At 49.0% G+C, this 57,671-nt stretch carries 53 protein-coding genes and 1 riboswitch (2 of these 54 cut by a window edge); of the genes, 39 read left to right on the top strand and 14 right to left on the bottom strand.

Annotated elements, in window-relative coordinates; translation table 11 throughout:
- The 4 genes from ACKKE8_RS23525 to cimA form a co-directional block, all read left to right on the top strand.
- Window positions 1–1,099: the 3' portion of a M20 family metallopeptidase gene (locus ACKKE8_RS23525; RefSeq protein WP_409175145.1), read on the top strand. It extends 95 nt beyond the left edge of the window; the window shows 1,099 of its 1,194 coding nt (coding positions 96–1,194); its start codon lies off the left edge, out of view; its stop codon occupies window positions 1,097–1,099.
- A gap of 117 nt (window positions 1,100–1,216) precedes the next feature.
- Window positions 1,217–2,308: a YheC/YheD family protein gene (locus ACKKE8_RS23520; protein WP_409175144.1), complete on the top strand. Its 1,092-nt coding sequence runs from the start codon at window positions 1,217–1,219 to the stop codon at window positions 2,306–2,308.
- Window positions 2,309–2,411: 103 nt separating this feature from the next.
- Window positions 2,412–3,251 carry an alpha/beta hydrolase gene (locus tag ACKKE8_RS23515; RefSeq protein WP_409175143.1) on the top strand — a complete coding sequence of 280 codons (840 nt, stop codon included), beginning with the start codon at window positions 2,412–2,414 and terminating at the stop codon, window positions 3,249–3,251.
- Window positions 3,252–3,369: 118 nt separating this feature from the next.
- The gene (gene cimA / locus ACKKE8_RS23510) at window positions 3,370–4,992 is read left to right on the top strand and encodes a citramalate synthase (protein WP_409175142.1); all 1,623 of its coding nucleotides are present in this window, start codon (window positions 3,370–3,372) and stop codon (window positions 4,990–4,992) included.
- A gap of 338 nt (window positions 4,993–5,330) precedes the next feature.
- Here cimA and ACKKE8_RS23505 read toward each other — a convergent pair whose 3' ends face one another.
- On the bottom strand, window positions 5,331–6,194 hold the full coding sequence (locus ACKKE8_RS23505; protein WP_409175141.1) for a helix-turn-helix transcriptional regulator: 864 nt from the start codon (window positions 6,192–6,194) through the stop codon (window positions 5,331–5,333).
- Between the two features lie 136 nt (window positions 6,195–6,330).
- On the opposite strand from ACKKE8_RS23505, the gene fabF reads away from it, so the two are divergent.
- Window positions 6,331–7,569 carry a beta-ketoacyl-ACP synthase II gene (gene fabF / locus ACKKE8_RS23500; protein ID WP_409175140.1) on the top strand — a complete coding sequence of 413 codons (1,239 nt, stop codon included), beginning with the start codon at window positions 6,331–6,333 and terminating at the stop codon, window positions 7,567–7,569.
- A 106-nt stretch (window positions 7,570–7,675) separates the two neighbouring features.
- On the opposite strand, the gene ACKKE8_RS23495 is transcribed toward fabF, so the two are convergent.
- Both ACKKE8_RS23495 and ACKKE8_RS23490 read right to left on the bottom strand, forming a co-directional pair.
- Window positions 7,676–7,906 (bottom strand): DUF1128 domain-containing protein, encoded by a 231-nt coding sequence (locus ACKKE8_RS23495; RefSeq protein WP_007722824.1) that lies wholly within the window; start codon window positions 7,904–7,906, stop codon window positions 7,676–7,678.
- 31 nt (window positions 7,907–7,937) lie between these two features.
- Window positions 7,938–10,430 carry a DUF3656 domain-containing protein gene (locus ACKKE8_RS23490; RefSeq protein WP_409175139.1) on the bottom strand — a complete coding sequence of 831 codons (2,493 nt, stop codon included), beginning with the start codon at window positions 10,428–10,430 and terminating at the stop codon, window positions 7,938–7,940.
- A gap of 180 nt (window positions 10,431–10,610) precedes the next feature.
- On the opposite strand from ACKKE8_RS23490, the gene ACKKE8_RS23485 reads away from it, so the two are divergent.
- Genes ACKKE8_RS23485 through ACKKE8_RS23475 form a run of 3 tightly spaced genes read left to right on the top strand, consistent with a single transcriptional unit; the run spans window position 10,611 to window position 13,752 of the window.
- Window positions 10,611–11,939: an ATP-binding protein gene (locus tag ACKKE8_RS23485; protein WP_409175138.1), complete on the top strand. Its 1,329-nt coding sequence runs from the start codon at window positions 10,611–10,613 to the stop codon at window positions 11,937–11,939.
- A complete protein-coding gene (locus tag ACKKE8_RS23480; protein ID WP_007722836.1) occupies window positions 11,899–12,072 on the top strand; it encodes a hypothetical protein in 174 nt (57 codons plus the stop codon). The genes ACKKE8_RS23485 and ACKKE8_RS23480 overlap by 41 nt, the downstream gene beginning before the upstream one ends.
- A 3-nt stretch (window positions 12,073–12,075) precedes the next feature.
- Window positions 12,076–13,752: a peptide ABC transporter substrate-binding protein gene (locus ACKKE8_RS23475; RefSeq protein WP_409175137.1), complete on the top strand. Its 1,677-nt coding sequence runs from the start codon at window positions 12,076–12,078 to the stop codon at window positions 13,750–13,752.
- 39 nt (window positions 13,753–13,791) lie between these two features.
- Here ACKKE8_RS23475 and ACKKE8_RS23470 read toward each other — a convergent pair whose 3' ends face one another.
- On the bottom strand, window positions 13,792–14,385 hold the full coding sequence (locus ACKKE8_RS23470) for a TetR/AcrR family transcriptional regulator (RefSeq protein WP_106834116.1): 594 nt from the start codon (window positions 14,383–14,385) through the stop codon (window positions 13,792–13,794).
- Window positions 14,386–14,585: 200 nt separating this feature from the next.
- On the opposite strand from ACKKE8_RS23470, the gene ACKKE8_RS23465 reads away from it, so the two are divergent.
- From ACKKE8_RS23465 to ACKKE8_RS23435, 7 genes are all read left to right on the top strand, one after another.
- Window positions 14,586–15,059, top strand: a complete 474-nt coding sequence (locus ACKKE8_RS23465) for an N-acetyltransferase (RefSeq protein ID WP_007722846.1) — start codon at window positions 14,586–14,588, stop codon at window positions 15,057–15,059.
- Between the two features lie 122 nt (window positions 15,060–15,181).
- Window positions 15,182–17,263: a methyl-accepting chemotaxis protein gene (locus tag ACKKE8_RS23460; protein ID WP_409175136.1), complete on the top strand. Its 2,082-nt coding sequence runs from the start codon at window positions 15,182–15,184 to the stop codon at window positions 17,261–17,263.
- A gap of 133 nt (window positions 17,264–17,396) precedes the next feature.
- Window positions 17,397–18,128 carry a GTP pyrophosphokinase family protein gene (locus ACKKE8_RS23455; protein ID WP_409175135.1) on the top strand — a complete coding sequence of 244 codons (732 nt, stop codon included), beginning with the start codon at window positions 17,397–17,399 and terminating at the stop codon, window positions 18,126–18,128.
- Window positions 18,115–19,551: a dipeptidase PepV gene (gene pepV / locus ACKKE8_RS23450; protein WP_409175134.1), complete on the top strand. Its 1,437-nt coding sequence runs from the start codon at window positions 18,115–18,117 to the stop codon at window positions 19,549–19,551. Before ACKKE8_RS23455 ends, pepV begins: the two co-directional genes overlap by 14 nt.
- A 149-nt stretch (window positions 19,552–19,700) precedes the next feature.
- Window positions 19,701–20,303 (top strand): TetR/AcrR family transcriptional regulator, encoded by a 603-nt coding sequence (locus ACKKE8_RS23445; RefSeq protein WP_409175133.1) that lies wholly within the window; start codon window positions 19,701–19,703, stop codon window positions 20,301–20,303.
- A gap of 76 nt (window positions 20,304–20,379) precedes the next feature.
- Entirely contained in the window at window positions 20,380–21,654 is a 1,275-nt protein-coding gene (locus ACKKE8_RS23440; protein ID WP_409175132.1) for an MFS transporter, read from the top strand.
- A 141-nt stretch (window positions 21,655–21,795) separates the two neighbouring features.
- A complete protein-coding gene (locus ACKKE8_RS23435; RefSeq protein ID WP_409175131.1) occupies window positions 21,796–22,872 on the top strand; it encodes a M42 family metallopeptidase in 1,077 nt (358 codons plus the stop codon).
- Between the two features lie 63 nt (window positions 22,873–22,935).
- Here the strand turns inward: ACKKE8_RS23435 and ACKKE8_RS23430 are convergent, their stop codons facing one another.
- Together ACKKE8_RS23430 and ACKKE8_RS23425 are read right to left on the bottom strand one after the other, a co-directional pair.
- The gene (locus ACKKE8_RS23430; protein ID WP_409175130.1) at window positions 22,936–24,045 is read right to left on the bottom strand and encodes a DUF4179 domain-containing protein; all 1,110 of its coding nucleotides are present in this window, start codon (window positions 24,043–24,045) and stop codon (window positions 22,936–22,938) included.
- Window positions 24,032–24,565 (bottom strand): RNA polymerase sigma factor, encoded by a 534-nt coding sequence (locus tag ACKKE8_RS23425; protein ID WP_409175129.1) that lies wholly within the window; start codon window positions 24,563–24,565, stop codon window positions 24,032–24,034. Before ACKKE8_RS23425 ends, ACKKE8_RS23430 begins: the two co-directional genes overlap by 14 nt.
- A gap of 318 nt (window positions 24,566–24,883) precedes the next feature.
- Here ACKKE8_RS23425 and ACKKE8_RS23420 point away from each other — a divergent pair, with 318 nt between their 5' ends.
- The 6 genes from ACKKE8_RS23420 (at window position 24,884) to ACKKE8_RS23395 (ending at window position 30,161) form a co-directional block, all read left to right on the top strand.
- A complete protein-coding gene (locus ACKKE8_RS23420) occupies window positions 24,884–26,365 on the top strand; it encodes a DEAD/DEAH box helicase (RefSeq protein ID WP_409175128.1) in 1,482 nt (493 codons plus the stop codon).
- Between the two features lie 140 nt (window positions 26,366–26,505).
- Window positions 26,506–27,342, top strand: coding sequence for a MerR family transcriptional regulator (locus ACKKE8_RS23415; protein ID WP_409179183.1), 837 nt, complete (start codon window positions 26,506–26,508; stop codon window positions 27,340–27,342).
- Complete coding sequence (locus ACKKE8_RS23410; protein ID WP_409175127.1) at window positions 27,332–28,492, top strand: MFS transporter; 1,161 nt, start codon at window positions 27,332–27,334, stop codon at window positions 28,490–28,492. Before ACKKE8_RS23415 ends, ACKKE8_RS23410 begins: the two co-directional genes overlap by 11 nt.
- Before the next feature lie 191 nt (window positions 28,493–28,683).
- Window positions 28,684–29,118, top strand: coding sequence for an Lrp/AsnC family transcriptional regulator (locus ACKKE8_RS23405; RefSeq protein ID WP_409175126.1), 435 nt, complete (start codon window positions 28,684–28,686; stop codon window positions 29,116–29,118).
- Window positions 29,119–29,123: 5 nt separating this feature from the next.
- Window positions 29,124–29,792, top strand: coding sequence for a LysE family translocator (locus ACKKE8_RS23400; RefSeq protein ID WP_409175125.1), 669 nt, complete (start codon window positions 29,124–29,126; stop codon window positions 29,790–29,792).
- Between the two features lie 123 nt (window positions 29,793–29,915).
- Window positions 29,916–30,161: a hypothetical protein gene (locus tag ACKKE8_RS23395; RefSeq protein WP_409175124.1), complete on the top strand. Its 246-nt coding sequence runs from the start codon at window positions 29,916–29,918 to the stop codon at window positions 30,159–30,161.
- 77 nt (window positions 30,162–30,238) lie between these two features.
- Here ACKKE8_RS23395 and ACKKE8_RS23390 read toward each other — a convergent pair whose 3' ends face one another.
- Window positions 30,239–31,651, bottom strand: a complete 1,413-nt coding sequence (locus tag ACKKE8_RS23390; RefSeq protein WP_409175123.1) for an RsmF rRNA methyltransferase first C-terminal domain-containing protein — start codon at window positions 31,649–31,651, stop codon at window positions 30,239–30,241.
- Between the two features lie 85 nt (window positions 31,652–31,736).
- On the opposite strand from ACKKE8_RS23390, the gene ACKKE8_RS23385 reads away from it, so the two are divergent.
- The 4 genes from ACKKE8_RS23385 to ACKKE8_RS23370 all read left to right on the top strand — a co-directional run bounded on the left by ACKKE8_RS23385 (window position 31,737) and on the right by ACKKE8_RS23370 (window position 36,148).
- Window positions 31,737–32,492 carry a hypothetical protein gene (locus ACKKE8_RS23385; protein ID WP_409175122.1) on the top strand — a complete coding sequence of 252 codons (756 nt, stop codon included), beginning with the start codon at window positions 31,737–31,739 and terminating at the stop codon, window positions 32,490–32,492.
- 24 nt (window positions 32,493–32,516) lie between these two features.
- The gene (locus tag ACKKE8_RS23380) at window positions 32,517–33,461 is read left to right on the top strand and encodes a methyl-accepting chemotaxis protein (RefSeq protein WP_409175121.1); all 945 of its coding nucleotides are present in this window, start codon (window positions 32,517–32,519) and stop codon (window positions 33,459–33,461) included.
- A gap of 145 nt (window positions 33,462–33,606) precedes the next feature.
- Window positions 33,607–33,693, top strand: a riboswitch (cyclic di-GMP riboswitch).
- An 85-nt stretch (window positions 33,694–33,778) separates the two neighbouring features.
- Window positions 33,779–35,236 (top strand): aldehyde dehydrogenase family protein, encoded by a 1,458-nt coding sequence (locus tag ACKKE8_RS23375; protein WP_409175120.1) that lies wholly within the window; start codon window positions 33,779–33,781, stop codon window positions 35,234–35,236.
- A gap of 30 nt (window positions 35,237–35,266) precedes the next feature.
- Window positions 35,267–36,148 carry a methyl-accepting chemotaxis protein gene (locus ACKKE8_RS23370; RefSeq protein ID WP_409175119.1) on the top strand — a complete coding sequence of 294 codons (882 nt, stop codon included), beginning with the start codon at window positions 35,267–35,269 and terminating at the stop codon, window positions 36,146–36,148.
- Window positions 36,149–36,210: 62 nt separating this feature from the next.
- Here ACKKE8_RS23370 and ACKKE8_RS23365 read toward each other — a convergent pair whose 3' ends face one another.
- Window positions 36,211–37,884 carry a M14 family metallocarboxypeptidase gene (locus ACKKE8_RS23365; protein ID WP_409175118.1) on the bottom strand — a complete coding sequence of 558 codons (1,674 nt, stop codon included), beginning with the start codon at window positions 37,882–37,884 and terminating at the stop codon, window positions 36,211–36,213.
- 134 nt (window positions 37,885–38,018) lie between these two features.
- On the opposite strand from ACKKE8_RS23365, the gene ACKKE8_RS23360 reads away from it, so the two are divergent.
- On the top strand, window positions 38,019–39,437 hold the full coding sequence (locus tag ACKKE8_RS23360) for a hypothetical protein (protein ID WP_409175117.1): 1,419 nt from the start codon (window positions 38,019–38,021) through the stop codon (window positions 39,435–39,437).
- Window positions 39,438–40,057: 620 nt separating this feature from the next.
- Here the strand turns inward: ACKKE8_RS23360 and ACKKE8_RS23355 are convergent.
- On the bottom strand, window positions 40,058–40,738 hold the full coding sequence (locus ACKKE8_RS23355) for a class I SAM-dependent methyltransferase (RefSeq protein ID WP_409175116.1): 681 nt from the start codon (window positions 40,736–40,738) through the stop codon (window positions 40,058–40,060).
- A gap of 90 nt (window positions 40,739–40,828) precedes the next feature.
- Window positions 40,829–41,245 carry an Rrf2 family transcriptional regulator gene (locus tag ACKKE8_RS23350; RefSeq protein ID WP_137027691.1) on the bottom strand — a complete coding sequence of 139 codons (417 nt, stop codon included), beginning with the start codon at window positions 41,243–41,245 and terminating at the stop codon, window positions 40,829–40,831.
- A 289-nt stretch (window positions 41,246–41,534) separates the two neighbouring features.
- Between ACKKE8_RS23350 and trxA the strand changes: the two genes are divergently transcribed.
- The 5 genes from trxA to ACKKE8_RS23325 all read left to right on the top strand — a co-directional run bounded on the left by trxA (window position 41,535) and on the right by ACKKE8_RS23325 (window position 46,076).
- Window positions 41,535–41,855 (top strand): thioredoxin, encoded by a 321-nt coding sequence (gene trxA, locus ACKKE8_RS23345; RefSeq protein ID WP_409175115.1) that lies wholly within the window; start codon window positions 41,535–41,537, stop codon window positions 41,853–41,855.
- A 222-nt stretch (window positions 41,856–42,077) separates the two neighbouring features.
- Window positions 42,078–43,169, top strand: a complete 1,092-nt coding sequence (gene hppD / locus ACKKE8_RS23340) for a 4-hydroxyphenylpyruvate dioxygenase (protein ID WP_409175114.1) — start codon at window positions 42,078–42,080, stop codon at window positions 43,167–43,169.
- 170 nt (window positions 43,170–43,339) lie between these two features.
- On the top strand, window positions 43,340–43,486 hold the full coding sequence (locus ACKKE8_RS23335) for a hypothetical protein (protein WP_409175113.1): 147 nt from the start codon (window positions 43,340–43,342) through the stop codon (window positions 43,484–43,486).
- Window positions 43,487–43,591: 105 nt separating this feature from the next.
- Window positions 43,592–45,319, top strand: coding sequence for an ECF transporter S component (locus ACKKE8_RS23330; protein ID WP_409175112.1), 1,728 nt, complete (start codon window positions 43,592–43,594; stop codon window positions 45,317–45,319).
- Window positions 45,294–46,076: a LytTR family DNA-binding domain-containing protein gene (locus ACKKE8_RS23325; protein WP_088908841.1), complete on the top strand. Its 783-nt coding sequence runs from the start codon at window positions 45,294–45,296 to the stop codon at window positions 46,074–46,076. Before ACKKE8_RS23330 ends, ACKKE8_RS23325 begins: the two co-directional genes overlap by 26 nt.
- Before the next feature lie 64 nt (window positions 46,077–46,140).
- Here the strand turns inward: ACKKE8_RS23325 and ACKKE8_RS23320 are convergent, their stop codons facing one another.
- On the bottom strand, window positions 46,141–46,626 hold the full coding sequence (locus tag ACKKE8_RS23320) for a hypothetical protein (protein WP_409175111.1): 486 nt from the start codon (window positions 46,624–46,626) through the stop codon (window positions 46,141–46,143).
- Window positions 46,627–46,882: 256 nt separating this feature from the next.
- On the opposite strand from ACKKE8_RS23320, the gene ACKKE8_RS23315 reads away from it, so the two are divergent.
- From ACKKE8_RS23315 to ACKKE8_RS23300, 4 genes are all read left to right on the top strand, one after another.
- Window positions 46,883–48,973 (top strand): carbon starvation CstA family protein, encoded by a 2,091-nt coding sequence (locus ACKKE8_RS23315; RefSeq protein WP_409175110.1) that lies wholly within the window; start codon window positions 46,883–46,885, stop codon window positions 48,971–48,973.
- Complete coding sequence (locus ACKKE8_RS23310) at window positions 48,970–49,182, top strand: YbdD/YjiX family protein (protein ID WP_017250626.1); 213 nt, start codon at window positions 48,970–48,972, stop codon at window positions 49,180–49,182. Before ACKKE8_RS23315 ends, ACKKE8_RS23310 begins: the two co-directional genes overlap by 4 nt.
- A gap of 267 nt (window positions 49,183–49,449) precedes the next feature.
- Window positions 49,450–50,274 (top strand): inositol monophosphatase family protein, encoded by an 825-nt coding sequence (locus ACKKE8_RS23305; RefSeq protein ID WP_142066130.1) that lies wholly within the window; start codon window positions 49,450–49,452, stop codon window positions 50,272–50,274.
- Between the two features lie 167 nt (window positions 50,275–50,441).
- Window positions 50,442–51,524 (top strand): glycoside hydrolase family 15 protein, encoded by a 1,083-nt coding sequence (locus ACKKE8_RS23300; RefSeq protein ID WP_409175109.1) that lies wholly within the window; start codon window positions 50,442–50,444, stop codon window positions 51,522–51,524.
- Window positions 51,525–51,631: 107 nt separating this feature from the next.
- Here ACKKE8_RS23300 and ACKKE8_RS23295 read toward each other — a convergent pair whose 3' ends face one another.
- The gene (locus ACKKE8_RS23295) at window positions 51,632–52,534 is read right to left on the bottom strand and encodes a DMT family transporter (RefSeq protein ID WP_409175108.1); all 903 of its coding nucleotides are present in this window, start codon (window positions 52,532–52,534) and stop codon (window positions 51,632–51,634) included.
- Between the two features lie 132 nt (window positions 52,535–52,666).
- Here ACKKE8_RS23295 and ACKKE8_RS23290 point away from each other — a divergent pair, with 132 nt between their 5' ends.
- Window positions 52,667–54,094, top strand: coding sequence for a PLP-dependent aminotransferase family protein (locus tag ACKKE8_RS23290; protein WP_409175107.1), 1,428 nt, complete (start codon window positions 52,667–52,669; stop codon window positions 54,092–54,094).
- A 29-nt stretch (window positions 54,095–54,123) separates the two neighbouring features.
- Complete coding sequence (locus tag ACKKE8_RS23285) at window positions 54,124–54,903, top strand: GNAT family N-acetyltransferase (RefSeq protein ID WP_409175106.1); 780 nt, start codon at window positions 54,124–54,126, stop codon at window positions 54,901–54,903.
- A 23-nt stretch (window positions 54,904–54,926) separates the two neighbouring features.
- Here ACKKE8_RS23285 and ACKKE8_RS23280 read toward each other — a convergent pair whose 3' ends face one another.
- Entirely contained in the window at window positions 54,927–55,808 is an 882-nt protein-coding gene (locus ACKKE8_RS23280) for a LysR family transcriptional regulator (RefSeq protein ID WP_409175105.1), read from the bottom strand.
- Window positions 55,809–55,933: 125 nt separating this feature from the next.
- On the opposite strand from ACKKE8_RS23280, the gene ACKKE8_RS23275 reads away from it, so the two are divergent.
- A complete protein-coding gene (locus ACKKE8_RS23275) occupies window positions 55,934–56,716 on the top strand; it encodes a SagB/ThcOx family dehydrogenase (RefSeq protein WP_409175104.1) in 783 nt (260 codons plus the stop codon).
- A gap of 45 nt (window positions 56,717–56,761) precedes the next feature.
- Here ACKKE8_RS23275 and ACKKE8_RS23270 read toward each other — a convergent pair whose 3' ends face one another.
- Window positions 56,762–57,478: a GDSL-type esterase/lipase family protein gene (locus ACKKE8_RS23270; RefSeq protein WP_409175103.1), complete on the bottom strand. Its 717-nt coding sequence runs from the start codon at window positions 57,476–57,478 to the stop codon at window positions 56,762–56,764.
- A 141-nt stretch (window positions 57,479–57,619) separates the two neighbouring features.
- On the opposite strand from ACKKE8_RS23270, the gene ACKKE8_RS23265 reads away from it, so the two are divergent.
- Window positions 57,620–57,671 carry the beginning of a serine hydrolase domain-containing protein gene (locus ACKKE8_RS23265; RefSeq protein WP_409175102.1) on the top strand. 1,160 nt of this gene lie beyond the right edge of the window, so only the first 52 of its 1,212 coding nucleotides appear in the window; its start codon is at window positions 57,620–57,622; the stop codon falls past the right edge of the window.

Here is a 57,671-nt window from a genome sequence, read left to right as displayed (position 1 = left end):
CTTTCAAGAGGAGAAGACCCCAGCCTTTATTGCTGAAATATTAAGAGGACTTCACTTTGATGAGGTTCGCACAGGCGTGGGCGGTAGAGGAGTCATCGGCGTTTTGCGCGGAGGGCGCCCGGGTAAGGTCGTTGCGTTGCGTGCGGATTTTGACGCACTGCCGATTCAAGATCAAAAAGAGGTGCCGTATAAATCTACCGTACCTGGCGTCATGCATGCGTGTGGTCATGATGCGCACACTTCTCAGCTATTAGGACTCGCTTCTGTTTTGGCAGCACATCGTGAGCAGTTTGCCGGTGAAATTCGCTTTGTCTTTCAGCATGCGGAAGAGGAAAATCCGGGCGGAGCTACCCAAATGGTTCAGGATGGTGCTGTAGATGGCGTCGATGCGATTTTTGGCGTTCATCTCTGGTCGATGTTCCCTGTGGGGAAGGTGTACATTAGTGCAGGTCCGCTCATGGCGAATACGGACGACTTTTCCATTGAGATCAAAGGAAAAGGGGGACACGGTGCTGTTCCAGAAGAAACCGTCGACTCCATTGTAATCGGTTCACAAATCGTCGGTCATCTGCAAACGATTGCCAGCCGCAACGTCAGTCCGTTGGAGAGTGTGGTCGTGACCGTGGGGACGTTCCACGGCGGAGACAGTACGAACATCATCGCAGATAGCTGTCGTTTGACAGGGACTGTCCGCACCTTTTTGCCAGACGTCCGCGATCGTGCGGAGCAGCGCCTGTCGGAAATTGCGGAGGGGACAGCTGCCATGATGGGAGGCAGCGCTACAGTTGTCTACGATCGAGGGTATCCAGCTGTCATTAACCATGAAAAAGAAACAGCGATCGCACAGGAAGCAGCCATTGCTGCATTTGGAGTAGGTCGTGTGGAATCGATGAAGCCGTTGATGGGTGGTGAGGACTTTTCTTACTACTTGGAAAAGGTGCCCGGCGCTTACTTGTTCGTAGGGGCAGGCAATCCGGAAAAACTGGCGACATATCCCCACCATCATCCACGTTTTGATATCGACGAGGATGCCATGCTGATCGCAGGAGAGCTCTTGGGACGAACAGCGTTGCACTATTTGGAAACACATCAACGATAAGAAAACTCATGAAAGATGCGCTTTTGCCTACATAGGACAAAGGCGCTTTTTTTGCTTTCAACCATAAGCTATACGAGGCTAGCTAGAAAATTGAACAAGGGAGGGAGTGGCCTTTCGGTGAGAAAACGGATAGGCGTACTGACCTACCGAGGAGAATCAGGCTTTGTCGAGCCTGGCTTTTTACGAAGGCTGGTTGAGGAAGGGAGAGAAATGGGGGCAGAGGTTTTTTTGTTTAGCCCACAAGATGTCCAGTTTGCAGAAAAGCGGATCAACGGTTTTGTACCAGATGGCACGAAGTGGAGACGAGAGCGTTTTGCCTGGCCCGATATCGTCATCGACCGTTATCGCTACTATCCATTGCCTAAGCATCGTGCCTATTTACCATTTCGCAAGCAAGACTGGTTTCGTTATGCGAATAACCGCTTTTCGAACAAATATGTCGTTCATCAGATTTTGATACAAGATCCTGAGCTACAGCGCTGGCTTCCCGAAACACTCCCCTACGACAGAAATACGCTTGATGCGATGCTTGCCGTTCATCGTCTGGTTTATCTCAAGCCGACAAACGGCACAGGTGGCAGAAGCATACTGCGTGTGGAGAAACGAGCAGGTCGCTACCTTTTGCATGGCAGGACCAAGAAGCAAGCCAAAAGCTGCGAAAAACTGGCGACGCTCACAGAGGTGTGCGAGCGGCTGGAGCATTGGATGAAGAATGAGAAGAGCGGAAACGAGCAGTTTTTCCTTCAACAGGGGCTACGGTTATCACTGGTTCCCAAGCGAACAGTAGATGCTCGCCTACTCGTGCAAAAGGACGGGACGGGTCAATGGTGCTTGACCGGGATGGGCATTCGTGTTGGGCCGACACAATCGTCTACCTCGAATTTGCATGGAGGGGGAACAGCTTTGCCTGCTGTTTCCTTTTTGGTCAAACGATTTGGTCATCAAATTGCAGAGCGGATTGTGCTGGAATGCAAGGAGCTCGCGATCAAAACTGTCACACGCATTGAAGAACATTTTGGCCTGATGATGGAGTTTGGCTTTGACCTGGGGATTGATATTCTCGGGAAGGTTTGGATTATCGAAATTAATCCGAAGCCAGGCAGAGAAATTTTCAAGCAGATGCGCCAGCACAAGCGGTATAAGATGGCGGTTCGAAGGCCGTTGGAGTATGCGTTATATCTTATTAATAAAGACAATGCAAGTAACTAAAGGGGATCTTCCAAAGAGGAAGGTCTCTTTTTTGGTATTTTCGTTTCTTTTCAGAGGGGGACACGGCATAATAATAAAAAAATGAACAAGAGGTGAAACGCACATGCAAAAGCAATCATTTTCCATCGCACTCGACGAGGAGTTGACGCTGCGCGGAGACATTCATACGGAGGAAGCGGCAGGCTCAGCGCAGCCACTGTTGCTGTTTTGCCATGGCTTTAAAGGCTTCAAGGATTGGGGAAGTTTTCCCTACGTAGCTGATGAGCTGGCCAAGCAAGGCATTACCACGATTCGCTTTAATTTTAGCTGCAATGGCGTAGGGGAGAGCTTGACGGAGTTCGATGAGCTGGAGAAATTCGGGCGCAATACATATGCGCGTGAACTGGCTGATTTGCAAGCCTTGACGGAACGGATTTTGTCAGGCGAGCTACCATTACCCGATTATGTAGACAAAACGAAGCTGTACGTATTGGGACACAGCAAGGGCGGCGGTGACGCGATTCTATTCGGAGCAAACAACCCGCATGTGGCAGGGATTGTGACCTGGAACGGAATTGCTCATGTCGATTTGTTCGACGAGAAGCTGCGCCAACAAATAGAAGAGACTGGCGTCGGATTCATAGCAAATGCACGAACCGGTCAAGATATGCCAATCACGAGAGCCGTGATCGAGGACGTAGACAATAATCGCCAACAATACGATATTTTGGAACGTGTTTCTACGATGGAGCAACCACTGTGCATCATCACAGGAGAAAAAGATTATGTCCGTCTGGTAGAGGGTGCAAAAAGAATTCATCAGGCTGCAAAAAACAGCGAGCTGCACTGGATAGAAGGCGGGGATCATACATTTAACACGCGTCATCCGTTTGCGGGTACATCGGCTCCGCTGGAAGCAGCGATCAAGCAAACCGTCGCATTTGTCCGCACCCCACGGACATAGAAAAAACCTCGATTTTCCTGCGTTTTCTTTCCATTTGGGCTGTGGTATACTGGGAATCGTCTAACGGTTAGAATGATGCGATTATTCAGAAAAATAATAGAACAGGTGGAGAAGAAACATGAATAGCAAGGTGTATCTGTATGATACGACCCTGCGAGATGGTACGCAGGGAGAAGGGATCAGCCTGTCGGTAGAAGACAAGATAAAGATCGCACTGCGGCTGGACCAGTTTGGTATCGATTTTATTGAAGGCGGTTGGCCGGGTAGCAATCCAAAGGACATGGCTTTTTTTGAGCGTATCCGGGAGATTTCGCTGCAACACGCAAAGGTAACGGCTTTTGGCAGTACCTGTAGACCCAATGTAGCAGCGCCGGATGATGACAATCTGCAAGCATTGATTTTAAGCGGGGCCTCGGCAGCGGCGATCTTCGGGAAATCATGGGACTTGCACGTGACGGATGCTCTCAAGACGACATTGGAAGAAAACGTGCGCATGGTCGCTGATTCGGTCGCATTTTTAAAAGAAAACGGACTGACGACTCTCTTTTTGGCAGAGCATTTCTTCGATGGGTACAAGGCGAACCCGCGCTACGCATTGCGGGTGCTGGAAGCGGCAGAAGAGGCTGGGGCTGACTGGATTGTTCTCTGCGATACAAATGGCGGGACACTGCCGCATGAAGTCTATGATATTGTCAAAACGACTGTGGGCCATCTACGGACGCCTGTAGGCATCCATCCGCATAATGACAGCGGAGTGGCAGTTGCCAATGCACTGGCTGCGATTCAAGCGGGCGCACAGCAAGTACAAGGAACCATTAATGGCATCGGTGAGCGCTGTGGAAACGTCAACCTGATCTCCGTGGTTCCGAATTTGCAGCTCAAGCTAGGCTATCACTGTGTGAGCCCTGATCAATTGCAGGAGCTGACACAGCTGTCTCGCTATGTAGCGGAAATTGCCAACATGACGATGCCGAACAACCAGCCGTTTGTAGGTTACAGTGCTTTTGCTCACAAGGGTGGTATTCACGTAAGCGCCGTGATGCGCGACCCGAAAACGTACGAGCACATCGAGCCGGAAAACATCGGCAACAAACGTCGCGTACTCGTCTCAGAGCTCGCTGGACAAAGCAATTTGCTCGCCAAAATGGAAGAGCTCGAGATCGATCTGTCGCTGGATCGGGAAAAAGCGAGAGAAATCATTACACACATCAAAGAGCGCGAATTCCAAGGCTATCAATACGAGGGAGCAGAGGCTTCGCTAACGCTGATGCTGCTGGAAGCCTCCGGCAAGCTGAAAAACCTGTTCAAGCTGGACTCCTTCAAGATCATGCTGGAAAAGGCAGCCGTCCAATCGATCACGTCGGAGGCGACTGTGAAGCTACGTGTGAACGGGGAGTCCGTCCATACGGCCGCAGATGGCAATGGTCCGGTGAATGCGCTGGACAATGCGATGCGAAAAGCGTTGGAAAGCTACTACCCGTGCATTGCAAAAATGCAGCTGGAAGATTACAAGGTGCGTGTCTTGGATGAAAACGGCGCGACCGCCGCAAAAGTACGTGTCCTGATCGAATCCTCAAGCAACGGCGAAAAGTGGAGCACAGTCGGCGTCTCCACCAACGTCATCGAGGCGAGCTGGGAAGCGCTGGCAGACAGTATCCGTTACTTACTCTGGAAGGAAGGCTGCGAGGAAGTCGGAAGCCTTGCTTCCTCCGGGACGCGCGTAGGGATTGTAAACCATTAACAAACAGAACCAGCCCGGGCATATGCCTTTGGGCTGGTTTTCCTTTGGTATACAAGGTTTAGAAAATACCGATTAACAAACAAAGCTAGCGAGCAGAAAAAGCACAGGGCTCGCAGGCCTTGACAACGCCTACCCAGTCGGAACTTCCAAAAGGGGACCACGCTTGTCGAACACTTCTTCCCTGAGAAACTTCCGCCCGTAGGGTGGCTTTGGCTCGACGGTCCCCTTTTGGAAGTGGAGACGGCCAGTCAATCCCCAATGCTGGCGTGTCAGAGTCGAAGAGACCTGTGCTTTTTCTTCTCCTCCACCATGTTGACTCAAACCAGAAAGACCTTCCGTCACGGTTTGGTAGAAGAACCCGGCCGATCAATCAACTGCCGCAGCTTTGTCTCCGTGGCAGAATTCGGGTCAGGCGTGTAAATGCTGCATCGCAAATCCGCGCTCCCGGAAACTTGCAGCGAAGTCAGATCAAAGAGCATTTTCCCTACCTTTGCATGACGGAATTCCAGTAGAACCTCCGGGGCTGAGCTGACCCGGCTTTGCTCCCATAGATCGTGAAAGTCCGGATGAACCTGCCGCATCTCGCTTAAAAACTGCTCGTACCACTCATCCTCTACATACTGACCGTAATTGGCGCGAAAAATCGCGAGAAAGCCGCTAACGAAATGCTCCCAGTTGACGGCCAGCCGTCGTAATTCCTTTCGTGTAAACACCAGGCGGATCAAATTCCGCTCTTCATAAGGGATTTGTTCAAAATCGAGAAAGACATGTGCGGCTGCCTCGTTCCAACCGACAATATGACTGCGCCGATCTGTAATGATGGCTGGACACGAGCGCAATTCTTTCAAGATTCGTTTGAGTGCAGGATTGATCTGCGGCGGTTCATCTTTTGGCAAGCCTTGTCCGACACCCGTGCCTGTCTCCAGTGCCAGCGCATACAAATATTTGCGCTCATCGACGGTAAGCTGCAAGGCTCTCGCTACTGCATCCAGAACAGAAGGCGAGACCTTGATGTCGCGGCCTTGTTCCAGCCATGTATACCAGGTGGAGCTAACCCCCGCGAGCTGAGCAACTTCTTCTCTTCGTAGTCCGGGTGTTCTTCTGCGCGTCCCAGGAGCCAGCCCAACGGATTGTGGCAGGATTTTGGCGCGCTGCGCTTTCAAAAAAGTAGACAGTGCCTGCAAACGTGTTTGCTGATTCATGGTACACTCTCCATTTTCCTCGACTGGTTAAGTTTGTTAGACTAGTACTCATTATACTAGGATAAACAACAACTTGTAATAGGATAACCCGTGTGACAAGATGATTTCCATAAGGGACTCGAATAGGAGGCTTACCATGGAAAAAGTCGTTGTCACAGGTATGGGAGTGATCTCCCCGATAGGGAATACAGTGAATCAGTTTTGGAACAGTCTCGTGCAAGGGAAGTCTGGAATCTCACATATTGACACTTTTGATACAGCACGCAATAAAACGAAAATCGCAGGTTTGGTCCGAGATTTTGATCCGGTGGAGCGGTTTGGGCGCAAAGAGGCGCGACGAATGGATCGCTTTTGCCAGTTTGCCCTTGCTGCTGTAGAAGAAGCGCTAGGGGATGCAGAGCTTCGGCTGGACGAATTGGACCGCGAGCGAATCGGGGTATATGTAGGCTCTGGCATTGGCGGGGTAGAAACACTGCTTGAGCAGCATGATGTCCTTCGTGAGCGAGGTCCTGAGCGGGTCAGCCCGACGCTGGTTCCCATGCTCATATCAAACATGGCAGCAGCGATGATCAGCATCAAGTACGGTCTGTACGGGCCGACGATGTCCCCTGTTACTGCTTGCTCGATTGGGAATACGTCCATCGGAGAGGCTTTCCGGCTCATTCGGGCGGGCGGGGCAGATGTCGTCATCGCAGGGGGGTCTGAGGCCGCAGTGACGGACATATCTCTCGCCAGCTTTAGCAATGCGACGGCATTGTCAACGAGAAATGATGATCCAGCAGGAGCGAGTCGGCCATTCGATTCCCAGCGGGATGGGTTTGTCATGGCAGAGGGTGCCGGTATTGTAATTTTGGAATCAGAATCACACGCCAAGAAAAGAAATGCCCGGATGTATGCCGAGGTGATTGGCTACGGGGCAAGCTCTGACGCCTATCATATGGTGGCGACACATCCAGAAGGAATCGGTCCCTACCGTGCGATGAAATGGGCCCTCCAGGAAGCAGGGGTGCAAACGACAGACGTCGATGTCATCAGTGCGCACGCGACCAGCACAGAAATCGGAGACCGTTCCGAGACACTGGCGATCAAAAAGCTGTTTGGCGAGCATGCGTACCGTGTACCGATCACCGCCAACAAATCAATGACGGGGCACATGTTTGGTGCAGCAGGCGGTGCGGAGGCGATCGCCCTGATTAAGAGCTTGCAGGAAGGAATCATTCCCCCGACGATCAATCAGGAGGAGCAAGACCCGGACTGCGATCTGGACTATGTGCCAAACACAGCACGCAGAGCTACGCTCGACATAGGCATGTCCAATTCCTTTGGCTTTGGCGGTCACAACGCAGTAATCGTGTTAAAAAAATGTAACGGATAAAGCCTGTTCTAGTAGTCTCCAGTAGACTTTGAGAGCAAACAAAAAAGCGTCACTCCAAGTACTCAGGAGAGACGCTTTTTCACTTTTTTCACTGTGTCAAACAGAACTAGGATTGCTTTCTCATCGCACCCAGCTCTTCAACGATGGCGGTCATCTCATTGATGCCAAACGCCGCTTTTTTCTGCACCATGTTGTACAGGTACAGCAAATCCTCATAATGAACGAGATCGAAATCCTCCGGGCGCATCACCGCTGTGTTCGCCATGTTCAGTTTTGCTTTGATGCCCTCGATAATAACGGCCAGGTTTTCTACAGTCGGTTGATTCAGGTCAGCCATACTTTCTCTCTCCTCTCTACAAAGCTGGTATTTATTTCGTCAGTTGCCCACGTGTGACGCCCAACTGGTTGGTTGCCTTCAGGGTGCGCCATACGTGTGTACCGCTAACTTCTCCGCGCAATGCCTTACGATACAGACTGATTACTTCTTTCACGCGCTCTGGCTCTTCTTCCAAAAACTCGATGCGGTAGCTGCCGACATTCAGAGAGCGGAACTCGCTCAAGTACTCAGCACCAGACTGGTCAATCGCGTTATAGACGGTATTGCGGCAACCGGTATCCACACGTATAGGATGAGAGAAACCGACGCGGTCTTTCAAAGAAATGCGGGAGGTCTCACATGGAGTTCCGCAGTTTGTATGGTCAGTACCTTCACTCATGAATGTGCAGTATACGCAGTGCTCAGTGTGGAACATCGGCATGTGCTGGTGGATGACCAGCTCCATGTTCGCAGCGTTCGAGCGTCTGAGTAGATCAACCATCTGCTGGATGTTCAGATCGTACGATGGCGTTACGCGCTCAAGACCTGTTGCAAGGAACAGTTCAACTGCCTTGTGGTTCGCGACATTCAAGGAGAAATCGCCAATCAGCGGAATGTCGATTTCATCACGACGAGACAAGTAGTAATAGAGTGCCCCAGTATTGCGCACCAGAATAGCGTCTGGCTTGCTTTTCGCGATCAGGGCAAGGACACCGTTTTCATCCGGCATATGAATGCGCATGGTAGCAATCCCGATCTTTTTCCCGTACTTATGTGCCAGCTTGACACCCTCTGGATACTGCTTGACGAATTCAAAGTCAGCATAGAGGAAGTCCACATCTGTTTGCGCAGCTGCTTCCAATTGTTCAAGCGAGCGGCACAGCGCTGTCAGGAGCGGCTTTTCCACTGGCTGGCTCTTCGGAGCATCCGCGTATACATGGATATCGTGATGGTGGTAAATCGGCGGCTTGGAACGCAGGAACACGAGCTGTTCAACTGCGTCACGGCGCATCCGGTTCAACTCGCTGACAGGTACGATGAGATCTCCTTCGAGATCGACAGTCAGATCGTGAGCTTCCAGGTGGAAAATGGTGCCACCCAGACGGCTGAGTTGATCGTGCAGCAACTCAGCCGTCAGAGGACGCTTCAAAGCAGTCTCCAAAAGCACCTCGGAAGGAACACTGACAGCGTGATTCGCCTGCTTATCCACCCAAGTGACACTGAGCTTTTCACCCAGCTTGCCGCTTACGTGAACGGACAGCGGGAAGGTGCGATAAGGCTTTTCCGTCTCGAACGTTTTGCGCAGGCGACGATCCAGCTCAGGATCGCTCGTCTTCCATACGCGGTCACCGACGTGAAGACGCTTCAGGTTCACGTCATTGCGTCCCATGACGATTTCGTACAGGCCTTTGGAAACTTCGCCTTCTACTTTTTTACTGCGGCTCAAAATATCGTAGATGCGACCGCCTTCTTCTTTTTGCGTAGGGTCACCCGCGTCGAACACGATTCCGTCTCCGCGTTTGACAGGTGCAGTGATGTCCACCAAAACGCCTGTAGGAAGCAGTTTTTTCACGGTTCCCAAAAACACACCACGGCTTTTCGGGAACGAACCATCTACGAGCTGCTTGTTGTTTGTCCCGGTCAAAAATCCGTGCGTAAACCCGCGGGAGAAGCTTTGTTGCAGCTCGCGTACTTCTACCTCGGTTGGTCCCGTATCTTGTCCGGCAAAATAACGCTCGATGGCGGCATTGTATTTGCTCACGACGTTTGCGACGTATTCAGGTGTTTTCAAACGGCCTTCAATTTTAAAGGAAGTCACGCCAGCCTCGATCAGCTCAGGAACCAAATCAATGGCAGCCAAATCCTTAGGAGAAAGCACGTAAGCGATATTTCCCATATCCTTTTGCACACCGTCTACCATCAGGTCATACGGCAAGCGACAGGCTTGGGCACACTCTCCGCGGTTTGCCGAGCGTCCACCCCACATTTCCGAGGTCAGACATTGTCCGGAATAAGAAACGCACAAGGCGCCGTGGACGAATACTTCCATCGGCAGCTTTGCTTTTTCTCCGATTTTTTTGATCTCTTTTAATGAATTTTCACGACCGAGTACGACGCGTTCCATATCAAACGGCTTCGTGAACTCCACCGCTTCCGGCGAAGTAATCGTCATTTGTGTAGAGCCGTGAATCGGGAAGTCTGGAGAAATCTCGCGGATCATCTTTACAAGACCGAGGTCTTGAACGATCACAGCGTCTACTCCAGCGTGAATACAGGCGTCAATCAGCTCGCGTGCATCTTCTAGTTCATTTTCAAATACGAGAATATTAAAGGTAAGGAAGCCCTTTACCCCGTACATGTGCAAATAAGCCATAATCTCAGGCAGTTCCGCCATTTGGAAGTTCTCAGCACGAGCACGCGCGTTGAACTTTTCTACCCCAAAAAAGATGGCATTGGCTCCGTTGGCCACGGCTGCCTTCAAACAGTCCCAGTTACCAGCAGGTGCCAACAGCTCGATATCTTCACGCTTTATACCATTTCGCATGTGTATGTCTTACCTCCAAGGTCTTCAAACAAGCTCTTCTTCATCATAGGGAAATGTGCTGGTCACCGCAACAAAAACATCCTTTCTGCCAGATGTTGAAAATGTGCCTTCCAGAAAGACACCTTGAGTGGTATTCTGTAAGAAAAATCGAAATATTCTACGAATCAGGGGAACCGATATATGTTAATCATCAAAGACATTTTGCTGCAGTTACTGTTCGTTATCGTCCCTGTTTTGCTGTATAAAAATGTTTGGCTGGGGCGATCAACCTTGAACAAGATGAGCGTCAAGTCATCAATGGTTATCGTGTGTAGCTCGATCAGTGTCATTCTTTCTATGAGCTTTCCAGTACAACTCAGTAATGGTATGGAGTACGATTTACGCTCGATACCGATCATTATTACCATTTTGTACGCTGGGTATATCCCGGGCATTTTAACGATTTTGGTCATGTTTGTCGTACGGATCGTTTTGGGTGGCGATGGCGTCCAGATGACGATTCTCGAAACGATGGTTTACGTGATCATCCCGTTTCTGTTAGTCAATCGATGGTACGGCTACTCTTTGCGAAAAAAACTAGCGGTCGTTCTCTTAATCGGATGCTTGAAGCAGCTATCCATCATCGGTGGAGGGATGGTTGTTTTGATCTGGAGAGGGTTCCCGTTGTCCATCATTAACGATTATCTGGAGCCGCTAGTGGAAATCGGCTACCTCGGTTTGATCGTACAAGGTGGAGCTGTTTATTTCATCGAGTTTATTCGAGAATCTCATATTATCCGCAAGCAGGTCGAACGCTCGGAAAAGCTGAACCTGATCAGTGAGCTGGCAGCCAGTGTTGCCCATGAAGTGCGCAATCCACTCACAGTGGTACGAGGCTTTGTCCAATTGTTGCGTGAGGAGACGAATCCGAAAAACGTTGAATACATCCGATTGGTCTTAAATGAACTCGATCGGGCTGAATTTATTATTTCCGACTATTTAAATCTGGCCAAGCCTCATTCTGAGACGTTGGAGCGACTGGAAATTGCGCATACCGTAAAAGAAGTGACCGCCATTATGTCCTCTTACAGTGTCATGAACCGAGTGGAAATCGCCTGTGAGACCGAGCCGGGCCTATTCGTTGAGAGCAACGCCGTTAAGCTCAAGCAAGCATTGATGAATCTGATGAAAAACGGTATCGAATCGATGGGACAAGGTGGCGTACTGCACGTCACCGTACGAGCAGCCGGGAACTATCATGTGATTTCCATCAAGGATGAGGGAGAGGGGATGACGCCGGAGCAGATTGAACAGATTGGACTTCCTTTTTATTCTACAAAGGAAAAAGGGACAGGTCTCGGATTGATGGTAACCTGCCGGATCATCGAGGCGATGCAGGGGACGATCCACTTTCAGAGTGAACGAGGACACGGAACGCAGGTGACAATTCAACTGCCTGCTGTGTATACGACCGGAAAAGGAGGCGAACATGGACAAAGATCAAGAGGTGTGGGAGCGACTCTTTCATGAGTTGGCTGTAATCAGAAGTGAATTAAAAGCGTTCAAGCTCGAAACACGTGCAGAGCTCTATCAAATCAAAAGCGAGCTGAAAGAATGGCAGCAGCGAGAAGAACAGCGAAGGCTCCCGAACGAAGGGGAATAGACCATGAGACGTACCGCAAACCGATGGTGGCAACAAACAGGAAAAGCTTTTTTCGCAGCAGGCTTGGCTTTAACGCTTGCTGCATGCGGACAACCACAGGAAGTCGCAAAGCCTGCCACACAACCAACGACAGAAGCTACGCCAGCTAATGCATCTGAGCAACCCGAACAAATACTTAGACTGAATAACTTTACAGAACCGCTTTCTCTTCATCCCGGACTCATTTCGGATGTTTGGTCATCCAATGTTATTTTTCAGACGTTTGAGGGGCTGACTCGCCTTGACGACAAGGGCGTTCCACAGCCCGCCATGGCGCAGGAAATCAAAGCATCAGACGATTTGTTGACGTACACCTTCACGATTCGCGACAAGGCGAAGTGGTCGAACGGCGATCCCGTAACCGCGTATGATTTTGAAAACGCTTGGAAATGGGCACTTGATTCCAAAAACGGTTCCCAGTATGCCTATCAGCTGTTTTATGTAAAAAATGCAGAGGCGGCCTTTGCAGGTAAAGCCAAGTCCGAAGAGATCGGGGTCAAGGCAACAGATGACAAGACACTGGTCGTCCAACTGGAAAACCCGACGCCGTTTTTTCTGGAGCTGACGGCTTTTTACAGCTATTTTCCGCTAAATACCAAAGTGGTGAAAGACAATTCGGACTGGGCGAAGGAAGCAGGACCAGCCTACACCTCGAATGGACCGTTCAAACTCGATACGTGGGAGCATAAAACCAAGCTGACACTTACGAAAAATGAACATTATTGGGACGCAGACGCCGTCAAGCTGACCAAAATCGAAATGAATATGATCAATGACGCAAATACAGAGCTGTCGATGCTGGAGGGCGGCGATCTCGATTGGGCAGGTGCTCCAACTGGCAATCTTCCGCTCGACGCGATGCCGACCTTGAAGGAAAAAGGATTGCTGGTGATCACGCCAAAAGCCGGGACGTATTGGTATGAATTCAACACAGAGCAAAAGCCTTTCCACAACAAAAAAATTCGCCAAGCCTTTTCATTCGCGATCAACCGGAAAGACATCGTGGAGAACATCACGCAAGGAGGGGAATTGGTTGCGACAGCCGTAGTGCCGCCTACAATGTTTGCTGAGAACGAGCAAGGCTTGTTTACAGACAATGACATAGAAAAAGCCAAGCAGCTTTTGGCGGAAGGCATGAAGGAAGAAGGGTACGCCAGCGTCGACCAGCTCCCGCCGATTACACTGTCCTATAATACGGAGGAAGCACAGACCAAAATCGCGCAAGCTGTACAGGACATGTGGCAAAAAAACTTGGGTGTTCACGTCAAGCTGGAGAATCAGGAATGGAATGTCTACTATGAAAACGTGAAAAACGGGAAGTACCAAGTAGCGCGGATGGGGTGGACGGGGGATTTCAACGATCCGATCAACTTCCTGGAAATATTCCGTACGAAGGAAGGCAACAACCATACTCGTTGGGAGAATCGTCAATATGCCGATCTATTGGCGGCTTCTGCCAAGGAGAAGGATGCTGCCAAACGAAAAGCGATCTTGCAAGAGGCTGAGAAAATCTTGGTGGATGAAATGCCAGTCATTCCGTTTTACTTTAAGTCTACGGTGTATGCGCAGAACCCCAAGTTGAAAGGCGTAGTCATTTCAGGTTTGGGATATGCGCAGTACAAATGGGCGTATTTCGAATAAATCATACAGTAGTCACATTCGAAGGGCTGGTCAGTCGGATTATTCCACGACCAGCCCTTCGAATACGATAGAGACCTTCTCTTCCATGATTTCTTCGAGTGCCCAGGCGCCTTCGCTGCGTACCCAGTCATAAAGAGCATTATAGTAAATGTTTTCCAACATATTCGCAGCGACAAGAGGGTTGAATTTGCTTTTCAATTGATTCTTTTCTTGCGCTTCTTCAATCAGATCAGCGAACAGTTGACGCAATTCAAAGTACATGTTCTTTTCGTTCTCAAGCACTTTCCGATGTTTCATCGAGGATTCTACGACGACTTTGATGAAATCGAAATTGGTGATGGTGACTTCATTCATGATCTTGTAGATCCGCAGCACCTTCGACTTGCAGTCGCTCCCATAATCCCACTCTTCTCGACGCTCCTCGATTTCATGCAGACGCTCATATCCCCAGTTAGCGAGAATGGCTTCCTTTGAAGTGAAATGCAAAAAGATCGTACCGCGTGCAACATCCGCTTCTTCGGAAATCATGTCGATTGTGGTAGCTTCAAAGCCGTGAGTTTTGAAGAGCTTGATGGCGGCATTGAAGATTTTTTCGCGGGTTTCGCGCTTTTTCCGTTCCCGTCTCGTCGTCAAGTATGTAGCACCTCCTTAAGAACTCGTACGCTTGATTATAACACAACCGTTACCTAACAAAAGAATAGTTCATGCAATTGAGCATAATTTAGGTGAAAAAAGGATAGACTTCTGCGAAGGTCGAATGTATATTTATATACTATAATGAATAAATATTAAATCATACCAGGCTCGTTATGCATGGGGTGGAGGAGAGTAAAATGGGTGTTGCAAAGGCTTTGGCAGTACGTCAGGCTACGATGAAAGACGTGGATGCCATGTTGGAGATTGTTAATGAATATGCACAACAAGGCTTAATGCTGCCACGTACGAAGCTGTCTTTCTTGGAAAACTTGCAATCCTTTATTGTCGCTCATGACGGAGATTCGGTCGTAGGTGTCGCGGGCCTACATATTTTGTGGGAGGACCTGGCGGAGATCCGCTCCTTGGCTATCTCGGAAAAAGCGAAGGGGATGGGCGTTGGGAAACATCTGGTTCTTCATTTGGTTGAGCAATGCCGTCTTTTGGGAATTAAGCGTGTACTGGCGCTGACCTATCAACAAGTGTTTTTTGAAAAGTGCGGGTTTTGGGTGGTTGCCAAGGAAACACTGCCGCAAAAAGCTTGGAAGGATTGCATTAACTGCTCCAAGCTGCCGATGTGCGACGAAATTGCTATGATTTTCGAAACAGCCTGATACATTTGGTCTAGCCTTCCTTTTTCCTTTTCTGGTACTATATTCATATAAATAGTAGAAATATAAATAATATTCTATAAGTATACCAGAAAAAGAGATTGGTAAAAATGGGGGGCTTTTCCATGAAGTTGGGCGCTCGTATACTGCTCGTACTGCTACTGGCAGGAAGTGTACCGCTGACGGCAGCGGGAGTGTTTGCTTATCAGGAATCCAAGCAGGAATTGTTGAACGGAAGTGCCGCTACACTGGAAGCGCTGCGTCACAGCAACAAGGAACAGGTGGAAAATTACTTTCGCGAGCGAGCCAGGAACGTGGATACGTTGGCTGCATCGGGAACAGTAATGTCTGCCCTTTCTTCGTTTGAGGACGTGTGGCGGCAAGGACGAGAATCGCCTGTTTATGAAGAAGTGCAAGCGCGGTATACGAACGAATTGAAGATGGAGGTGGCTCGCTACGGTTTCGTGAATGCCTTTCTATTGAATGCACAAGGGGACATCGTGTACGAGACAAAGCCGCAGGCCGATTTTGGTACCAATCTCCTGACAGGCCGACACGCTGACTCTGTACTTGGCCAGACTGTGCAGCAAGTCCAGAAAACCCAAAGCGCAGAAATGTCAGATCTAGGCATTTACGAGCCATCTGGAGGGGCGCCAGGAGTATACATTGCAGCACCGATCTACGAGCGAGGTTACGTCATCGGGCAAATCGCAGTCGAAGTATCCATGGATTATATTTCAAGAATATTCAACCAACGAGAAGGACTGGGGGAAACCGGGAAGATTTACTTGGTTGGTGGTCCGGACAAGCTCATGCGCTCACAACTGGGCAGTGGGCCAAATACGTTGTTACAGCAAAAAGTAGATACGCCTATCGTTGATCAAGTCTTGCTCACCCAGCAATCCGAAGGAACGGTCGAAAGCGTGGATTACTTAGGACAGCAAGTGCTCGTGTCCTACGATCAGGTCAAGGTGGGGAAGAAGACGTGGGCGATTTTGGCAGAGATGAATATGACCGAAATACTGGAGGGCCCAACCCGCATTCGGGATGCCATGATTGCCTTTAATGGTGCTGTACTCTTGCTCATCGTCATCATCTCGTTATTTACAGCAAACTGGCTGCGCCGCTCGTTTCGCGGCATGCTTGCTGTCGCAGAGCGGATCGGGCATGGGGATTTTTCGCGTGAGATTCCTGACAAGCTATTAAAACGAAAAGATGAACTAGGGGAGCTGGCCGGGTCTCTCGTTACGATGCAGAAGCAACTGCGCAAAATTTTGTTTCAGATTCAGCAGGCAGCCGCTTCCGTTTCCGGTGCGGTGCGAAATATTCAGGGAAACACCAGTGAGATTGCCGCTTCCAGCCAGCAAATTGTCCTCGTCGTCGATCAAGTGGCTGCCTCTGCTGACAGTCAGGTAGAAAAAATGGGACAAACCTTGAATCTGGCTGTTGATTTGACGAAAGATGTGGCGGTCGTAACGGAAAATGTAGAACGGGTGACTGAATCTGCGGAAGAAATGAAGCAGCATGCACACGCAGGCAGACGTGCGATCGCAGATGTGATGGACAGCATGGACGAAATCAATCGTTCGGTAGAAGCTGCAACGGATGTGATTCATGTATTGGAAGGGCGCTCAAAGGACATTTCGAGAATTATCTCTGTCATTACAGAAATTGCCCGACAGACCAATCTGTTAGCCTTGAATGCTGCGATTGAAGCGGCCAGAGCAGGGGAGCATGGCAAGGGATTTGCAGTCGTAGCAGGGGAAGTGCGCAAGCTGGCGGAAGATACCAACAGTGCTGCCCAGCAGATCGTAGGCATGATTGGAGACGTACAAAAGGATACGAAGGAAGCAGTCGCCAGGATGGTCGAGGGTGCCCAAACGACCGCCCGCGGCATGAAAACAGCACACCAATCGCAAGAGATGTTCCAGCACATCGAGGAAAACATCCTCGGGGTGTCGCAAGAAATTAATGGTGTCAGTAAAGCATTCAAGCGTATGGCGCCAGATGCCCAGCAGGTAGCTGTTGTCGCTGGGGAAGTATCGTCCGCGTCGATGCAAGCGGCTGCCGGTGTCCAAAGCATCTCTGCTGCGGTAGAGGAGCAGAGTGCAGCGATGGAGCTTATCGCAGATGCTGCGAATCAGCTGGCCATTCTGGCAGAAGAGCTGAGAAGCTCACTTGCAACCTTTGTTTCGCGTGAAAATTAAGAAAAGAGGGACGGAGCAAAAGCCAGTGTCAACTGCCTTTTCTCCCGTCTCTTTTTGTATTTTGGAAGGATATCTCACACAAAATGTTGAATGATAAGGACGATGGAGAGTTTCAAGCCGGAGGGACGTAAGCGTGCACAAACTAGATTGGGAACTATATCTGCTACCGTTCGAACAAGCTGTAGAAGAAATCAAAGTCAAAATTAAAAATATCCGTAACGAGTTGCGCAAACGTAAGGAACATTCGCCGATCGAGTTTGCGGTGGGCAGGGTCAAATCGATCCCGAGTATATACAACAAGGCAAACCGCTTGCAGTTTCCGATTGATGAGAATATCTGCTGGGAAATTCGCGATATCGCGGGCATCCGCGTCATTTGCCAGTTTATAGATGATATACCTGCAGTCGTTGAGATGATCCGCAATCGCGGAGACATGCGTGTGTATTTGGAGAAGGATTATGTCTCTACCCCAAAAGAAAGCGGGTATCGCGGCTATCACCTTGCCGTGGAGTATCCGATCATGATGGCGGGTGGGCAAGTGACCATTCCGGTAGAAATTCAGATTCGCACATTGGGAATGAATTTTTGGGCGACGATTGAGCACTCGCTGAATTATAAATACGAGGGAATTATCCCATCCGATATACGGCAAAGATTGTTCGAGGCTGCCAAGGCGTCCTACAAGCTGGATAGCGAAATGAACAACATCCGGGAGGAAATTAAAGACGCCCAAGCAGAATTTACGAAAAAAGAAGTGCCGATGGAGTCGTTATTATCATTGGTCGAGCTGGATCTCGATGTGGATGCGGCAATGGACGAAGGTAGCTTGAACGAGAGGACTGGAGAAGAAAATGACAAGCGTTAATTGGCTGGAAGAAACGAATAAACGCAAGGAAGAACTGATTGCGACGACACAACAATTTTTGCAAATTAAAAGCGTTTTGGACCCGGAGTCAGCACGGGAAGGCGCTCCTTTTGGAGAAGGGATTAGGCAAGCGCTTGACTTTGCGCTAGGCGTGTGTGAAAAAGCAGGCATGACAACCAAAGACGTCCGCGGGTATGCAGGACACGCTGAATTTGGACAAGGCGAGGAATTGATCGGCATTCTGAGCCATGTCGATGTCGTACCGGAAGGCGATGGCTGGAGTACGCCACCGTATGCAGCCGAGATCGTGGATGGACGTATGGTGGCCCGTGGTGCGATTGACGACAAGGGACCGACGATGGCGGCCATTTTCGCAGCGAAGATCGTGATGGAGCTGGGATTGCCGCTGTCGAAGCGCGTGCGCTTTATTTTCGGTACGGATGAAGAATCGAGCTGGCAGTGTGTGAACACGTATTTTGAAACGGAAGAAATGCCGACGATGGGCTTTACACCAGATGCAGACTTCCCGCTGATCTATGCGGAAAAAGGCTTGACCGATCTGTCGTTGCGTCAGACGCTTGCATCCTTCCAAAGCCTCGGGATACCTGCTGCGGATAATGTAGCGGCAAAGCTCGTTTCCTTACAGGCTGGCTTGCGGATGAACATGGTTCCAGACAAGACTGTAGCGACGCTTGCCCCAATCGGCTTGAATAGTGAGGCGATTGCACAAAGTTATCGCCAGCACTTGGAAGCGACTGGCTTAAAAGGCAAAGTGGAAGAGCAGGACGGTCTTGTCGTGCTGCATCTGGAGGGCGTTTCGGTTCACGGAATGGATCCGAGCAAAGGTGTCAACGCGGGTACCGAGCTTATTCACTTTTTGCGCACCTTGTCCTTGGATGAACGCGGAGCTGTATTTGTTAGCTTGGCTGATCGTTATTTGCACAAGCAGCATTACGGTGAAGCACTCGGCATCGCGCATGATGATGAAGAAATGGGTGCGCTCACACTGAACACTGGTGTGATCGAGTATGACGAAAAGCAGGATGCGCTTTTCCGTCTGAATATCCGTTACCCACATTCTGTTGCCTTCGAAAAATGGTCGGCTGTTCTTGCCCAACGATTCAGTGAAGGGGCATTTACGCTCGAAGTGGCAGAGCATCTGACACCGCACCGCGTCGACCCGAATCATCCATTAGTGACGACACTGCAACGCGTGTATACGGCACAAACAGGCGAGGAAGCTGGCATTATTGCAATTGGCGGCGCTACCTACGGCCGTTCGCTGGACGTTGGGGTAGCATTCGGACCGCTTTTCCCAGGTCGTCCTGACAGTGCCCACCAGCGAGATGAATATATTTTCGTGGATGATCTAATCAAAGCGACAGCGATTTACGCGCAAGCGATCTATGAATTAGCGAAGTAGGAATAGCAAACGGCTGGACACAAGCGCCAGTCGTTTTTATTTTTCCTGAATCAGGCGAGACAAAATTCTTTGCAAATGCTGGAAGTCAATACTATAATGCAAGTAACGATTGATCGATTAATCATTCATTGGCAAGGAGTCTGTACAGCATGCCACTTTCAGAAGAACAAGTGCTAAAGATGAAGCAAAAGCGGGAAACGATTCTCCAGCAGGCAATTCTCCTGTTTGCCGAGCACGGCTATGATGATACCACCATTGCAAAAGTCGCGAAGGCATCGGGAGTGAGCTTTGGCAGTGTTTTCACGTACTTTGAAAACAAGGATCAGCTTTTTCATGCAGCCGTCACGGAGCCATTGCAAGAGCATTCGGTCAAACTGCTTGACTTTGATCCCCAAGCATCTGAGCCATTACTGGAATTAGAGAGAATGGTGACTAATCACATCAAGATCTTCGCCGCGTTTGATTCGTACTTGCGACTGGTCGTACAAGTAGTCGGCTACTACAATCGTTTTGCCCATTCTTTTGCCGAGCTAGATGCGTTTCACAACAGCTTTCGTACGAAAATTGCGGAGCTCTTGATCAATGGACAAGAGAAAGGACTCTTGCATGTCCAAGACCCCAAATACGTGGCGACAGCGTACATGAGCCTGCTAATTGGTCTGCGTGTGAATTTGACCGATGAGCCACAAAGCAACATGTGGGAAAAATTCGTCCCGTTTGCCATGCAGCTTTTTGGACCGAAGAATCGCTAGCATTCTCCATCGGTCTATTTTTTTTGGATTATAAATGATTGATTAATCAATCGTTACAAAAAGAGGAGTGGTCACAATGCGTTTTTGGAAGTTCGACAGCAACATCCAGATCAGATTGATGTTACAATTTTTGACGACGATGGCGAGCATGACTGTGACCCCGTACTTGATTGTTTTTTTCTCCAAGCAATTGGGGACGGTTGTAACGGGTTTTATGTTTTTAGGCGTGATGGCAGCGAGTGTCGCAGGTTCTTTTGCAGGGGGATATGTGGCAGACAGGATCGGGCGAAAAAAAGTCATCGTTGTGTGTGAGGCGGTCATCTTCCTTAGTTTTCTTGGTGTGGCCTTCGTTAACTCGCCCTGGATTCAGTTGCCCTATGTGACATTTATTTTGTTTCTGTTCCATAACTTTTGTTTGGGGGCGTCGGGTCCTGCTTACCAAGCACTCATCATTGATGTGAGTCAGCCCGAGAACAGGCGAGCGATTTTTACTGCTTCCTATTGGTTGAATAATCTGGCGGTAGCAATAGGAGGATTGGTGGGGGCTTTTTTGTTCGACGAGCATTACTTTGCTCTATTTCTCGGTGTGGCTGTAAGCATTGCGATTTCGCTCGCCATTACGATCCTGTTTATCAAGGAAACGTATGTGCCAGAAAAACATACACGCTCGGCGATTCGCAATCAAAGACAAAAAGATTCGAGTTTTATGGCGGATGTCATGGGAGCTTATAAAGAAGTAGTCAAGCATCGGATTTTTCTGCTGTTTACCATAGCGAATCTGCTCATTATAGCTGTGGAGGAGCAATTGACCAATGTCATAGGCCTTCGTTTAGTGAAAGAAACCCCAGAGCCTGAGCAGTTATTTTCGTTTCTTGCCATTCAGGTGGATGGGATGAACTTGTTAGGCCTATTAAAAACAGAAAATACGCTGCTCGTTGTTTGCTTGACCGTTGTTGTCTCCTACGTGATGAAGAGCATGAGAGATAGGGCCGTGCTCCTGTCAGGCTTGGTTCTGTACTTTTGCGGGTATGCATGGATTAGCTTCAGCAACTCTCCCGCAGTCTTGCTCATTGCCATGTTCTTCGCGACGTTGGGTGAAGTGATGCACATTCCGGTAAAGCAAGCGGTACTCGCCAATATGGTGCCGGATCATGCGCGGAGCACATATATGGCTGTCCATTCTCTGTTTAGTATCGTGGGGGTCAGCAGTGCAGGTGTGTTTATTCTTGTCAGTGCGTGGGTTCCCAACGTTGCGATCACCGGAATTTTTGTAGGGATGGGACTGATTTGTCTCGTGCTATTTCATCGGATTACGAAAAAGATTGAGCAAGAACAAGAAGCGACAGCATGAAGAAGTAATCTAGCGCATTCGGGACATTGGTTAGGGAAACAATAACAAATAGAATGTAGGCAATTTGGAAATGAAAGGATTTTGTAAACGGTTTCTCGAAAACATAGAGGGAAAATGTCAGTATCGAAAAGGAGATAAATGATGGACGATCTCACGAAATTGATCAAGGATTTGACGGAAGCGGACGGAGTACCTGGGCACGAGCGCGAAGTCAGGGTGAAAATGGAGGAGTACTTACAGCCTCTCAGCGACGAGTTGGTAAAGGATCGACTGGGTGGAGTACTCGGTAAGAAGACGGGTGCAGAAAACGGTCCGAAAATTTTGCTCGCGGGACATTTGGATGAAGTGGGCTTCATGGTGACGCATATCACGCCAAAAGGGTACTTGCGTTTTATCCAGCTCGGCGGATGGTGGACGCACAATATTCTCTCACAGCGCGTGAAGGTCAAGACACGCAAAGGTGAGTATCTCGGGCTCATTGGTTCGAAGGCACCACACGCTCTGGAAAAAGAAGAGCGGGAAAAAGTCATGAAGCTCAAGGATTTGTACATTGACATCGGGGCAAAAGATGAAGCAGATGCGAAGGAAATGGGTGTTCGCCCTGGTGATTGGATTGTCCCTGACAGTGATTTTACGACGATGCGCAACGGAGAGCTGTGGGTCGCAAAGGCGCTCGACAATCGGGCGGGGTGTGCGCTGGCAATCGAGGTGCTGAAACGTTTGCAGTCGGAAGAGCATCCAAATGTGCTATACGCCGGTGCAACCGTTCAAGAGGAAGTTGGGACGCGCGGTGCTGGCACAGTAGCGAAGCTGGTTGAACCAGATATTGCTTTTGCTGTCGATGTTGGACTCGCATATGACACACCTGGAAATGAATCCTATCCGATGACCTGCAACGTGGGGGATGGTCCGCTCGTGATGTTATTTGATGCCACAATGATTCCTCATACCGGATTGCGCGATCTTGTATTCGACACAGCAGAGGAGCTCGGCATCAATATCCAGGTGGATGCCCTTGCAGGAGGCGGAACAGACGCAGCGAAATTCCATACAAGCGGCATTGGCTGCCCGTCTATTGTCGTCGGCTTTGCGACACGGTATATTCACAGCCATAATGCGATTATGTCAAAAAGTGATTTTGAGCAGGCTGTTCAGCTGCTGACAGCTGTCATCAAGAAGCTCGATAAGGATACCGTACAACAACTACTTGATTCATAAGGTAAGGAAGGCAAAACCCTCCCCATGCAAGGTATGAATGCATGGGAGAGGGTTTTCGTTTTGTTACTTATTCTGTTCGGGGAGGTCTACCTTTATTTCCAGACCCTTAATAAACTGATCGTCTGCGACTGTTTCAGCTGAATCATCTTTTACGACAAAAGGCTTGATTATGAAATACTTCGGCTGTCCTTGTGCAGAAGCATAGCGGGCGTCAAATGTGAGAGTGTTATCCGTGAGTTCTCCTTCTCCGTGGAGAGACGTCAGTTGACGTCCTTGGTCGTCAAACAGGGCAGCTCTGATGAACTTATTAGATGTCTTGTCATCCAGTTTGACGGAATACAACAAGCGCGTTGTCACCGGCGTCACATTGACCTCGGATACTTCGAAAGAAATCCCATCGTTGGATTGAGTAGCATTCGGCTTAAGCCGGATAGTGTCGTTCGTTGTTTTTTGGAAGGGAATGTCCAATTTGAAGGCTTGATCAATTCCAGCAAGCTTAACAACTGCTTCCGCTTGGAAAGAGTCTGGAATCACGACCTTTGAATTTTGGTCAGGTGTCTTCAAAATTTCTTCAAAAACAAGAAAGTTTGGATGCGATTCACCAGCTGCGTAGAAAAAACCACCGCCTGTTACCAAACTACTTGGGTCATCTTGACCTTTTCCATCGATGGTAAAAGTGACATTTTCGATAGCGTCACTAAGTTTGACAACCTCCTTTCCCGTATCAAACAGTCCGTCCTTCAGGTTTGGCGCCGTTACACTGAGCAGGTAGACAGCACGTGTTCCGTCGAAGACCGTCTCCGTTACCTCGAGCTTAATGTCCTGGTGAGAAATACTCCTGTTTACCTTGGAAGAAAGACCTTGTTCGCCTGCAGCTCGTAAGCCGAGGTCCGTTTCGATTAAGGTAAAGAGACTGCCGACGAGTGGGATCTGCTTAATCGATTGCGCCATGACAGGAGAGACAAATCCGGAGGTGAATACAGTTGCTCCTAGGATAACTGCGGCGGCCGCAACATATGGTGCTTTGCGTAATCGAGGGACTGTTCGTTCACGAGACATTTCCGGGAGAGCGGCGTATGTTTCATCCAGTCGAGCCCGTACCAATGGTGACATTGTCGTATTTTTTCTACGTTTGTACTCCTTTAGTTCTAAATCAAATTTAGATTGATCCATAATGTATCTTCCCTTCCCGAAAAGTGTTTAATTTCTCCATCAAGTTGTTCCGTGCCCGACTGAGCCGCATTTTTGCAGCACTCTCCGAAATTTCCAGTACCTCTGCTACTTGTCTTACAGGCATGTCTTCAAAATAGTGAAGCACAATAACAAGACGCTGCTGATCATCCAATCTCTCAACGGCGTCCCGCAGGTCAATAAGTTCGTCTTTAGGTGAGAGTGACAATTGAATAGGGAAATCATCCATTAGAACATTACGGGAGCGATTTGCTACTATCTTATTGCATTCATTAATCAAAATTCGGAACATCCATGTTTTGAAAAAATGGGGCTCACGAAGTGAATGCAGAGATTTATAAGCTTTCAAAATGGTTTCCTGGAGAGCATCCGCAATATCTTCCTCCTTTTTCAGGATGGATTTAGCTGTATGGTACAAGGAGCTCTCAACGTGTTTGACAACAGCGATAAAAGCTTCACGATCTCCTTGCTTTGCCAGGAGAACCTGTTCTCTTAGATCCACCTTTTTCACTCCTTTCTGTGTTGGTTTTTCGCATTGACAGTAATTAGATCAGCGACATCGATATATGGTCACATCATGTAAGAGAAAATTTCAGTTAGCTTGCTTCGTCGTCGCGAGTCTCGAAGAAAAATACCCGGGACTTGAACGGTTTAGTTGTTTTTTCGAGAGTACTCCTTTAGTATAGGTAGGATAGGATTTCGCAAGGGCAACAACCTGCCTAGGATGAATTTTGATTGATGAGAGCCGGTTTTATCGCATCCACTGTCCATGCAGTCATGGTGTGGCGAATCGGATCGCTTGTGAAAGGAAGTGGAAGTTATGGCAAAATCGTTTGCGTCTTTTGGTTTTCGTCCGGAGCTGATGCAAGGGATTCAAGACCTGTATTATAAAGAACCGACACAAATTCAAGAGGAAGCCATTCCTCTCATTATGGAAGGCAAAGATCTAATCGGACAAGCTCAGACAGGTACGGGAAAAACAGCTGCATTCATGCTGCCGATCCTCAATGCACTGGAAGAGGGAAAACGCGATATTCAAGCGCTCATCCTCACCCCGACACGTGAGCTTTCCATTCAGATTGCCAAAGAAGTAGAGAAACTGGGTAAGCACCTGAATGTAAACGTGCTGTCTCTGCACGGTGGAACGGATATCGACAAGCAACTGAGCAAACTGAAAGAAACTGTTCATGTTGTAGTCGGAACACCTGGGCGCGTGCTGGATCATATGAAGCGCGGATCGCTCCATTTCGGACGCATCTCCACATTGGTGTTGGATGAAGCAGATAAAATGATGGAAATGGGCTTCTTGGAAGATGTGGAGCAAGTGATCGTCCACACGCCTTCCCAACGTCAGGTGCTGTTGTTTTCAGCTACGATGCCTGATTTGGTGAAAAGACTGGCGCATCGCTTCATGAAGCAGCCACCGCATATCAAGATCGAGGGCAAGCAGAAGACTGTTGAGCGCATTGAACAATTTTACTATGTAGTGAACCAAAGCGATAAGACGGACGCTCTCGTCGATGTGCTGGAGCAAGAGCAGCCGTTCTTGACCATCGTGTTTGCCAATACACAAGTACGTGTACAGCAGCTTACAGCTCGATTGCAGGAAAATGGCCTCGCTGCGAAAGCACTGTACGGTGATTTGTCCCAAAACAAGCGCGAACAACTGATGAAGCAATTCCGTGAGATTCGTTTCCAATACTTGATCGCGACAGATATCGCAGCTCGTGGACTCGACGTAGAAGGCGTGACACATGTCATCAACTACGATTTGCCGAATGACGTGGACAGCTACATTCACCGCGTTGGACGTACGGGTCGTGCGGGACAAAAAGGAAAAGCCATCTCCCTCATTTCTCCTCGTCAGAAGAATTTGATGGGGCGTTTTGCCAAAGCCACGAAGGCATCGATCGAGGAAAGAATTTTGCAGGTAGGTCGCCATCTGGATGAGGGTCGCCGTCAACGTGCGGAAGAACGGGAAGCTCATTTCATTGAGCTGCGGGCGCAACAGGCGAAAGAGCAACAGAAGGAAAAAGACAAAGAGTTCTCTCCTGTACGTGAAGCGATAAAGAAAAAGACGAAGGTAAAACCAGGCTACAAAAAGAAGATGGCGCGTGAACTGGGTGATTTGCAGACGCAGTACGAGAAAAATCGCAAGAAGGCAGAAGCGATTGCGGCGCGTAAAGCAGGTAAATCCGCGAAGCCAGCCGATGCCAAAAAAGCAGGAAAGGGTGGAGCAGCTCGCTCTGCCAAGGGTGGAAAACCGTTTAACCAATCTGCTGGGAAATCAAGAGGAAAATAAGAAATAAAGAGGCTGCCCAGATTCCAAAAGGATCTGGGCAGTTTTTTTTGTAGAAAATGAAACAACAAGGAAGTTCTTGACTTTACATCCGACTAGAAGGTTTATACTCAGATCGAATGAATGGGAGAGAAGGTGTGGAATTGTTCAAAATCAGCGAGTTTTCCCGACTGAGTCGAATTCCGTTGCAAACGTTGCGCTATTATGATCAGATTGGGATTCTAAAACCAGCAAAAATCGATGATACGACCGGGTACCGATACTACTGTGCCGAACAGCTTCTGCAGATCAATCGAATAGTCATCTTCAAAGAATTGGGGTTTTCATTGCAACAGATTGCGCAATTGCTTCACGAGAATATACCAGCCGAGCAAATTCGGGGCATGCTGAGACTCAAAGAAAATGAAATCCAATCCCTGCTGGAGATGGAAATGTCAAAGCTTGCCCGTATTAAAGAACGGGTGCAGCTTGTTGAACGGGAGGGAAGGATCGAGAAGGAGCATGAGGTCGTTCTGAAGCAGGTAGATAGCATGCACTTGATTTCCTATACAGCACTGGGTGCTGCGGAAGACATTCCTTGGCTGTTTCAAATATTCGACAGCATGCTTGATGCCTGCCTGAAATCATCCTTGACTGGTCCCAAAACAGTGCTATGGAAGGAAACCGGAACGAAGGACCAGCTTTTCGAATTTGGCGTCGGCTACGCCATTAAAACAGAATCTGTCAAACTGCCAGAGCAAATAGAACGAAGCTTCTTGCCTGCCGAGACTATGGCTACGCTACTATTCCGTTCGGATTCGCCCCTTAAAGAATCAGCTTGCCTAGATCTGGCTACGTGGATTGAACAGCATGGTTACTGTATTCGAAGCGAGCAGCCCGGCAGAGAAATCTACGTTCCCTTGTCAGAAGAACCTGGAGTTGAGCTCATAGAAATCCAGATTCCAATTGAAGCAAGGGGGCAAAGTGAGCATGGGAAATAAATCGGTTGTCTATATTCTCGCTTTGGCCGTTTTCCTGATTGGGACGGTGGAGTATCTAATAAGCGGTATTATTCAAATGGTGGCAACTGATTTGGGTGTCACGACGTCGTCGGCCGGCTTGCTTGTCACTGCATTTGCCCTTTCTGCGGCAGTAGGGGCTCCCATTGTCATCGCTACCACGATCCATCTTGACCGAAAAAAATTATTGCTCATCATGCTTGGCATTTTTATTTTGAGCAACGGGCTGGTCTATGTGAGTCCTTCTTTTGAGATGATGCTGGTTACACGCATGATCCAAGGGCTCAGCGGAGGAGTTGCTACTATTGTTGCGATGGCGGTATCTACACGGCTTGTAGAAGAAGGCAATCGTGGGCGAGCAATCGGCATCATTTTGATGGGATTGAGCAGCTCGCTTGTACTTGGCCTCCCGGTCGGCACTTTTTTAAGTGAAGTGATTGGCTGGAGACTGCTGTTTATTATTATTGGACTGCTGAGCTTGGTTCCGCTGCTTGTCATTTATAAAAAAGTCCCGCCTATAATAGCGCAGGAAGCTGTAACACCGCGAGCACAGCTGGCTGTTATAAAAAATAAAAAGATTCTGGCAGCCGTTGTTATCACGCTGTTGTACATCGGCGCTTATTCAACATTGTTTACCTATATTGCGCCTTTCCTGCTAACCCAGGCAGAGCTTTCGTCATCCGAGATTTCCGGGATTCTGTTTGTTGCAGGCATTTGCAGCTTTATGGGGTCAAAAATTGGGGGGGTTATCGCAGATCGCAAGGGGCCGAAATTTACGATTTATTTTGGACTCTCCCTTCAGGCAAGTATGCTGCTTCTGCTTTCGGTCATAGATGGAGTGATAACTGCCCATATCGTGATCATCATGCTATGGATGCTCGCCACATGGGCAACGTCTCCGGCCCAACAGCTATATCTGGTTACCCAGGTGCCCCGTTCGCCGGATATCGCGCTTAGCATCAATACATCCTTTATTCAATTTGGCTTCGCTTTGGGATCATGGGTTGGGGGACTGGTGATCAACAACTCCTCTGTGGAGCATCTAGGCTGGTCTGGATTTGTTATTGCGTTGCTGTCACTGTTGCTCGCGATCCGTTTGTTTACTTTAAAGAAGGAGCGGCTATCAGCGTAGGAAGATGGCTTATGATGCCTTCCCGTCTCTCTCGGCAGCATTATTTTAGGAAAACACCCCAAGATGCTTCGTATGTCAGAAAAAAGAAAAGTTAAACTACATGATTTCTTTAAAAAATACGGTGATGATGTCTAGCTCCTTTTTATTCTAAAGAAATTGGTATAATTATGATAAAAAGGAGGGGCACAACTATGGATCGGATTGACGAACTAATCCTCCGCTTATTGCGGGAAAATGCCCGAATCACCAGCTCAGACATCAGCAAGCAGGTTCATTTGTCCGTACCTGCGGTCTCCGAGCGAATACGCAAGCTGGAGGATACAGGACTCATCAAGCAATTCACGGTGAAGCTGGATCGGGAACAGCTAGGGCTTCACCTGATTGCATTTGTGATGGTGCAAATCGAGAAAACGGAGCATATCGCTGGCTTCCGTGAAACGGTCATGCGGGCAGACTGTGTGCTCGAGTGCCATCATATTGCGGGAGCTTACGATTATGTATTGAAGGTTGCCGTAAAAGGGACGGCCGATCTGGAACGATTCATCTCTGAAACATTGAAGCAAGTAGAAGGGGTAAGCAAGACGAATACGATGATCGTCCTGTCTTCCATGAAAGAGGAGATGTGAACCTGATGGCGATCTGGAACGGTCTATTATTTGGGATGATGCTCCAGTTATCCGTTGGTCCGGTTTGTCTGGCGGTGTTGCATCGCTCGATGACTCGGCGATTGCGGGATGCCCTCATGATGGTATGGGGTGTTGCACTCGCAGATGCGGTTTATATGGTGGGGGCGATCGGGGGACTGTCGCTGCTGTTACAAATCCATTGGGTCAAACAGATGGTTTTGATGATGGGAGCCCTGATTTTGACTTGGTTTGGGATTCAAACCTTGCGTGCCATAAAAGGCAGGGGAGAACATGAACAAGCGCCAGACCAGCATGCTCCAACGGGTCGAAGCAGCTTTTGGCACGGGGTGCTTTTGACGCTCGCGAATCCTCTGACCGTTCTGTTTTGGGCAGGGGTATTTGGCTCCCTATTGGCATCTGGCACTTTTGTTCATTCAACAGAGTTGTTCTTGTTTGCTACAGGCTGTCTGTTATCCACTTTATTGTTCCTGGGGCTGGTAGCTTTGTTGGCCGCGTATTTGGCTCGATTTTTTCGCCCGGGTTGGCTCAACGTTTTTCATGGACTCAGTGGTGTCTTTCTCATTGGGTTTGCGATTGTCCTTTTTGCAAAAAGCTGTTTGATGCCGCCATACTGGCCATTTAAAGGAGTTCTGAATGACTGCATCGAATTTTAAATAGAATACAGGATTAGCGGATACAAAATAGTGTTTTCCTCCCATGTGATTTGGGTAATAGATAGGAAGATAGAACCCTTTCTTGTGAAAGTACCATAGTACAGGGTGTGAGGAGAACCAGTGATGACGACGGATACGTGCTTGAAATGCGGCAGTCCGATGGGCCGGGGAGAGTACAGTTGCCAGGTTTGCGGAGAAAACGAAATACAAGACTACCAGATGATTCGCAATTACGTGAGAACTTATCCGAATTCGAATGCGATGCAAATTGCCAATGCAACAGGGATATCTGTTTCAAAAATATTGCGTTACATAAGAAATGGCTCGTTGACGGTAGTAGACAGTTCGCCCCGCAGAGGGCGATCATAAGAAAAGAGAAAAGCCCACAAGCAGTCACGAATGCATTTCGTGTAGCCTTGTGAGCTTTTTTTATTTTGGATGCAAATCTACAACCAGCGCAAACCCTTTGGATAATGATTTTTGAGCTGCCCTTCAGATTGCTTACCCCAACCGATGGAGAATCCATCTACAGTAACCAGCGTCCAGCCGCTTTCACCATCACGCGTGAGCGCTTCTCCTTTTAAGTACCGCAACATTTCAGGATCGTCTGCGCCATATGAAGCGACACGGGCTGCCTCCGCAGGAGAGAGGGCGAGTGCCAAGGCGTGTGCAGGTTCAAATCTGTTCTTTTTTACAGTTCCTAGGTGCAGACCGACGCGCGCGACCTTGAGCTTGTCCCAATCGAGCTCGGGAGCAGGTGAGTAGTAAAGCTGCTCGCCGAACAAAAGAAAAGCCGATTCATCATCGAATGGTTTGGTGAGCGCCGGGAATGCTTCGTCCGCGAACGTACGCCAAGCTGCCAGGGCTTCTTTTCGACCTGCCGGTGCTGATTTTGCCGCACGCTTTTCTTTACGCTTCCCGGCAGGTTCATGAACTTCAGTGGTCTCACTCTTTTGCAGCTTGGCGAGGTAATGCCCTTCTCCCTGTAGTCGGTGCGGCCACAATCTGGCTGTTTGTGTGAGTTGCTCGTTTTGCGGCGACGCCCACTCAGGTTGACCAGTAGAAAAGCAATCTGTAAGTGGCAGCGAGACGATCTCAAATTCCGGGTGATTTCCCAGGAAGTTAACCAGTGACTGCTCATTTTCCAACGGAGCGAATGTGCAGGTGGAGTAGACCAACGTCCCGCCTGGCTTCAGCATAGCAGCGGCCGCTTCGAGAATATCGCCTTGCATGACATGGCACTCGGTTACTTTTGCAGGGCTCCAGTCTTCGATTGCTTCAGGTAGCTTGCGGAACATTCCTTCGCCAGAGCATGGAGCGTCTACTAATATTCGGTCAAAAAACTGGGGGAATCGCTCCCGTAAGCGTTCAGGTGTTTCATTTGTCACGACGGCATTGGTTACGCCACAGCGCTCCAGATTTTCTGACAAGGCTTTTGCCCGAACAGGATGGATTTCGTTTGCCACGAGCATTCCTTGTCCACGCAAAAACGCTGCAAGCTGCGTCGATTTCCCCCCTGGTGCTGCACACAGGTCGAGGATTCGCTCACCAGGTTGTGCACCGAGTGCTTCGGCAGCCGACATCGCGCTTGGCTCCTGCAAATAGTACATGCCAGCCGAGTGAAAAGGATGCTTGCCGGGACGATCTGGCTCTTTGTAGCGAAAACCATTTTCGCACCAAGGGACTGCTTCCAGAGCAAACGGCGAGATTTTCAAAAAATCGTCACGTCCTACCTTCAACGGATTGACCCGCAAGCCGTGTGTCACAGGCTGATCATACGAGGAAACGAATGCCTCATAATCTTGTCCGAGCAAGGTTTGCATGCGCTCGGTAAATGGTGTTGGTAAATTTTTTGTCATAACAGCCTCCGATGTCAGATTTTGGCCCCATGTGAAAGGAAAAGATAGAATCATGGCGAATCATAGAGAATGAGGTGAGAGCATTATGGAAGGATCCCGTGCAAAACGCTACCGCTCCCGGCGGAGGAATGACTCGGAAGTAAGCCGGTTTTGGATCATGGGGTTGCTGTTCTCACTGCTGGTGCTCGCTTTTGAATTCTTTATCGAAATACCCGCCGACGCAGATTGGCTGATCGATATGGAGATGGCTTTGTTTTCTGCCAGCTTTACGTTACTTGCCTTTTATCTGCTCGGACTTACCTTTGCCTTTTCACGCCACCAAAAGGCAGGGAAGATCAATCACCAAATCATCATCTATGTATGGTTGGGTGCGATCTTGTTTCACTTGTTCCTGCTCATCAGCAATTTGTCCAATCAGCATGTGTACAAGGCAGGGATCATTCTATTTTTAGGACCATTGTTTTTAACTGTCTACCATTTTATCACGTACTTGGCAGCTTTGCGCGAGGAGCGTGAGGAGGAGGAGGCAGCTACGACAGCAACGCTTGAGCGTACGGCCTACCAGATGATTCTGGAGGGTGGGCGTGTATACAGCGAGCTGAGTCGCCTGAAAACAGAATATCCAGAAGTGGAGCAAATGCTTCGTGCCAACGATTTTCACGATAAATTGGAGCGCTATGCTTTGGAAATGCAGCAGTATTTGCAGGCGAAGCATTTTGAGCGTAAAGACGTGGAGCTCTTGGAGGGTCACTATTATTTCTTGGAAAACTTGCTGAGCTTGGCGAAACAACATCCGGGAATAATCGAGTCCCGCGTATATAGCCGCCGAAGTGACAATTGATGGGTACAAAGGAGAGGGAAGCGGATGTTTTGGAAAAAAGACAAAGGCCTAGCAGAAAAAGAGACAGCAGCGACGACAGTGGCAACTCCCACGACCACAATGACAGGACAGCAAGACGCTTGGAAACATGAGCTTCGCGGTATTTACGAACAGATAGGTGCGATCCTCACTTCGAACCAATCGATGAACGCCGAATCCGATCAAATGGTGCGATTGGTGACGAGGATGAAGCGTGTCGTAGATAATATCCAGGTCATTAACGAGCGGGATGATGAATCTGCGAGTCAGTTGTCGGCTCGAGGAGAGCGCCTGACAGACATCTGCAAACAATCGGTAGCGCGCGCAGATGAAGGCAAGCAGGCTATGACGGATGTTGTGGAAGTCATGAGCCTGCTCGACAAAGAATCGGTCCATACGTCCAAGTCCATGAGCCGCTTGGAAGAGCGCTCTTCGGAAATTACGAGCATCGTCAAGGTGATCAGCGACATTGCCAATCAGACCAACCTTCTCGCTTTGAATGCAGCGATAGAAGCGGCACGTGCGGGTGAACAGGGCCGAGGCTTTGCTGTCGTAGCGGATGAAGTACGGAAGCTGGCTGAGATGACAGCGAACTCGACCAAGACGATTGCAGAATTGATCGGCAAGATTCAGGAAGAAACAAAAGAAGCGTTGTCCAACAGTGAAAAAAGCAGCAGTGCGATCAAAAATGGACTTTCTATCAGCAAGGATGCTGCGGAGAAGACGGATCAGATCGTGAACGCTTTCCAGGCACTGAACGTCGAAGTGTCAGGTGTGATGGAAATCATCGCGCACCAAAAGCGATTTGCTGACGATGTGTCCCAGCAGGTAAGTGATGCAAAGGGCTTGCTGGACGAGCTGAATGAAGGCTTGACCAAGCACGTAAGGGACGCCAACGCGGTAGAGCAAATGCTCGCGACGAGCGTAAAGGATGTCAAAAAATTAATGTGATGATAGGCAAGAAGAATCAGAAGTCCGTATCCAAGCGATGCGGACTTTTTACATATTTCCGTTTGACTATTCGAAATGGAGTACTATAATCAAATTATGATTCTCCATTTCTTTCCTTTTTTTCGACAAAGGCATATCAACATTCGCTATGAATAGGCAAACCCATTTGAAAAGTGGGGACGCAAAGCCACGGGCCTAATGTACACGTTACGATGGCGGCCGGGTTGCCAACTAGCAGTGTATGTTGCTGTTTTAGTTTTAAGGCTCCTTTCATGCGAAAGGGGCCTATTTACTTTACAAAAGGGAGAGGTTGTAGCATGTCAATCCTTCAAACACTGGACAAGCAGTACATCAATGGGGAGTGGCGCGACGGACTTGGCGCGAAGACATTGCAAGATATCAACCCTTACAACGGGGAAGTCATCGCCGAATTCAAAATGGCAAATCTGGAGGATATCGACGCGGCTTACAAGGCGGCAGCCAACGCGAAAAAAGAGTGGGATGAAGTGAATGCCTATACCAAATCCCGAATGTTGGAGCGTGCTGTTCACTATATCGAAGAGAATGAAGAAGAAATCATTCAGATCATCATTCGTGAATTGGGTGGAACCCGACTAAAGGCATTTTTTGAGATTGGGCTCGTAAAGGATATTATTCGCGAGGCGGCTACGTTCCCGGTACGCATGGAAGGAAAAATTCTTCCTTCTCCTGTAGACGGAAAAGAAAATCGCTTGTATCGGATTCCCGCAGGAGTTGTCGGCGTCATTAGTCCGTTCAACTTTCCATTCTATCTGTCGATGAAGTCCGTAGCGCCAGCTCTTGGCGCGGGCAACGGTGTCGTCCTCAAACCGCATGAGCACACGCCAATCACTGGTGGGACTCTGATCGCGAAAATTTTTGAAGAAGTAGGTTTGCCCAAAGGCTTGATCAACGTCGTTGTGACGGATATAGCTGAAATTGGCGATGGTTTTGTCTCCCACCCGATTCCGCGCATTCTTTCGTTTACAGGCTCTAGCCAAGTAGGCAGCCATATCGCGCAAGTGGCAGCGAAGCATTTCAAAAAGGCGATTTTGGAGCTGGGCGGCAATAGTGCACTGATTGTTTTGGAGGATGCGGATCTCCAATATGCCGTCAATGCAGCGGTATTCAGCCGCTTTACCCACCAAGGTCAGATTTGCATGTCGGCGAACCGGGTTCTGGTTCACCAAGATGTATACGATGAATTCCTCGATCTGTATGTGGAAAAAGTATCTGGACTGAAGGTAGGCGACCCAAATGATCCTGACACAGTAATCGGTCCACTCATCAATCAACGACAAGTCACCAACCTGATGGCAACGATTGATGAGGCGATACGCGAAGGAGCTGTTCCTGCACTGAAAGGGGAAGTAAAGGGCAACGTCGTCGAGCCGATCGTTTTGACAGGAGTGACCACAGACATGTCGATTGCTGCAAAAGAGCTGTTTGGTCCAGCTGTTTGCATCATGTCGTTTGCTTCCGAGGAAGAAGCGATTCGCATGGCGAACGAGACCCCATTTGGATTGTCCGGGGCGATTCATACACGCGATCTGGAGAGAGGTGCCCAGATGGCAAAACGAATGGAGACCGGCATGATTCACATCAACGATGGAACGATCAATGACGAGCCAATTGTGGCGTTCGGCGGTGAAAAGCACTCCGGGTTGGGACGTTTGAATGGTCAATGGAGCTTAGAAGAGTTTACTACGCTGAAATGGATTTCGGTTCAACACAAAAAGCGCCAATTTCCGTACTAATGCCAGCAAAATATAGAGGTGAAGAGGGTCATGAACGGTTACGTAGAATGGAACGAAACAGAAGCTTCCGAAAAGGAAAAAAACGCAGAGCTGCTTGAGGCTTTCATCAAGGTTGCTCCCTATTTAAATGATTTGCTCACCGATGACATTACCATTGGGGTCTACGATACGGAAAAGCTATTGCGCAATGTGCCTGCCCAAACATTTGCGCTGCAAGTCAAGCCAGGTGATCCACTCCAGGAAGGAGATGTGATCACTAACGCAATTCGAAGAAACACCAAGCAAGCGATGATGGTCCCCAAGGAATTATTTGGTTTTCCTCTCGTCGCACGAGCGATCCCCCTGCATGATCACACGGGAAAAGTCATCGGCGGTGTCGGTATTGGTTCCAGTATGGAGCGAGCCAATGAGCTGTATGAAATTGCCGCAAATCTCTCGAGTGTCGTCGAGCAGGTTAGTGCCACCACTCAAGAGATGGCTATGCAGATCGGGAATTTGAACGAGCAAATGAAGGCGATCTCAGAGCAAGCCAATGATGTGAGCCAAAGTACAACTGAGATCGAGCAAATTACTCTCGCCGTGAAAAAAATCGCTGATCAAAGTAACATTTTGGGACTGAATGCGAGCATAGAGGCTGCACGGGTAGGAGATGCAGGGCGTGGGTTCGCTGTCGTTGCGAATGAGGTTCGCAATATGGCGACGGATTCACGGGCGAATGCAGACAAAATCAAGCGAACTACGGATTCCATCCGGGATTTGATAACCCTGCTGCAAAATTCGATTGACTTGATCAATCAAACCATGGAGAGTCAGGCAGCTGCTACGGAGGAAATTTCTGCGACGATGGTCGAAGTGAGCGACAATACGCAAAAGCTGGCAGGGCTTGCCCAAGAAGTGTTTGAAATAAAGTAAGCTCATACATGTAACGAAATTCCCCTCTCAGGAGTCTAACTTTAGAGAGGGGAATTTTTCCTTTAATTCTTTTGTGTGGTGGGTAGCGATTTCTCCAGCATATAGCGATATACCGGGACTTCATCGCCCTTTTCAACGGGCAAGAAGTTAAACGTGACGTAGCTGTCTACTGATTCCGGTTCCAAGGCCAATGCAATGAAGTTGGCGTTTGGCTGGGCCATGCTGAACACATAACTACCCGCAGGAAAGGTTTTCGTTGTTTCTGTTACATTTGCAGTCACTTGATTGGTGAAATGCCCATTCTCGTAAATCGTATTCACCTTGTTTTCCAAAATGATGTAGCTTTCTACCGCTATGGTCGTTTCTTTTGATAGCTTGCTTACCGAAACACCGAGCAGTTCCAGTTTGGCCGCAACGTTATGGTAGCCAGGAGGCATGAGATAAGCAGTGGGGCGCTCGCGTTCGAGTACGGGATAGGCATCCGTTGAGCTTACCCAGTCGATGGGGGTAGACACTTTTTTTGCCGTGGCTAGATCGACCACTTCGAGAGAATGACCTGGTACTCGCTTATTCTCACTCAGGATGACGAGTTTGTCGTTGTCGTTTGCTTTTTTGCCTTTTTCCGTGATTTCTGTGCGTGCCTGCGTCACGGCGGACTTGATTGCTTTGGCGTTGGCCGCTGTGGATTGGATGACAGCAGCGTGTGTCATGGCCTGACTGTATACACGGCGCTCAAAATCGGCGCGTCCAATGCCGATGCCGCGTGTTTCCACCAAAAACGTCAGCGTGTTTTTCAATCCCAAGGCATTGCGTCCAATTCTCGTCTCTGTGCTGCCTTCTGTTGCGGTCACTTTTCCATCCTTGCCTTTTGCCAGTGTATAGTATGCGTGATGAGAAAGTTGCTCCTTGTCCAGTGCTTTTTGAACGTCAGCCAAGAGCAGGTTGTCTGACATTTTGCGCAGGTTGGCGGGGATGTTCAAGTTTTTCGCGGAGGAGATCAGAACATCGTAGGAAGAGATCGCGCCTTTTTCCCCTACATCGCGAAGCTGGCTGGAAGAGACGCCGTATTCATGGGCGTCAAGCACCACATCAGGTTGATAGGCATTGATGGCTTGGTGAACCGCTTGCACCTCTGGATATTCTACCTTCATGTAGTCGCGGTTGGCATCCAGCTCTGTCGCAATGTAGCGTTTGAACTGGTAGGAGCCATCCGGGTTGATGCGAGGAATAATCGCAATGTTTACTTTATCCAGGAGGTCGGCGCCAAGTTTTCCTTCTGCCAGCCATTTGGCGATCACAAGAGCAGATTCACCCGAGGCAGGTTCATTTCCGTGGATTTGTGCCTGTAGCCAGATGAGTGGCTTCTCCTTGTTTTGTTTGAGCTTGCCGTGGTCTTTGCTGAATAGCAGCAGGGGGATATCGCGACCTTCCAATGATGTCCCGATGGATAGCAGCTTGATTTCCTTGTTGCCTTCTGCCAATTTGCTTATGTAAGCCATCATTTCTTCCTGGGACGTAAAAGCTTCTTTTCCTTCTTGGAAGCCGGGTGTCCCAAACTGGATCGTTGGCTTGGGAAACAAGCTCTCAATCTGTGCAGGCTGTACATAGGTCGGCCCTATTCCGTAATAAGGAATGTGGGGTTGTGGTTCAGCTTGGGTGGCATGGATGATTGAGGGGCTGGTGAACAGAGATATTACGAGTGCTGTAGAAACAACGTAGCGTACTTTCTTGTCCATAAATTCCCTCCTGCGAAAATAAAATTAGGCACCTAAGAATAATTTATCAGATTATTATAAAAATAATAATCGCTACGAAATATTCATTTTAAAGTAGGACTTTCGGTTCTCCTTTAATAGAATAGGGGGATGACATGGTCAGAAAAATCAGCAGAATGCTCCTTTTGATGACGGCCATCGCCGTAAGTAGTTTCTTTCCGAGCCATATTTCTGCAAACGAATGGAAAAAACCAACAGAAACAGAGAATGTTGACCACCTGAATGGCGCGATTCACCAAAAACAAGAATTCCGATTCCCAGATGGTGTCACGTATTGGGCCCATAAAATGACAGGTCAGCGCAATATGATGCCCTACGTTTTCACGATCCCGATTCAGGGCAACAGTCAGAACATGATGTTCCGCTATCGAGCCTATGATGAGTCGAAGAAACCGTATTGGAAGGTCATCACGCTAGACCAAGTCCAGACCCTTCCGCTTGCCTCTGGCTTTGTAGAGACAGAGGGCAGGTATATTTGGTTAGGTAAGCCCATTATCTACGTGGATAAAGGCAGAGCCACGATTGAAGAAAAGCCGGCATTGGCGTTGCCAGTCGAAGTAAAACAGACTGCTTCTGGTGTCGATCTTGTGATCCAGCTGCCGATGAAAGCAGGCTTTATCAGCGAAATGTGGGCGCTCGATTCGAGAGAACCGCTCGTTCCTTGGGGAGAACAATCGATTGACAGCGTCTGGCTTAACTTGGACGTTACGGAAAAGGCAAAATGGCTGTACGATGGGTATTACTATCAAAGCCCTTCAACGTACGAGCCGACTTCGGAGTCCTCTTTTTGGCGGATTCCAGAAAATTATGTCCTTCGCTCCTTTTTATATACAGGTGGAAGCAAGGCTGCCCGGGATATGGGCTATGTGATGTTGAAAGCGAGCTTGAAGCAGCAGGAGCCTGAGGGGTACTGGAAGACACAGCCGCGTTCCTTGTGGTTAAGCGGCGATTACGGGATACCAGAGGGCTTTTACGATACGAGATTCAACACAGGAGCGGCTGATCTGATGCTCCGGGGCTGTGATCAGTATCAAGAAAAGGACTTTTGCCAATCGGCGAAAAAATATGCTTCTTACTTTCACAATCACGCAGCCACGAACCGTTTTGTCATCGCTGGTGTACAGCAAGGGTGGCTGGTTGCCGACTACGCGACTGCAACGAATCCAATGATTCAGACACATGTTTCTTTGAATCATCAGTTGGCGGAAATCAATTTTCTCTACAAAAGCTACCTGCAATTCGGGGACAGGGCAGACAGAGACTTAGCAGACATCATGCTCTACGGTGTCGTAAACCTCGGATCGCAGTGGATTCTCGGAAATGGCGATTTGCATTACGCTTATTTTCCAGATGGAACATTCGGCAGACCGGACTATCCGTTCTTGACCTATAATGACTTGATCGAAACCCAACACTTGTACCGTCAACTGCATGGAATGGATGAGATGACGCTTGCCATGTTGATTGACAGTAAATTGATGTGGATGCAGCTGAATAATATTCAGTACCGTTAAGAAAAAAAGCTGTATTATTGCAGCAGCCGTTTGCCTGTAAGCTTCAGGGAAGCGGCTTTTTAACTATAGTTGGGGGATCATATGGCAATGGCACATGAACCTTGGAATCATGTGTTGCGTTTTTCATAGGAGAGTAGTCTTCTGGTTTTTTTCAAATACGCTGATGCTCCCAATACAACGTCCCATTCCTTCGTACCACAAGAAGTGCATCGATACCTTTGACGCTTTACCGGTATGTCAATTACTTCATTATTGATGAGGTCTTTGTATATTTGGTGTTTATTATCAGATTTGTGAAAGTTCCCATTCCCACAATGGAAGCAAATGCTAGGGGCAACAATTGTAAAATTACATTTGTCGATAATAATTCTCACCTTCCAAGATATGTGTCGCACAAAGTTGTAGTGAAGTAAAAATATAATTCTGTTTCGGAACCAGATTCCATTATTAGCACGACCCATTTTAACAACGAAATATTTGTTAGTAAACTGCCCAGTTATGGAATAGCAGACCCTAGACTAGCGGGACACTGTTCGATGTGATCGGTCACAAAAAATTTCCGGTTTTCCCACGCTAAGGGTGTGACCGGCATACGTAACTAGAGATGAGAGCATTCTGATCTATTTTTGCAAAGCAAACAAGGTCAAAAAACTAACAGCCTCCCGCAGCTCTACGCTTAAGCGGCCTGCGATATCTGGCGTAATTCCCTCTTTGTACACCGGTTCTTCAACCAACAGTGTGAAACCATTTTCGCTCGCCAACTGTTTGGCTTCCCAGGGCATCATCGTATTTTGGATCGTTGCCTCTTCATATAATCTGCGATAGCTATGAGCGCGTGGGCCAGCTGTAGGACCGAGGATACCCAAGACGAGAATTCCTCCGGGAGCAAGCACGCGGTGAAGCTCCTTGAGTGCCTTGAGCGGAGAGGGCGTGAATTCCACTACGTTAATCGAGAGCACACCGGAGAATGAATCATTGGCAAAAGGAAGGGTGCTTATGTCACCTGTCTGAAAATGAACAGAGCCTGGGAAGGAAATGACCCGGTCATGAGCGAGACGAATCATTTCCCCGGCAATGTCGATGCCTTCCACTTGATAGCCGTGCTCCGCGAGCTTGCAACTGGCATAGCCGTCACCACAGCCTGCATCAAGAACAGGTCCCGATCCGACAGGTACATGCTTCAAAAAAAAGGGGAGGATGGTACTGCGGCTGCCTTTTTCCCACATGTGCTCACTTCGTTTTCGCCAGTCTTCTGCAAATTGATCCCATTGCTTGGCGGCTTGTTCTGTCCATTGGCTCATCATTGTTCACGCCTTTCTCATCGAATGAACGATACCGTTATGAAGAAAAACTCCGGTCGAGGCGGCCGGAGCTTTTCAGGGAAATTATTTCTACGTCAAACGGTCATGAGGTTGTTTGGGGATATGCGCGACCAAGTCAGCAATCTTTTTACTCTTCAGCGTATGCATCATTTGCTGCTCGGCGTCAGCCACAACCTGTTGTATCAGACAGGCACTATCATGATGGAAGCTGCATTCAAACAAGGAGGTTGTCCCTTCAATGGCTTGGATAACATCCAGAAACGATATATCATCCTGGTTGCGTTTGAGCTTGTATCCGCCATTTGCGCCAGAGACCGAGTGGATCAACCCAGCCTTGACCAGTTTCGTCAGCATTTTGGATAGGTATGTTTGCGAAACGCCTAGCTTCTCTGCCAAAAGCTGGACACTAACGGGTTTATCAGGCGCTTCTGCCACTAGATAGAGCATCGCATGGAGGGCATAATCTGTTGCCTGTGAATACTTCATAAGACACCTCAATCATGGACTTAGTACATCCATCATAAAGTGAATCGGAAGCATGAGCAAGGGGAAGAGTGATTCCCGCTGTCATCTGCACTTTCGATGCCCATTTTAGGAGGGTGTAACTTGACACTGAAAATCATTAAGAGATATTATGGATTCAATAAGTCTATGAATGAGTTGTTTGAAATGATCCAAGTACAGCGATTTATTTTTTGTTTCCATCGAGGATATTATGGGTCTGTAATGGTCGTTTTAAACAACTATTCAACATAAAAAGGGGAGGAAAGTACAAATGAGCATTTGCCACACGACAGACACTACCTTTCAACATGATGTAAAAAGCGAAGGCTATACGCTCGTCAATTTTTGGGCACCTTGGTGCGGGCCATGCCGCTTTTTTGGGCCGATACTGGAATCGTTTGATGGGGAGCATAGCAGCGAAGTGAGAGTGCTAAAGGTCAATGTCGATGAACAAACGGAGATTGCCAATCAGTATGGCATTATGAGTTTGCCAACGACCATTTTGCTCAAAAACGGGGAAGTGATTGACAAAGTCGTAGGAGCGGCCCCTCTAGCGGAACTGAAACAATTTGTTTTCAAACATAGGGAGTAGGAAAACGCAGCGAAAGCCATCGGTCAACTTGATCGGTGGCTTTTTGGTATCCAGTTGTTTCTCGACTGCGTGCTTTAATAAATGAAAGCGTTTGAGCGTTTTCGCGTTGTTCCGTGTTCTTGCACGAGGAAGCGCTTCCAATGTACTCTCAAGGTAACGACAAAATAATCCCAATTAACAAAATAATGTCAATAATTGAAAAGGAAAGCGGAGGGGTAGGCAATGAGCAATACCGATTTTTTCCCGATTCAGGACTGGGACTACCTGGAGTTTTATACAGGGAACGCCAAGCAAGCGATGCACTATTTCACAAATGCGTTTGGATTTGAAGCAGTAGCCTATGCGGGCTTGGAAACAGGTTCTCGGGAAAAGGTTTCCTACGTCTTGAAGCAGAAGCATATGACGTTCGTGATCAGTGGGTCGCTTACGCCTGACAGCCCGATCGCGGAATTTGTGAAAAAGCATGGGGACGGAGTCAAAGACGTTGCCCTGCGTGTAGAGGATTGTGAACAGGCTTACCGGGAAGCCGTTTCTCGCGGAGCCATTCCGATCATGGAACCGACTGAGTATACTGATGAATTTGGGACGGTCAAAAAAGCGATTATCGGTACGTACGGCGAAAACATTCACTCCTTTATCGAACGAAAAAATTACAACGGACCATTCTTCCCAGGCTATAAAGCTTACCAATCTCCAGTCAAAAGTGAGAGTACGGGTATCATCGGCATCGACCATATCGTTGGTAACGTTGAGGTCATGGATGAGTGGGTAGAATATTATCAAAAGGTGATGGGCTTTACAGCCGTACAAAATTTCAGTGAGGACGATATCTCGACAGAGTATTCTGCGCTCATGTCCAAAGTGATGCAAAGTGGAACCGGACGCATCAAGTTCCCGATTAATGAGCCGGCAGAAGGACGCCGCAAGTCGCAGATTCAGGAGTTCTTGGAGTTCTACAAAGGGCCAGGCGTACAGCATATTGCCATCCTGACCAACGATATCATTGACACAGTATCGAAGCTGCGTGATAACGGTGTAGATTTCCTCATGGTGCCAGATGCGTACTACGAAGATTTGAAAGAGCGTGTAGGGGAAATTGATGAAGACATCGAGGCGCTGAGAAAGCTGGGTGTCTTGGTCGACAGAGACGACGAAGGCTATCTCTTACAGCTGTTCAGCAAGCCGATTGTAGACCGTCCGACGCTGTTTATCGAGATTATCCAGCGTAAAGGAGCACGCGGCTTCGGGAATGGCAACTTCAAGGCATTGTTCGAGGCGCTGGAGCGCGAGCAGGAGCGTCGAGGTAACCTGTAATTTATTGATGTAACGAGCATGACAAGACCATCTCAAGCTGAAAAAGCTGAAGGGATGGTCTTTTTCTATGTGTGAAGAGAAAAAAATAAAATCTCATGAACCATATGACCGCCCCTATCATCTATACTAATAGGAACCAAATATTGGAGATAAAAGGAGGCTTATACAATGTGAGCGTCAAGATGGAAGTCCAGCAAGACATTCAGCTAGCACAGGACGGTAGCATAGAAGCTTTTGCCAGAGTCATTCAATTGTACGAGCGTACGATACGCGTATCCATGGGTTGTCGAAATCACTTCGGCAACCTTTTTTGCTAGGAAAGGAAGAGAATCAAAAGGGAAAAACGAGGTGAAAAGTGAATATTTTGATTAGTTACAGAAACGCAGAGGAATCATCGGGCAGCGATTGAGAGGGATCAACCAATGAATATGGCATTAATGGTTCCGTTGACGGAGCGGACGGCTGTTTTGATCGTGGTGGCCTTGCTGTTTACACGTGTACGTGCATTCCGCAGCATATTGAACCAGCAAGCGACGTGGCGAGAAAAAGCACTAATGGTCGTCATCTTTTCCTCTATTTCCATACTGGGTACATACAATGGCATCTGGTATCAGGATGCGATTGCGAATTCACGTGTGATCGGGACCGTTGTGGCAGGCTTGCTTGCTGGTCCCTGGGTAGGGCTGATGACGGGACTGATTGCGGGGATTCATCGTTATTCATTGGGGGGCTTTACGGACTTGGCATGTGCTATCTCGACGATAAGCGAGGGCTTGTTTGCGGGATTAATCTATCAGTTCCGCCGTAACCGCAGCAAAAAAATCGGGTGGACGACAGCGCTCGTTGTTGGTTTCTTGGCGGAGTGGCTGCAAATGGGAATTGTTTTGCTCATCGCACGTCCTTACGCTGACGCTTTGGCATTGGTGCAGGCCATTAGTGTACCGATGTCTGTCGTCAACTCGGTCGGAATTGCTATTTTAATCATCATTATTGATTTGGCCAAAAAGGAAGAGGATCGGATTGGCGCGCTCCAAGCCCAGCGAACGCTGCAAGTAGCGGACAAAACACTATCTTATTTGCGTCAAGGACTGACGTACGACTCTGCCCAAAAGGTAGCGGAGGAAATATTGCGAACGACGCGTGTAGCAGCGGTAGCGATTACCGATACGCGCTCTGTACTTGCGCATGTTGGCGCAGGCTCGTCCCATCACGTAGTGGGAGAAGGCATAACGACCAAGGCGACCCGTGAAGTTTTATCGACCAAAGAAGTAAAGATTGCCCAGACGAAGGAAGAGATTGGGTGCAGGGAGACGAATTGTTCCTTGCGTTATGCGATCCTTGTCCCTCTAATGCGAAGACGTGAAGTGGCGGGTGTGCTCAAGCTGTATCAGGATCGCTCACGCAAATTGTCAGCAGTGGACTTGGAACTCGTACGCGGATTGGGGAACCTGATATCGAGTCAGCTCGAACTGGCTGAGCTTGAGAAGCAGTCCCGCCTGTTGGCAGATGCAGAAATCAGAGCTTTGCATGCGCAGATCAATCCGCATTTCTTGTTCAATGCGCTCAATACAATCGTTTCGTTTATTCGCTTCCGTCCCGAACAGGCCCGTGAACTGTTGATTCATTTGGGGGAGTACTTCCGGCGAAATTTGCATGACTCTGGCGGATATGTCAGTCTGGCGCGTGAGCTGGAGCATATCGAAGCGTATTTGGCCATCGAACGTGCGAGATTCGGAGACAAGCTCCATGTAGAGTACGACATCGAGGATGGCGTAGAGCGGTTTACCGTGCCAGGACTGATTTTGCAGCCCCTGGTAGAAAATGCGGTCAAGCACGGCTTGTTGCCCAAGCGCGAAGGGGGAACTGTCGTGATTCGTGCACGCCGCAAAGAAAAGCAAATCGTTGAACTGACAGTGGCAGATAATGGAGTCGGAATGGAAGTGGACCCATTCAAGCCAGCCCTGGATGAGAAGAGTGCAGGGCGGCAATTATCTGGGATCGGTCTTGCCAATGTAAAAAGCCGTCTCCAGTCGATCTACGGAGAACCGTATGGAATCGTGATCGAGAGCAAAAGCGGGAGCGGGACAACATGCACCATACAATTACCGATAGGGGTGAACGTCAGTGCTCAAAGTGTTCATCGTCGATGATGAGACGCCTGCTAGAGAAGAACTGAGGTATTTGCTGGAGCAGTTCTCGGAAGTGTCCGTAGTAGGAGAGGCGGGCAGCGGGGAAGAGGCGTTGGAAGCGGTGCTTCAGACAGAGCCGGATGCGGTCTTTTTGGACATCCATTTGCAGGACAGGGATGGCGTCGATGTGGGGCAGGAGCTTCTGGAATCCATGGTCAATCCACCTGTCATCATCTTTGCTAGTGCGTATGAATTTCATGCGGTTCGTGCATTTGAGGCCGAAGCCGTTGATTATATCGTCAAGCCGTTCAGCGAAATGCGTCTGGAAAAGACGATGAATCGGGTCCGAAAAATGAGGCGGAAAAGTGAGCCTGCATTGGATGCGTCACCGCTGCTGGAGGAAAGGCTACAGTCCCTTCTGCAAAATGTGCTGGTCGATACTCAGCCGCGTCGTGTCCCGGTGGAAAAAAACGGCAAGATCATGCTGATTGATCCAAACGAAATCGTCTATGCCACCTTGGAAGGAAGGTATGCGAGCATTTATACAGCTGGTGAGCAATATGCGACCACGTTTACGTTGCAGGAGTTGGAGAGCAGGCTGTCACGCCAGCAGTTTTTTCGGACGCATCGCGCTTTTATTGTCAATTTATCCAAAACGGCAGAGCTCGTCCCTTGGTTCAAAGGCTCGATTCATTTGGTCATGCAGGATCATCGCAAAACGGAGGTGCCTGTTAGCCGCAATGTCGTGAAGGAATTGAAGAAACGACTGGGGTTTTAAAAGCAAACAGACCAATCCTGCATCCCGTTTGGGAGAGTAGGATTAGTCTGTTTTTTTCGACTGCTTACATAGGATAGTCATCGTTTTTCTTACGTGTCACCATGATTCCGCCCAATACGACCAGGATCAAGCCGATAATGCCGCCTACTTGGGTATTCGCCAGATTCGCGATCAAAAATACGATGGCAAGAACGGTGAGGATGCCAATGGGGATTAAGAGAGCGGGTTTGCGATTGCCGAATATGTACAGCTCGGTAAGCCCCACGGCAGGACCGATCAAGAAGAAGGGCCACGTCGTGCTCATATCCCCATCCAAAAATAGCTGGCTGAAAAAGAAGAGTGGGGCATAAACGAGCAAGATCCCGCCTGGCACGAGCAATCCAGCGCGATTTGGCTTTGGGTTCATAAAAAAGAAAATATGAAACCCGATTCCTGGGATGAGAAGGAAGACTGGCCATAGCAAGTCCATTGCGAGCGGTACGTTCAGGTAGGTAGCCAGAACAAAAATCGCTCCGATTCCGATAATGATGTAACCCCCGATTTGTCGCATGTACGTATTCTCCTTTTTGGTTTCCATACCAATTTGTGTATAACTTTAACATATTGTGGTGGAGATTGTATCAGACTCGGGGCGGAGACTTTCTACGTCCCAAAATTGAACGCGCTTACACTCAAACGAGGATGGTGCAGCTTGTGCTTGTTTTTGTACGGTTCAGCCATTTTTTATGTTGGCAAGTTGTCCGATGTGGTACGTTTTTCTAAGGTTTATTGCCCGAATATTTCATAAATAGAAGGAGGCGACTAGGATGAAAAAATGGTTTCTTTCCCTCTTGATTTGGGGCGGGATAGCCGCATTGGGTGCTGTCGGATTCGGGATGATAGCGCTCTGGCAAGGGGAATCAGTCAACTCGTTCTGGTTACTGACAGCCGCATTTTGCACTTATGCTGTAGCTTATCGTTTTTACAGCAAATTCATAGCCAAAAAACTAATGGCGCTCGATGACAATCGCGCGACTCCGGCAGAAGTGAACAACGATGGCAAAGACTTCGTGCCAACAAACAAATGGGTGTTGTTTGGGCACCACTTCGCTGCGATTGCAGGTGCAGGCCCACTAGTAGGTCCTACGCTGGCTGCGCAAATGGGATATTTGCCGGGAACGATCTGGATTATTGTCGGGGTCGTGATCGGTGGAGCGGTGCAGGACTTCATCATTTTGTTCGGATCGATGCGTCGCAACGGTAAATCTCTTGGTCAAATTGCCAAGGAAGAGATCGGTCCAGTAGGCGGAGCACTCGCGCTGATTGGTATCATTGCCATTATGATTATCCTGATTGCTGTTTTGGCGATGGTTGTTGTGAACGCTCTGGCTGAGTCGCCTTGGGCTACCTTCACGATATTCATGACGCTACCGATTGCAATATTGATGGGATTGTATATGCGGTATATACGGCCGGGCCAGGTAATGGAAGGCTCACTTATCGGGCTGGCTCTTCTATTTGTCTCCCTCTGGCTCGGACAAATCGTCGCCCAATCGCCAACATGGGGACCAGCCTTCACGTTTTCCAAGGTACAGCTGGCCTGGATGATTATTGTCTACGGCTTCATTGCCTCAGTTTTGCCCGTGTGGCTGCTCTTGGCACCGCGCGATTACCTCAGCTCGTTCTTGAAGGTAGGGACGATTGCGGTATTGGCGGTGGGAATCGTGCTGACACTGCCGCCGTTGCAAATGCCAGCACTGACGAAGTTCATTGATGGAACTGGCCCTGTTTTCGCAGGAAATCTGTTCCCCTTCCTGTTTATTACCATCGCGTGCGGAGCTGTATCGGGATTCCATTCTCTCGTTTCATCCGGAACCACGCCGAAGATGATCGCGAAGGAATCGCATGCGCCACTGATTGGTTACGGTGGGATGCTGATGGAGTCTGGCGTCGCGGTTATGGCGATGATTGCAGCGTGCGTACTGACTCCCGGTGTCTATTTTGCGATCAACTCACCTGCCGCAGCAATAGGCGTGGATGCAGTCCAGGTTGCGACGACGATAACGGGCTGGGGCTATACCGTAACCCCTGACCAATTAACAACGCTCGCCAACGACATTCAGGAAAAGACGATCCTTTCCCGAACGGGCGGAGCACCGTCACTCGCAATCGGGATGGCGACAATTTTCTCGGGTGTATTGGGTGGCAAGGCGTTAATGGCATTCTGGTATCACTTTGCGATCTTGTTTGAGGCTGTCTTTATTTTGACGACGATTGATGCGGGAACACGTGTCGGACGATTTATGGTACAAGACATGCTCGGCAACGTCATTCCGAAAATGAAGGAAGTCAACTGGCTGCCAGGTAATCTGATTGGTTCCGGGATCATAACCATCGGATGGGGATACTTCCTGCTCCAAGGCGTCATGGACCCGTTGGGAGGCATTTACACCCTGTGGCCGCTCTTTGGTATCGCCAACCAGATGCTCGCCGCGATTGCGTTTACGGTGGGAACGACGATGATTTTCAAAATGGGCAAAGCGGCCTATTCATGGATCACGCTCGTACCGATGGCTTGGCTGACGACGGCTACGCTGACAGCGGGCTGGCAAAAGCTGTTCCATCCTGATCCAAAAATCGGGTTCCTCTCGCATGCAGAAGCATTCCAAAAGGCACTGGATGCTGGTACGCTGCCAAAAGGAGTAAAAACGGTAGAAGCTGCACAAAAAATGATCTTCAACGACCAGATCGATGCTGTGGTATGTGCGATCTTCATGGTCATTACGATTGGGATCATTCTCGACGGCGCACGGGTGTGGATCAATATTCTCTGCGGCAAGCAATATTCGTTGCACGAATCGCCGTACGTCAAGTCCAAAGGAAATGTATTTGACGGGAAGGGACATCACGTAGCATGAGGCGCAAGCTAAGAGCCATGCGAAAGGCAATGCGCAAAGTGAGCTCTGCTATTAAAACGATTTTCGGAATGCCCGACTATGATCGCTATCTCGCCCATTGGTACGAGACGCATGGGGCACCGGGTATCTTTCCGATGACAGAGCGTGAGTACTACATGTACGCATTGACCGAACGGTTTGAAAAAGGCGGCGTAACGCGCTGCTGCTAAAGTGGTTATGTTAAATAGGGTGTCTCCACGGTCAGAAAATGACGAGGGAGACACCCTTTTTTAATAATCCGGGCGCTTTCGGCGCATTCCTCATGGCTAACGTGTGGTGTAACAGCAGGTAAAGTATGGTACACTAAATAATATAGCATGGCCGTTTTTTAGCACGAGCTGTCTCATCATATTCAAATAAAACGTCGAAGCCTCTCTTTCTAGATGAAAGGGGTGTGCTTTGCGAAAAAATAAGTCAAGTTTTAGGTGGCGATACGTGTGCAAGCATCAACACTGGCGGCTCTCAAGGAGCTCGCTCTGCAATGCGCCCGTTCAGCGGGTGAGCTGAGTCTGAAGCGAATGAAGGAGCCTTTTACCGTCGAGTATAAAACATCAGCCTCCGATCTTGTTACAGCCGTAGATAAAGAAGTGGAGAATCACGTCATTCAGATGATTCTTGCACGCTTCCCTGATCACGGCATTCTTGGAGAAGAGAGTGCACATGCGGAGGATTACAAGCAGTATGACACGCTTTGGGTCATCGACCCGATTGATGGCACGACCAATTTTGTTCATCAGCAAATCAATTTTTCTGTTTCTATTGCCGTTTACCATAAGGGAGAGGGAATGGTCGGAGCGGTTTACGATCCATCCAGAGACGAGTTGTTTTATGCGGTAAAAGGGGAAGGGGCTTTTCTCAATGATCGTCCCTTGCAGGTGAATCGAGCAGTAAGCCTGGAACAAGCTTTGTTATGCACGAGCGTATTTTGGAACAAGCGTGCGGAGCAGATCGGCGTCGACTTGATCGTGAAAAAGCTTGCCGGGAAGGTCCGCGGAATGCGCCTTTTAGGAAGCGCCGCTCTGGAGATGGCGTATGTGGCTGCGGGTAGACTGGATGGCTACGTCAGTATGCAGCTCAATGCGTGGGATTTCGGGGCAGCTCGCATTATTGTAGAGGAAGCGGGTGGCCGGGTGACGACCATGATGGGGACACCACTGCCGTACGACCAAAAAAGCAGCGTGATGGCTTGCAACCCGACTTTTTATGAGGAGCTACAGCATTACCTGAAATCCGAACATACGGATGTACCTTCACAAAATTAAATGTCACAAGAACCCGCTGGACATGCGCATCCAGTGGGTTTTCTTTTGCTGTGCAGATTGGGTTTTCGTTTGGACGTCGGTTGCATATGCTATAAAAGCATAGCTGGAAGACGAGCAGCGTCTGTATTTGTTACGAAGTCGGCTTGTCCGAATAAGGGGGGATAACCATGACCCTGATCGAGGAAAGTGTAAAGTTGATCCTTCAGCATCAAGCGAGTACGGGGGCGTATCTCGCTTCACCCGCCTTTGTCCACTATCAGTATGCGTGGCTCCGCGATGGAACATTTACGGCTTATGCGATGAACCGTACCGGCAACCATGAGAGCGCTCGCAAGTTTTACCAATGGTGCGATAATGTGATCCGAAAGCATGAGGCAAAGGCAAGAGCAGCCATTTCGGCAGTAAAAAAAGGATTAGACAAAAATGATGCGGGGAACGACCGCTTTTTGCATACGCGCTATACAGCTGACGGAGAAGAAGTGACAGGCGAATGGGGAAGCTTTCAACTCGATGGCTACGGGACATGGCTGTGGGGGCTGGCTGAGCATGTGCGGATGAGTGGGGAGCATGACTTGATTCACGAGCTGAAGCCTTCTATTGAACTGACGATTGACTATGTAGTGGCGTGCTGGCAGCTCCCAAACTTTGATTGCTGGGAAGAGGGAGGAGACCGAATCCACCCGGTGACGCTAGGAGCCATTTATGCCGGGATCAAGGCGATGGAGCCTTATTTGTCCGACCGAGCTGTCGAACTCGCTGAGCAAGGAGAGACCATTCGCCAATTCATACACGAGCATGGCACAGCCAACGGGCGATTGATAAAATCCGTCGGGGAGCATTCTGTAGATGCAAGTCTGCTCTGGCTAGCACTGCCGTATAGGATCGTCGACGTGGATGATCCGCTTATGATCCGGACCGTGCAGGCCATAGAAGAGGAGCTGCGCGTAGGATACGGCGTGCATCGCTACCCGGCTGATACGTATTACGGCGGGGGACAGTGGCTGCTGTTATCCGCTTGGTTGGGCTGGTATTACGTGAAAACGGGCAGGCGTGAAGAAGCCGAAAAGATAGCAGTGTGGATTGTTTCCCAGCGGCAAGCGAGCGGACTGCCTGAACAAGTGCAGGAGCATTTGCTTTCTCCGGCTCATTATGAGAGGTGGGTGGAGAGGGCAGGCCATCCCGCTGTGCCACTCCTTTGGTCGCATGCGATGTTTCTCGTGTTGGCGGCAGAGCTCGGCATTCAGCACTAGCCAGGAAGAGGGTCTTCCTGGTTTTTCTTATTACTGACATTCCAAACGCCAAGCACTTGATGCCGATCGATACGCCGTTAGCGACAAGCATAGAAATACTGACGTTTCTAAAAGGCTTGGTGCTTGACAGTCCTTCTGGATAACCGAGGCTTCATCGTTGCGAGCAGGACACCGACAAGCGTCACAATGCCTCCAGCTATTGTCACAAGCGTGGGACCTTCACCCAGCCACACCCAAGCAATCAGAAAAGCGAGCACTGGCGTCATGTAAAGGGAGGTAGTGGCCTCCGAGGTACCAACGACAGAAGTCACATAGGCGAGGGACAAATAAGCAACAACGCTAGGGAAAATGCCCAAATACACAACACTGAGTGTCACATCCCAAGGGGCTTGGGCTATGGCTGTGCCAAGCCCGGGCAGAAAGAAGAGCATACATAAGGTACCTGCCCATAAGGTGTAGGCGGTAAACGCGAAAACGCCGTATTTTTCTAGGAATGGCTTCTGAAACGCAAAGTAAATGCTTTCGCTAATGGCTGCCAACAAAATCAAGAATATTCCGTCTGATATATAAAGGGTCTCACCTGTGCCAATCGTGCAGATGGCGACTCCGAGAAAACTGATCAGTGCACCTAACCAGCCTCTCACACCGAAATGCTCCCGGAAAAATAGGAGAGCGAGGAGAGCGGAAAAGATCGGCGTCGTCGTGACCAAAAGGCTGGCTACACCTGCACTTACAGTCATCTCCCCGTAGTTGAGAGCTGTATGGTAAACGGCGAAACCTAAGCCCCCAAGCATAAGGATCGCTGGGACATCCTTTAACTCCGGCAGACGGATGCGGAAAAAGAGTGCGAGTATCCCGAGAAAAAGCGAGCCGATAAGAAAGCGAAGGAGCGAGAGATGCTCCGGCGAGTAGGCTTGCAGCCCAACGCGAATACCGGCAAAGGCCGAGGCCCATAACAAAATGCTGATGGCATGTGCAGCGAAAATACGACTTCTGATAGGATGAAACAAAGTAACTTCCCCCCTTCTTCTTTCTTTTCCATGGTAATCAAGAGGTGGTAAAATATCTGCAACCACTCGGCTATCAAAAAAACCAACCACTTTTACCTATAAAGTTGAGGAAGACAAAGGGGATCGATCAGGTTGCACAGAGAGAAACGGTTGCCGAAATATCGGAAAATTATTGATTTTATCAAAGGAAAAATTTCGACAGGAGAATGGCCGATTGGCAGCAAAATACCAAGCCAACGCGAATTGGCACAATCGTTCGAAGTCAATCGCAGCACGGTCATTGCGGCATTGGACGAGTTGACCGCAGACGGGTTGATCGAGGGAAAGCTGGGGATGGGCACTGTCGTCGTCAATAACACCTGGACGCTGTTGGCTACGATACCACCTCCGGATTGGAGTGAGTACGTCAAATCTGGATTGCACAAGCCAAGTATGACGGCGGTTCAAGAAATCAATAAGCGTGAATTCCAGGCAGACCTGATTCAGCTGAGCAAAGGAGAGCTCTCCCCAGATATGTTTCCAGTCGATGCCATGAAGCAAGTCATGGAGCGGGTGACGAGGAACCTAAGCGGATTTGGATATGAAGAGCCGAGAGGGTACCTCCCCCTGCGTCAAGCGGTCAGTGATTATGTCGGGCGACAAGGAATTACAGCTTCGCCATCTTCTGTCTTAATCGTGTCTGGTGCATTGCAGGCGCTCCAATTAATTTCGGTCGGGTTATTGCATCGAGGTTCAACCGTGTTTTTGGAACAGCCTTCGTATCTCAATTCCTTGCATGTGTTTCAGTCGGCGGGGATGGAGCTTGCGGGATTGCCGATGGATCGCCAGGGGATGATTGCACAGGCGATCTATGAGAGACGAAAAGAGAAGCATGGGGCGATTCTGTACACCAATCCTTGCTTTCATAATCCAACAGGCATCCTGATGACAGAAAAACGCCGGCTGGAGCTTCTGCGGGTATGTGAAGAAGAGCGTCTGCCTGTTATCGAGGATGACATTTACCGCGAGCTGTGGACGAAAGAGCCCCCACCGCTGCCGCTCAAGGCAAGAGATAAACATGGACATGTCTTGTACATCGGGAGCCTGTCCAAGACACTGACTCCCGGCTTGCGGATTGGATGGGTAGTGGGACCTGAGCCAGTTATCGAACGCCTGGCCGATATCAAGATGCAGACGGATTATGGGGTCAGCTCGCTATCACAACGTGTGGCGGAGGAGTGGCTGGCAAGTGGCCTGTATGAGAAGCATATGCACAAGGTCAGAGAGCAGCTAGTTACGAGACGAGCGGCTGCCATCCGGGCACTTACAAAGCATATGAGTGAGCTCGCGACGTGGGAAGTGCCTGCCGGAGGATTTTTCATCTGGCTCAAAATGAACGAAAAGCTGTCGATGATGGAGCTCTTTACAGCAGCCAAACGCCAGGGTATTTTGTTGAATCCGGGCAAGATTTACGGGGAGACGCAAGAAGGATATGTACGGCTGTCGTATGGGTACTCCTCGATCGCCGATTTTGAATCTGGCATCGAAAGACTGAGTCAAATCGTCCGTGATCGTAGATAAAAGCAGAGGATTGGTGGAGGGGAAAGAAAATGGGGTATATAGAAATAACAAAAAAGAATATAAAATCGGAGCACATATGCTGTGCATTAGGTGCAAAACAATACGAGAATGCAGTAGCCGAGAAGAAGAAATGGCTGACAGAGCGAATGGATGAAGGATTGGTTTTTTATCGCTTGGATGAGCGGGCAAAAGTGTTTATTGAATACTTGCCTGCGGAAATGGCGTGGGTTCCTATTGAAGCGCCCAATTATATGTATATCAACTGCTTGTGGGTGTCTGGCAGATATAAAGAGAACGGGTATGCGAAACAATTGTTGCATCATTGCAAGGAAGATGCCGTCAAACGCGGCATGGACGGAATCGTTCATATCGTAGGGAAGAACAAGTACCCGTATTTGAGTCAGAGACGTTTTTTTGAACATATGGGGTTTGAGCTGGCAGACCAAGCAGAACCGTATTTTCAATTAGTGGCGTGGAAATGGAATGAACAAGCTGCTATGCCTTCCTTTCATAAAACAGGAACGACTTCTTCTAAGGAGAAAGGCGTCACCATTTATTACACAGCGCAGTGTCCATTTGCAGTTGGTGTTTTGGAAGAGCTGAGAGAAGTAGCGGAAGCGAAAAGTGTCCCCTTTCAAGCATACAGGCTGACAACGAGGGAAGCCGCACAGAACGCGCCTGTCATATGGACGACTTTTGGCTTGTTTTATCAGGGTGAATTTATTACCCATGAAATCATGAGTGCCAACAAATTTGAAAAATGGCTAACAGAGCTTCTCGCACACCCAAAGCCCCGCCAATCCCAATAGGCGAGGGCTTTGTTCGTGTGTGGCTACTTGCTCGTTGGCGTGAAGTCCATGCCTTTTACATATTGCTGGCTGTGAACGGCGAACTCTGCCGTGAGTGGTGAGATCGACTGCCAGTTGCGCACCGCGAGCACTACTTCCCTTGTAATCGGGGGTGACAGAGGGATCGCTACGACTTTGGGGATGACAGGTGGCATGTACAGCTCGGGCATGATGGTGACGCCGATATACTCCTGCACCATGGTCAAAATCGTATACACCTCACGCACTTCAAACGTAACCGTTGGGTTAATGTGATTCTCTTGCAGCATTTTTCGGATGCATCCATCCTTTGGCATGATAAAACAGCGCTCCGCGATTTCGGAAAAACGAAGGGTCTGACTGTCTTTCAACGGATGAGTATCTGGCAAAATGACCATCATTTCGTCTTGCAAGAGCGGCAACGTTTGCATTTCCTTATCAGGCATTACGGTAAAGGCAATGTCGACAACCGAGCTGTGCAGCCAGTTGCTAATCTCATCACTATCGCCTTCCAAAAGCAGGATGTCCACGGCCGGAAACCGCTTGCGAAAGCTGCCCAAAAGTCCGGGCAAAAAGCGGGAGGCGACGCTGGGAATCGAGGCAATACGCAGGGTGCCGGACGTAATCCCGCGGGCTACGTTTGCTTCCTCCGTCATGCAGGATGTGATGTTCAAAATGTCGCGAGCGTGCGCAAGCATTCGCTCTCCGATGCTCGTCGGAGTGATCCCGCTGCGACTTCGCTGAAAAAGACTGACGCCTAGCTCTTTTTCCAGGGACTGAATCATTTGCGAGACGGCGGATTGTGTAAAGCCGATTTCTTCTGCTGCCCGCGTGAAGCTTCCAGCTTTTGCTGCGGCGACAAACACTTGCAGTTGGGTAAGCGTCATGTCTCCTCTTTCCTTTACATTAGTTTTTTCTTATGAAAAATATTATAAATCATTGTTTTACTAATGGAAAAGAGCTTCGTATAGTAAAAGGCATCACCACCAAGAAAAAACGAGGAGGAACATAGATGCATCCCGAATGGCAGCGAATTGCAAATGAATTTATCGAGGCAACCTCTTACCGGGTGGGCGAGCTGGAAAAAGGCTGGGCCTCTCGTTACGATTTTTCCAAAAGACCAGCGACGTATTTGCGCTATGAAGAGGTATTTGCCCGCATTGATTTGGGCAAGCCGCAGTTTCCAGCGTCCGTCGATTTGTGGGAGGTCCTCTCTAATCGAAGATCCAAGCGTAATTTCCTAAAGCAACCAATGACGCTGAACGAATTAAATCTCCTGCTGTGGGGTACACAGGGCATCACAGACGATATGGGAGACTATCAATTACGCACGACGCCGTCTGCCGGTGCCCTGTATCCGATTGAGACGTACCTGATGATTAACAACGTGGAGGGACTGGAGAAAGGCCTGTATCATCTGGATGTTCAGAATTGGTGCTTGGAGGGACTGAAGAGAGAAGACACGTCCGAGATCGCCTATATGTTCACGGAAGAACAAGAGGTGACGAGACGGGCTGCTGTCAATTTCGTTTGGACAGCGATGGTGGATCGCACGAAAGACAAATACAAAGAGCGTGCGTACCGCTATATTTGGTGGGATTCTGGGCACGTGTCGCAGAACCTGCATTTGGTAGCAAACGGGCTGGGGCTTGGGGTAACGACGATTGGTCACTGGATGGACCATGACATGAACGAATATTTAGGCATTGATGGCACGTCCCATTTGTCTGTTTTAATGGCATCAGTAGGCAAAATCGCAGGCGGACATTGGCTGACGGACCGTCGACCGGAATAAGCACCAAAAAAGGATGGGCATAAGTAGCCGCATCCTTTTTTTCATTCATGATGGAGTGCCAAGTGCGATGTCATGTGCATAAAGTGTATCGCGTAGAACAGTTGCCATGAGCTGGTAGCCGAGGACATGCGGATGAAGCCCGTCGTCAGCCAATTCCTTACGCAGTGTGATGTCATCTGCGTCCGTCATGCGGGAGTGATAATCGACATAGAGACAATCTGTTTGTTCAGCAATAGCTTGAAAACGTTCATTGATCGTGATGACGAGCTGGTTTCGCTCATGGTTGCGTGCGTATCGGTCCATGCATGTAGGCAAGAGGGAACAAAGAATGGGCTGAATGCCTTGCTTGAGAGCCGCATGCACCATTGCTTCTACATCACTGGTCACCTGCTGGCAAATCTCTTGGGGTGTCAGTCGGTCGGAAGGCAAGAATGTGTCCAACGCCCACGTATTGTTAATCCCGATCATGATCACCACGTAACGTGGCTTCAATTGGAGGACATCCGCGGCAAAACGTTTGCGGGCCGCATCGGTTGTGTCACCGCCGATTCCACGATTCACGATGGTCTGACCGGACCGGCCAAAAAAGGTAGCGAGATCCCACCAATGCGTGATGGAATCGCCGAAAAAAACAAAATCGACTGGCTGCTGATGGAAGAGCAGCGCTTCATTATGAAAGTCAAATTCGTTGCGTCGCCTGTCTGCTGGCGCATCGATACTGAAAAATCCGGGCTTTATCAGAGCTGGGCGCTGTTCATCCAAGCTACATCCCTCCTTGCCCAGAATATTACCATATGCGAATGATGTTTTGTTGTTTTGTAATCTGAAATAAATGGGCTGAATGTACAGTAATGTTAAAATTTAGCTGTATCAGAATAGGAAGGTACATAAGGAGGAGAAAGCATGAAAGATCAAAGAAGCAGCTTCGACAAGATGGCATTAACGATATGTATCA

Origin of the sequence: Brevibacillus fortis (genome assembly GCF_046196545.1) — a bacterium.
GTDB lineage: Bacteria > Bacillota > Bacilli > Brevibacillales > Brevibacillaceae > Brevibacillus > Brevibacillus fortis_A.
This window is presented reverse-complemented; position numbering and strand designations above follow the sequence as displayed.

What these genes read in the sequence shown, in the direction of transcription:
- ACKKE8_RS23515 (WP_409175143.1), top strand. Translation starts at nt 2,412, where the DNA reads ATGCAAAAGCAATCATTTTCCATCGCACTCGACGAGGAGTTGACGCTG.
- cimA (WP_409175142.1), top strand. Translation starts at nt 3,370, where the DNA reads ATGAATAGCAAGGTGTATCTGTATGATACGACCCTGCGAGATGGTACG.
- ACKKE8_RS23505 (WP_409175141.1), bottom strand. Translation starts at nt 6,194, where the DNA reads ATGAATCAGCAAACACGTTTGCAGGCACTGTCTACTTTTTTGAAAGCG.
- fabF (WP_409175140.1), top strand. Translation starts at nt 6,331, where the DNA reads ATGGAAAAAGTCGTTGTCACAGGTATGGGAGTGATCTCCCCGATAGGG.
- ACKKE8_RS23495 (WP_007722824.1), bottom strand. Translation starts at nt 7,906, where the DNA reads ATGGCTGACCTGAATCAACCGACTGTAGAAAACCTGGCCGTTATTATC.
- ACKKE8_RS23490 (WP_409175139.1), bottom strand. Translation starts at nt 10,430, where the DNA reads ATGCGAAATGGTATAAAGCGTGAAGATATCGAGCTGTTGGCACCTGCT.
- ACKKE8_RS23485 (WP_409175138.1), top strand. Translation starts at nt 10,611, where the DNA reads ATGTTAATCATCAAAGACATTTTGCTGCAGTTACTGTTCGTTATCGTC.
- ACKKE8_RS23480 (WP_007722836.1), top strand. Translation starts at nt 11,899, where the DNA reads ATGGACAAAGATCAAGAGGTGTGGGAGCGACTCTTTCATGAGTTGGCT.
- ACKKE8_RS23475 (WP_409175137.1), top strand. Translation starts at nt 12,076, where the DNA reads ATGAGACGTACCGCAAACCGATGGTGGCAACAAACAGGAAAAGCTTTT.
- ACKKE8_RS23465 (WP_007722846.1), top strand. Translation starts at nt 14,586, where the DNA reads ATGGGTGTTGCAAAGGCTTTGGCAGTACGTCAGGCTACGATGAAAGAC.
- ACKKE8_RS23460 (WP_409175136.1), top strand. Translation starts at nt 15,182, where the DNA reads ATGAAGTTGGGCGCTCGTATACTGCTCGTACTGCTACTGGCAGGAAGT.
- pepV (WP_409175134.1), top strand. Translation starts at nt 18,115, where the DNA reads ATGACAAGCGTTAATTGGCTGGAAGAAACGAATAAACGCAAGGAAGAA.
- ACKKE8_RS23445 (WP_409175133.1), top strand. Translation starts at nt 19,701, where the DNA reads ATGCCACTTTCAGAAGAACAAGTGCTAAAGATGAAGCAAAAGCGGGAA.
- ACKKE8_RS23440 (WP_409175132.1), top strand. Translation starts at nt 20,380, where the DNA reads ATGCGTTTTTGGAAGTTCGACAGCAACATCCAGATCAGATTGATGTTA.
- ACKKE8_RS23435 (WP_409175131.1), top strand. Translation starts at nt 21,796, where the DNA reads ATGGACGATCTCACGAAATTGATCAAGGATTTGACGGAAGCGGACGGA.
- ACKKE8_RS23430 (WP_409175130.1), bottom strand. Translation starts at nt 24,045, where the DNA reads ATGGATCAATCTAAATTTGATTTAGAACTAAAGGAGTACAAACGTAGA.
- ACKKE8_RS23420 (WP_409175128.1), top strand. Translation starts at nt 24,884, where the DNA reads ATGGCAAAATCGTTTGCGTCTTTTGGTTTTCGTCCGGAGCTGATGCAA.
- ACKKE8_RS23410 (WP_409175127.1), top strand. Translation starts at nt 27,332, where the DNA reads ATGGGAAATAAATCGGTTGTCTATATTCTCGCTTTGGCCGTTTTCCTG.
- ACKKE8_RS23405 (WP_409175126.1), top strand. Translation starts at nt 28,684, where the DNA reads ATGGATCGGATTGACGAACTAATCCTCCGCTTATTGCGGGAAAATGCC.
- ACKKE8_RS23400 (WP_409175125.1), top strand. Translation starts at nt 29,124, where the DNA reads ATGGCGATCTGGAACGGTCTATTATTTGGGATGATGCTCCAGTTATCC.
- ACKKE8_RS23395 (WP_409175124.1), top strand. Translation starts at nt 29,916, where the DNA reads ATGACGACGGATACGTGCTTGAAATGCGGCAGTCCGATGGGCCGGGGA.
- ACKKE8_RS23390 (WP_409175123.1), bottom strand. Translation starts at nt 31,651, where the DNA reads ATGACAAAAAATTTACCAACACCATTTACCGAGCGCATGCAAACCTTG.
- ACKKE8_RS23385 (WP_409175122.1), top strand. Translation starts at nt 31,737, where the DNA reads ATGGAAGGATCCCGTGCAAAACGCTACCGCTCCCGGCGGAGGAATGAC.
- ACKKE8_RS23380 (WP_409175121.1), top strand. Translation starts at nt 32,517, where the DNA reads ATGTTTTGGAAAAAAGACAAAGGCCTAGCAGAAAAAGAGACAGCAGCG.
- ACKKE8_RS23375 (WP_409175120.1), top strand. Translation starts at nt 33,779, where the DNA reads ATGTCAATCCTTCAAACACTGGACAAGCAGTACATCAATGGGGAGTGG.
- ACKKE8_RS23370 (WP_409175119.1), top strand. Translation starts at nt 35,267, where the DNA reads ATGAACGGTTACGTAGAATGGAACGAAACAGAAGCTTCCGAAAAGGAA.
- ACKKE8_RS23365 (WP_409175118.1), bottom strand. Translation starts at nt 37,884, where the DNA reads ATGGACAAGAAAGTACGCTACGTTGTTTCTACAGCACTCGTAATATCT.
- ACKKE8_RS23360 (WP_409175117.1), top strand. Translation starts at nt 38,019, where the DNA reads ATGGTCAGAAAAATCAGCAGAATGCTCCTTTTGATGACGGCCATCGCC.
- ACKKE8_RS23355 (WP_409175116.1), bottom strand. Translation starts at nt 40,738, where the DNA reads ATGAGCCAATGGACAGAACAAGCCGCCAAGCAATGGGATCAATTTGCA.
- ACKKE8_RS23350 (WP_137027691.1), bottom strand. Translation starts at nt 41,245, where the DNA reads ATGAAGTATTCACAGGCAACAGATTATGCCCTCCATGCGATGCTCTAT.
- trxA (WP_409175115.1), top strand. Translation starts at nt 41,535, where the DNA reads ATGAGCATTTGCCACACGACAGACACTACCTTTCAACATGATGTAAAA.
- hppD (WP_409175114.1), top strand. Translation starts at nt 42,078, where the DNA reads ATGAGCAATACCGATTTTTTCCCGATTCAGGACTGGGACTACCTGGAG.
- ACKKE8_RS23330 (WP_409175112.1), top strand. Translation starts at nt 43,592, where the DNA reads ATGAATATGGCATTAATGGTTCCGTTGACGGAGCGGACGGCTGTTTTG.
- ACKKE8_RS23320 (WP_409175111.1), bottom strand. Translation starts at nt 46,626, where the DNA reads ATGCGACAAATCGGGGGTTACATCATTATCGGAATCGGAGCGATTTTT.
- ACKKE8_RS23315 (WP_409175110.1), top strand. Translation starts at nt 46,883, where the DNA reads ATGAAAAAATGGTTTCTTTCCCTCTTGATTTGGGGCGGGATAGCCGCA.
- ACKKE8_RS23310 (WP_017250626.1), top strand. Translation starts at nt 48,970, where the DNA reads ATGAGGCGCAAGCTAAGAGCCATGCGAAAGGCAATGCGCAAAGTGAGC.
- ACKKE8_RS23300 (WP_409175109.1), top strand. Translation starts at nt 50,442, where the DNA reads ATGACCCTGATCGAGGAAAGTGTAAAGTTGATCCTTCAGCATCAAGCG.
- ACKKE8_RS23285 (WP_409175106.1), top strand. Translation starts at nt 54,124, where the DNA reads ATGGGGTATATAGAAATAACAAAAAAGAATATAAAATCGGAGCACATA.
- ACKKE8_RS23280 (WP_409175105.1), bottom strand. Translation starts at nt 55,808, where the DNA reads ATGACGCTTACCCAACTGCAAGTGTTTGTCGCCGCAGCAAAAGCTGGA.
- ACKKE8_RS23275 (WP_409175104.1), top strand. Translation starts at nt 55,934, where the DNA reads ATGCATCCCGAATGGCAGCGAATTGCAAATGAATTTATCGAGGCAACC.